58 protein-coding genes, 3 tRNA genes and 2 pseudogenes (1 of these 63 running past the window's edge) are annotated in these 57,671 nt (G+C 40.0%); 27 read left to right on the top strand and 36 right to left on the bottom strand.

Annotated elements, in window-relative coordinates; all coding sequences use genetic code 11:
• The 13 genes from HCZ11_RS12655 to HCZ11_RS12715 form a co-directional block, all read right to left on the bottom strand.
• Positions 1–72, bottom strand: a tRNA-Lys gene (locus HCZ11_RS12655).
• A 53-nt stretch (positions 73–125) separates the two neighbouring features.
• A tRNA-Lys gene (locus HCZ11_RS12660) sits at positions 126–201 on the bottom strand.
• A 168-nt stretch (positions 202–369) separates the two neighbouring features.
• Positions 370–1,131 (bottom strand): tol-pal system protein YbgF, encoded by a 762-nt coding sequence (gene ybgF / locus HCZ11_RS12665; protein ID WP_167658574.1) that lies wholly within the window; start codon positions 1,129–1,131, stop codon positions 370–372.
• 12 nt (positions 1,132–1,143) lie between these two features.
• The gene (pal, locus tag HCZ11_RS12670; protein ID WP_130051703.1) at positions 1,144–1,683 is read right to left on the bottom strand and encodes a peptidoglycan-associated lipoprotein Pal; all 540 of its coding nucleotides are present in this window, start codon (positions 1,681–1,683) and stop codon (positions 1,144–1,146) included.
• A gap of 34 nt (positions 1,684–1,717) precedes the next feature.
• Positions 1,718–3,076, bottom strand: a complete 1,359-nt coding sequence (tolB, locus tag HCZ11_RS12675) for a Tol-Pal system beta propeller repeat protein TolB (protein WP_167658575.1) — start codon at positions 3,074–3,076, stop codon at positions 1,718–1,720.
• 9 nt (positions 3,077–3,085) lie between these two features.
• Entirely contained in the window at positions 3,086–4,024 is a 939-nt protein-coding gene (gene tolA / locus HCZ11_RS12680; RefSeq protein ID WP_167658576.1) for a cell envelope integrity protein TolA, read from the bottom strand.
• 1 nt (position 4,025) lies between these two features.
• On the bottom strand, positions 4,026–4,451 hold the full coding sequence (gene tolR / locus HCZ11_RS12685) for a protein TolR (protein ID WP_130051706.1): 426 nt from the start codon (positions 4,449–4,451) through the stop codon (positions 4,026–4,028).
• A complete protein-coding gene (tolQ, locus tag HCZ11_RS12690; protein ID WP_130051707.1) occupies positions 4,438–5,142 on the bottom strand; it encodes a protein TolQ in 705 nt (234 codons plus the stop codon). The genes tolR and tolQ overlap by 14 nt, the downstream gene beginning before the upstream one ends.
• Positions 5,143–6,109: 967 nt before the next feature.
• On the bottom strand, positions 6,110–7,114 hold the full coding sequence (gene ruvB, locus HCZ11_RS12695; RefSeq protein ID WP_130051708.1) for a Holliday junction branch migration DNA helicase RuvB: 1,005 nt from the start codon (positions 7,112–7,114) through the stop codon (positions 6,110–6,112).
• A gap of 7 nt (positions 7,115–7,121) precedes the next feature.
• Entirely contained in the window at positions 7,122–7,742 is a 621-nt protein-coding gene (ruvA, locus tag HCZ11_RS12700) for a Holliday junction branch migration protein RuvA (protein WP_167658577.1), read from the bottom strand.
• Position 7,743: 1 nt separating this feature from the next.
• Entirely contained in the window at positions 7,744–8,268 is a 525-nt protein-coding gene (gene ruvC, locus HCZ11_RS12705) for a crossover junction endodeoxyribonuclease RuvC (RefSeq protein ID WP_054561285.1), read from the bottom strand.
• 137 nt (positions 8,269–8,405) lie between these two features.
• Entirely contained in the window at positions 8,406–10,907 is a 2,502-nt protein-coding gene (locus tag HCZ11_RS12710; protein WP_167658578.1) for an ABC transporter permease, read from the bottom strand.
• Positions 10,897–11,616 carry an ABC transporter ATP-binding protein gene (locus HCZ11_RS12715; RefSeq protein ID WP_130051711.1) on the bottom strand — a complete coding sequence of 240 codons (720 nt, stop codon included), beginning with the start codon at positions 11,614–11,616 and terminating at the stop codon, positions 10,897–10,899. The genes HCZ11_RS12710 and HCZ11_RS12715 overlap by 11 nt, the downstream gene beginning before the upstream one ends.
• On the opposite strand from HCZ11_RS12715, the gene HCZ11_RS12720 reads away from it, so the two are divergent.
• Together HCZ11_RS12720 and HCZ11_RS12725 are read left to right on the top strand one after the other, a co-directional pair.
• The gene (locus HCZ11_RS12720) at positions 11,617–12,234 is read left to right on the top strand and encodes an arylesterase (RefSeq protein ID WP_130051712.1); all 618 of its coding nucleotides are present in this window, start codon (positions 11,617–11,619) and stop codon (positions 12,232–12,234) included.
• 105 nt (positions 12,235–12,339) lie between these two features.
• Positions 12,340–12,416 (top strand) — tRNA-Pro (locus HCZ11_RS12725).
• Positions 12,417–12,525: 109 nt separating this feature from the next.
• Here the strand turns inward: HCZ11_RS12725 and HCZ11_RS12730 are convergent.
• The 3 genes from HCZ11_RS12730 to HCZ11_RS12740 all read right to left on the bottom strand — a co-directional run bounded on the left by HCZ11_RS12730 (position 12,526) and on the right by HCZ11_RS12740 (position 15,996).
• Positions 12,526–13,356: a hypothetical protein gene (locus HCZ11_RS12730; RefSeq protein WP_167658579.1), complete on the bottom strand. Its 831-nt coding sequence runs from the start codon at positions 13,354–13,356 to the stop codon at positions 12,526–12,528.
• A 349-nt stretch (positions 13,357–13,705) separates the two neighbouring features.
• The gene (locus HCZ11_RS12735; RefSeq protein WP_167658580.1) at positions 13,706–14,335 is read right to left on the bottom strand and encodes a hypothetical protein; all 630 of its coding nucleotides are present in this window, start codon (positions 14,333–14,335) and stop codon (positions 13,706–13,708) included.
• Positions 14,332–15,996: an AAA family ATPase gene (locus HCZ11_RS12740; protein WP_167658581.1), complete on the bottom strand. Its 1,665-nt coding sequence runs from the start codon at positions 15,994–15,996 to the stop codon at positions 14,332–14,334. Before HCZ11_RS12740 ends, HCZ11_RS12735 begins: the two co-directional genes overlap by 4 nt.
• Before the next feature lie 158 nt (positions 15,997–16,154).
• Here HCZ11_RS12740 and HCZ11_RS12745 point away from each other — a divergent pair, with 158 nt between their 5' ends.
• Together HCZ11_RS12745 and HCZ11_RS12750 are read left to right on the top strand one after the other, a co-directional pair.
• Positions 16,155–16,433 (top strand): hypothetical protein, encoded by a 279-nt coding sequence (locus tag HCZ11_RS12745; protein ID WP_167658582.1) that lies wholly within the window; start codon positions 16,155–16,157, stop codon positions 16,431–16,433.
• Positions 16,434–16,515: 82 nt separating this feature from the next.
• Positions 16,516–17,073, top strand: coding sequence for a hypothetical protein (locus tag HCZ11_RS12750; protein WP_167658583.1), 558 nt, complete (start codon positions 16,516–16,518; stop codon positions 17,071–17,073).
• On the opposite strand, the gene HCZ11_RS12755 is transcribed toward HCZ11_RS12750, so the two are convergent.
• From HCZ11_RS12755 to accD, 3 genes are all read right to left on the bottom strand, one after another.
• Complete coding sequence (locus HCZ11_RS12755) at positions 17,070–17,495, bottom strand: LexA family transcriptional regulator (RefSeq protein ID WP_167658584.1); 426 nt, start codon at positions 17,493–17,495, stop codon at positions 17,070–17,072. The genes HCZ11_RS12750 and HCZ11_RS12755 overlap by 4 nt on opposite strands.
• 131 nt (positions 17,496–17,626) lie before the next feature.
• Entirely contained in the window at positions 17,627–18,592 is a 966-nt protein-coding gene (locus HCZ11_RS12760) for a hypothetical protein (protein WP_167658585.1), read from the bottom strand.
• 926 nt (positions 18,593–19,518) lie between these two features.
• Positions 19,519–20,385 (bottom strand): acetyl-CoA carboxylase, carboxyltransferase subunit beta, encoded by an 867-nt coding sequence (accD, locus tag HCZ11_RS12765; protein ID WP_167658586.1) that lies wholly within the window; start codon positions 20,383–20,385, stop codon positions 19,519–19,521.
• A 147-nt stretch (positions 20,386–20,532) separates the two neighbouring features.
• On the opposite strand from accD, the pseudogene HCZ11_RS19740 reads away from it, so the two are divergent.
• A pseudogene (locus HCZ11_RS19740) lies at positions 20,533–20,679 on the top strand (LysR family transcriptional regulator); the annotation flags it as partial.
• Positions 20,680–20,715: 36 nt separating this feature from the next.
• Positions 20,716–21,396, top strand: a complete 681-nt coding sequence (locus tag HCZ11_RS12770; RefSeq protein ID WP_303048775.1) for a substrate binding domain-containing protein — start codon at positions 20,716–20,718, stop codon at positions 21,394–21,396.
• 296 nt (positions 21,397–21,692) lie between these two features.
• Here HCZ11_RS12770 and HCZ11_RS12775 read toward each other — a convergent pair whose 3' ends face one another.
• Together HCZ11_RS12775 and HCZ11_RS12780 are read right to left on the bottom strand one after the other, a co-directional pair.
• Positions 21,693–22,019, bottom strand: a complete 327-nt coding sequence (locus HCZ11_RS12775; protein ID WP_167658587.1) for a DUF2314 domain-containing protein — start codon at positions 22,017–22,019, stop codon at positions 21,693–21,695.
• On the bottom strand, positions 22,016–22,168 hold the full coding sequence (locus HCZ11_RS12780) for a hypothetical protein (protein WP_167658588.1): 153 nt from the start codon (positions 22,166–22,168) through the stop codon (positions 22,016–22,018). The genes HCZ11_RS12775 and HCZ11_RS12780 overlap by 4 nt, the downstream gene beginning before the upstream one ends.
• 850 nt (positions 22,169–23,018) lie before the next feature.
• Here HCZ11_RS12780 and HCZ11_RS19670 point away from each other — a divergent pair.
• The 4 genes and pseudogenes from HCZ11_RS19670 to HCZ11_RS12795 form a co-directional block, all read left to right on the top strand.
• A pseudogene (locus tag HCZ11_RS19670) lies at positions 23,019–23,420 on the top strand (PAS domain S-box protein); the annotation flags it as partial.
• Positions 23,421–24,260 carry a methyl-accepting chemotaxis protein gene (locus HCZ11_RS19675; RefSeq protein WP_368484052.1) on the top strand — a complete coding sequence of 280 codons (840 nt, stop codon included), beginning with the start codon at positions 23,421–23,423 and terminating at the stop codon, positions 24,258–24,260.
• Between the two features lie 661 nt (positions 24,261–24,921).
• Positions 24,922–26,154, top strand: coding sequence for an anaerobic sulfatase maturase (locus tag HCZ11_RS12790; RefSeq protein WP_167658590.1), 1,233 nt, complete (start codon positions 24,922–24,924; stop codon positions 26,152–26,154).
• A 15-nt stretch (positions 26,155–26,169) separates the two neighbouring features.
• A complete protein-coding gene (locus HCZ11_RS12795; protein ID WP_167658591.1) occupies positions 26,170–28,539 on the top strand; it encodes an arylsulfatase in 2,370 nt (789 codons plus the stop codon).
• An 80-nt stretch (positions 28,540–28,619) separates the two neighbouring features.
• On the opposite strand, the gene HCZ11_RS12800 is transcribed toward HCZ11_RS12795, so the two are convergent.
• The 7 genes from HCZ11_RS12800 to lrp all read right to left on the bottom strand — a co-directional run bounded on the left by HCZ11_RS12800 (position 28,620) and on the right by lrp (position 36,876).
• Positions 28,620–29,942, bottom strand: a complete 1,323-nt coding sequence (locus tag HCZ11_RS12800) for an AarF/ABC1/UbiB kinase family protein (protein ID WP_167658592.1) — start codon at positions 29,940–29,942, stop codon at positions 28,620–28,622.
• 160 nt (positions 29,943–30,102) lie between these two features.
• Complete coding sequence (gene serS, locus HCZ11_RS12805) at positions 30,103–31,407, bottom strand: serine--tRNA ligase (protein ID WP_130051716.1); 1,305 nt, start codon at positions 31,405–31,407, stop codon at positions 30,103–30,105.
• A gap of 9 nt (positions 31,408–31,416) precedes the next feature.
• On the bottom strand, positions 31,417–31,803 hold the full coding sequence (gene crcB, locus HCZ11_RS12810) for a fluoride efflux transporter CrcB (protein ID WP_130051717.1): 387 nt from the start codon (positions 31,801–31,803) through the stop codon (positions 31,417–31,419).
• Complete coding sequence (locus HCZ11_RS12815; RefSeq protein ID WP_167658593.1) at positions 31,796–33,133, bottom strand: replication-associated recombination protein A; 1,338 nt, start codon at positions 33,131–33,133, stop codon at positions 31,796–31,798. Before HCZ11_RS12815 ends, crcB begins: the two co-directional genes overlap by 8 nt.
• A 3-nt stretch (positions 33,134–33,136) precedes the next feature.
• A complete protein-coding gene (gene lolA / locus HCZ11_RS12820; protein ID WP_167658594.1) occupies positions 33,137–33,763 on the bottom strand; it encodes an outer membrane lipoprotein chaperone LolA in 627 nt (208 codons plus the stop codon).
• Positions 33,763–36,255, bottom strand: a complete 2,493-nt coding sequence (locus HCZ11_RS12825; RefSeq protein WP_130051720.1) for a DNA translocase FtsK — start codon at positions 36,253–36,255, stop codon at positions 33,763–33,765. The genes lolA and HCZ11_RS12825 overlap by 1 nt, the downstream gene beginning before the upstream one ends.
• Positions 36,256–36,396: 141 nt before the next feature.
• A complete protein-coding gene (lrp, locus tag HCZ11_RS12830; protein ID WP_130051721.1) occupies positions 36,397–36,876 on the bottom strand; it encodes a leucine-responsive transcriptional regulator Lrp in 480 nt (159 codons plus the stop codon).
• Between the two features lie 142 nt (positions 36,877–37,018).
• Here lrp and ald point away from each other — a divergent pair, with 142 nt between their 5' ends.
• Complete coding sequence (gene ald / locus HCZ11_RS12835; protein ID WP_130051722.1) at positions 37,019–38,140, top strand: alanine dehydrogenase; 1,122 nt, start codon at positions 37,019–37,021, stop codon at positions 38,138–38,140.
• 95 nt (positions 38,141–38,235) lie between these two features.
• Here the strand turns inward: ald and rluB are convergent, their stop codons facing one another.
• From rluB to HCZ11_RS12855, 4 genes are all read right to left on the bottom strand, one after another.
• Positions 38,236–39,108 carry a 23S rRNA pseudouridine(2605) synthase RluB gene (gene rluB / locus HCZ11_RS12840; RefSeq protein WP_167658595.1) on the bottom strand — a complete coding sequence of 291 codons (873 nt, stop codon included), beginning with the start codon at positions 39,106–39,108 and terminating at the stop codon, positions 38,236–38,238.
• The gene (scpB, locus tag HCZ11_RS12845) at positions 39,105–39,695 is read right to left on the bottom strand and encodes an SMC-Scp complex subunit ScpB (protein ID WP_130051724.1); all 591 of its coding nucleotides are present in this window, start codon (positions 39,693–39,695) and stop codon (positions 39,105–39,107) included. The genes rluB and scpB overlap by 4 nt, the downstream gene beginning before the upstream one ends.
• Before the next feature lie 131 nt (positions 39,696–39,826).
• Complete coding sequence (locus tag HCZ11_RS12850) at positions 39,827–40,348, bottom strand: EF-hand domain-containing protein (protein ID WP_130051725.1); 522 nt, start codon at positions 40,346–40,348, stop codon at positions 39,827–39,829.
• Between the two features lie 205 nt (positions 40,349–40,553).
• Positions 40,554–40,985, bottom strand: a complete 432-nt coding sequence (locus tag HCZ11_RS12855) for an exonuclease III (RefSeq protein ID WP_167658596.1) — start codon at positions 40,983–40,985, stop codon at positions 40,554–40,556.
• Positions 40,986–41,228: 243 nt separating this feature from the next.
• Here HCZ11_RS12855 and xthA point away from each other — a divergent pair, with 243 nt between their 5' ends.
• The 3 genes from xthA to HCZ11_RS12870 are packed head-to-tail and all read left to right on the top strand — an operon-like array spanning position 41,229 to position 43,479.
• Entirely contained in the window at positions 41,229–42,038 is an 810-nt protein-coding gene (gene xthA, locus HCZ11_RS12860; RefSeq protein ID WP_167658597.1) for an exodeoxyribonuclease III, read from the top strand.
• Complete coding sequence (locus HCZ11_RS12865) at positions 42,035–42,685, top strand: energy-coupling factor ABC transporter permease (protein WP_167658598.1); 651 nt, start codon at positions 42,035–42,037, stop codon at positions 42,683–42,685. The genes xthA and HCZ11_RS12865 overlap by 4 nt, the downstream gene beginning before the upstream one ends.
• Positions 42,682–43,479, top strand: coding sequence for a putative RNA methyltransferase (locus tag HCZ11_RS12870; RefSeq protein WP_130051729.1), 798 nt, complete (start codon positions 42,682–42,684; stop codon positions 43,477–43,479). The genes HCZ11_RS12865 and HCZ11_RS12870 overlap by 4 nt, the downstream gene beginning before the upstream one ends.
• On the opposite strand, the gene yfbV is transcribed toward HCZ11_RS12870, so the two are convergent.
• Entirely contained in the window at positions 43,476–43,922 is a 447-nt protein-coding gene (gene yfbV, locus HCZ11_RS12875) for a terminus macrodomain insulation protein YfbV (RefSeq protein WP_130052297.1), read from the bottom strand. The genes HCZ11_RS12870 and yfbV overlap by 4 nt on opposite strands.
• Before the next feature lie 290 nt (positions 43,923–44,212).
• Here yfbV and HCZ11_RS12880 point away from each other — a divergent pair, with 290 nt between their 5' ends.
• From HCZ11_RS12880 to HCZ11_RS12910, 7 genes are all read left to right on the top strand, one after another.
• Positions 44,213–45,427 (top strand): acetate kinase, encoded by a 1,215-nt coding sequence (locus tag HCZ11_RS12880; RefSeq protein WP_130051730.1) that lies wholly within the window; start codon positions 44,213–44,215, stop codon positions 45,425–45,427.
• A 4-nt stretch (positions 45,428–45,431) separates the two neighbouring features.
• Positions 45,432–47,588: a phosphate acetyltransferase gene (gene pta / locus HCZ11_RS12885; RefSeq protein ID WP_130051731.1), complete on the top strand. Its 2,157-nt coding sequence runs from the start codon at positions 45,432–45,434 to the stop codon at positions 47,586–47,588.
• Between the two features lie 210 nt (positions 47,589–47,798).
• Positions 47,799–48,191, top strand: coding sequence for an ACT domain-containing protein (locus tag HCZ11_RS12890; RefSeq protein WP_130051732.1), 393 nt, complete (start codon positions 47,799–47,801; stop codon positions 48,189–48,191).
• A 57-nt stretch (positions 48,192–48,248) separates the two neighbouring features.
• The gene (locus HCZ11_RS12895; RefSeq protein WP_233786733.1) at positions 48,249–48,692 is read left to right on the top strand and encodes a PTS glucose transporter subunit IIA; all 444 of its coding nucleotides are present in this window, start codon (positions 48,249–48,251) and stop codon (positions 48,690–48,692) included.
• 5 nt (positions 48,693–48,697) lie between these two features.
• Positions 48,698–49,042 carry an ArsC family reductase gene (locus tag HCZ11_RS12900; protein ID WP_130051734.1) on the top strand — a complete coding sequence of 115 codons (345 nt, stop codon included), beginning with the start codon at positions 48,698–48,700 and terminating at the stop codon, positions 49,040–49,042.
• Positions 49,042–50,172 carry a succinyl-diaminopimelate desuccinylase gene (dapE, locus tag HCZ11_RS12905; protein ID WP_167658599.1) on the top strand — a complete coding sequence of 377 codons (1,131 nt, stop codon included), beginning with the start codon at positions 49,042–49,044 and terminating at the stop codon, positions 50,170–50,172. Before HCZ11_RS12900 ends, dapE begins: the two co-directional genes overlap by 1 nt.
• Entirely contained in the window at positions 50,169–50,870 is a 702-nt protein-coding gene (locus HCZ11_RS12910; RefSeq protein ID WP_167658600.1) for a M15 family metallopeptidase, read from the top strand. The genes dapE and HCZ11_RS12910 overlap by 4 nt, the downstream gene beginning before the upstream one ends.
• On the opposite strand, the gene HCZ11_RS12915 is transcribed toward HCZ11_RS12910, so the two are convergent.
• On the bottom strand, positions 50,851–51,720 hold the full coding sequence (locus HCZ11_RS12915) for a DMT family transporter (protein ID WP_167658601.1): 870 nt from the start codon (positions 51,718–51,720) through the stop codon (positions 50,851–50,853). The genes HCZ11_RS12910 and HCZ11_RS12915 overlap by 20 nt on opposite strands.
• 136 nt (positions 51,721–51,856) lie before the next feature.
• Between HCZ11_RS12915 and HCZ11_RS12920 the strand changes: the two genes are divergently transcribed.
• Genes HCZ11_RS12920 through HCZ11_RS12935 form a run of 4 tightly spaced genes read left to right on the top strand, consistent with a single transcriptional unit; the run spans position 51,857 to position 54,757 of the window.
• A complete protein-coding gene (locus tag HCZ11_RS12920) occupies positions 51,857–53,221 on the top strand; it encodes an adenine DNA methylase (RefSeq protein ID WP_167658602.1) in 1,365 nt (454 codons plus the stop codon).
• A gap of 8 nt (positions 53,222–53,229) precedes the next feature.
• Positions 53,230–53,655: a YcfL family protein gene (locus HCZ11_RS12925; protein ID WP_054552954.1), complete on the top strand. Its 426-nt coding sequence runs from the start codon at positions 53,230–53,232 to the stop codon at positions 53,653–53,655.
• A 10-nt stretch (positions 53,656–53,665) separates the two neighbouring features.
• Positions 53,666–54,277, top strand: coding sequence for a penicillin-binding protein activator LpoB (gene lpoB / locus HCZ11_RS12930; protein ID WP_054552953.1), 612 nt, complete (start codon positions 53,666–53,668; stop codon positions 54,275–54,277).
• 12 nt (positions 54,278–54,289) lie between these two features.
• Entirely contained in the window at positions 54,290–54,757 is a 468-nt protein-coding gene (locus HCZ11_RS12935; RefSeq protein ID WP_130051739.1) for a glycine zipper 2TM domain-containing protein, read from the top strand.
• A gap of 25 nt (positions 54,758–54,782) precedes the next feature.
• On the opposite strand, the gene HCZ11_RS12940 is transcribed toward HCZ11_RS12935, so the two are convergent.
• Positions 54,783–56,000 (bottom strand): pyridoxal phosphate-dependent aminotransferase, encoded by a 1,218-nt coding sequence (locus tag HCZ11_RS12940; RefSeq protein WP_130051740.1) that lies wholly within the window; start codon positions 55,998–56,000, stop codon positions 54,783–54,785.
• A 93-nt stretch (positions 56,001–56,093) separates the two neighbouring features.
• Positions 56,094–56,438 carry an Hpt domain-containing protein gene (locus HCZ11_RS12945; RefSeq protein ID WP_130051741.1) on the bottom strand — a complete coding sequence of 115 codons (345 nt, stop codon included), beginning with the start codon at positions 56,436–56,438 and terminating at the stop codon, positions 56,094–56,096.
• A 129-nt stretch (positions 56,439–56,567) separates the two neighbouring features.
• On the opposite strand from HCZ11_RS12945, the gene HCZ11_RS12950 reads away from it, so the two are divergent.
• Positions 56,568–57,167, top strand: a complete 600-nt coding sequence (locus HCZ11_RS12950) for a tRNA-uridine aminocarboxypropyltransferase (protein ID WP_167658603.1) — start codon at positions 56,568–56,570, stop codon at positions 57,165–57,167.
• Positions 57,167–57,671, top strand: the 5' portion of a protein-coding gene (locus HCZ11_RS12955) for a CLCA_X family protein (protein ID WP_167658604.1). 272 nt of this gene lie beyond the right edge of the window; 505 of the gene's 777 nt are visible here — the first part of the coding sequence; its start codon is at positions 57,167–57,169; its stop codon lies beyond the right edge, outside the window. Before HCZ11_RS12950 ends, HCZ11_RS12955 begins: the two co-directional genes overlap by 1 nt.

Consider the following 57,671-nt stretch of genomic DNA (forward strand, 5'->3'; position numbering starts at 1 on the left):
GGGTCATGATGGACTTGAACCATCGACCAATGGATTAAAAGTCCACTGCTCTACCAACTGAGCTAATGACCCGCTCTGGATATTAAGATGCGTAAATCCGCCGATATGAGACCATTCAAAAAGAATGGTGGGTCATGATGGACTTGAACCATCGACCAATGGATTAAAAGTCCACTGCTCTACCAACTGAGCTAATGACCCGCTCTTTTTTCCGCATTTCGGCTGTTGTTACCAATCGCCTGCTGCGGGCGCTTATAATACTTATTTAAATGCTGAGTGCAACAGAAAATATCTCTTTTTTTAAGTTTTTATGTCTAGTTGCCTAATTTTAGACCGCTTATGTCAAAAAGCAGTCTAATCAGGTCAAAACTACATTTGCGACAGACGTTCTGTGGCTAATTTTGCAGCGGTGGTACTTGGGTACTGATTAATTAAATCATTAAAGGTTTTAAGGGCTTGTTCGCCTAAACCTTGCTCCGCTAATAAGTTTCCTAACTTTAACATCGCATCTGGGCGTTTATTAGAATTAGGGTATTCATTCACAACTACTTTGAAATGCTCAGTCGCACCTGCTTGATCGTTTTGAATTGTTAATAGCTGACCTAACCAATAATGTGCATTAGATGCATATACTGAATTAGGGTAAGTAGTTAAGAATGTTTGGAACTCCGGAATTGCTTGCTCATAACGTTTATCTTTCATTATTAACGCCACTGCACGCTCATAGGCTTCATTTTCAGATAAATCTGAACTAATTGCCTGTGATACACCTACATCCGTATAAGAGTTAGTAGGTTGAGTTTGTGCGGCAGCGGGCTGGCTATAAGCTTGGCTGACTCGGTTTTCAATCTCTTGATAAAGCTCACGCTGACGCTGAAGTACTTTTTCAAGCTTGTAACTTTGCTCTTCAGTAATACCACGAACTTGGCTCACTTCGTCTTGTAAGATATTGAGCTGTTGCTGAAGCTCAGCTTGCAATAAATTACGTGACTTCATCATGTTTTCTAATGCGATTAAACGCTTTTCAATGCTCGATTGCGAGCTTGCAGCTTCTGAAACAGGAGCGGGAGCAGCCCATAACTGGGTGCTCCCGCTTAAGATCATTGCTGCCAAAATAATTTTCGGCTTCATAATGACTCTTTATTAGTAAACTAATACTGCGCGACGATTCTTCGCGAACGCTTCTTCAGTGCGAGACTTAACCATTGGCTTCTCTTCACCATAGCTCACTACTGACATTTGGCTAGCAGAAACACCTAAGCTTTGTAGGTATTTTTCTACTGCTTGACCACGATGCTCACCAAGTGCGATGTTGTACTCAGGCGTACCGCGCTCATCAGCGTGACCTTCGATTAGTACTTTAACTGATGGGTTTTGTACTAAGAATTCTGCGTGTGCTTGTAAAAGCTCCGCGTATTTGCTTTGGATTTTTGCGTTATCAAAACCAAAGTAGATGATTTGCTCTTGACGTAACGCTTCGTACTTTTCACGAAGTGCTTCTTCAGCTTGTTGCTCTGGAGTAAGCGTTGCAACTTCAACAGTATCAGTGTTTGATTGCTCAACCATACCTTGGTTAGATTGGTTTGCAGCACCCTCATCAACACCTGAAGAAGAGCTACACGCCGCTAATGTCATCACTGGCACAGCAATAAGCAGGCCTTTTAAAGTTTTATTAAGTTGCATTGAATTGATTCCTATATTGAGTAAACCAGTAAAATTACTGTAAATAAGGCGACCAAGCTGGCGCCTTAACTTGTCCATCTAGCACAGGTAAGCGAGCTTTAAAGCGACCGTCCATAGACACTAACGCCAACACCTGTTTATTATTATGAAGCGTGCTGTAGATAATCATCGAACCGTTTGGAGCGATACTCGGCGATTCATCTAGGCGAGTTCTTGTTAATACTTGAAACGCACCTGTAGCTAGCTCTTTTTTAGCAAGATGGTATTGACCGTTAGTACGATTCACCATCACTAATTCTTTTCCGTCTGGTGAAATCGAACCTGCTAAATTCATATCACCATCAAACGTCATACGTTTTGCTCTACCAGTTTGCAAATTTAACTTATAAATCTGGGCATTACCACCCCTTTCAGACGTAAACACGATATCTTGCCCATTTGGGTACCAAGAAGGCTCTGTATCGATACTACGATGATTTGTTAAACGCTTTTCTTTGCGAGTTACAAGGTCTAAAACATAGACTTCTGTTGCACCGTTACGGTCTTTTGAAAGTACTAATAATAGTTTTTTACCATCAGGTGAAAACTGTGGTGCACCATTAATACCTGGATGGCTTGTGATTAACTCACGTTTGCCCGTATACAAATCTTGAATGTAAATTTGGCTTTGACGATTTTCAAAGGTTACATACGCAAGCTTAGTACCATCTGGTGACCAAGCTGGGGACATAAGTGGCTCTTTAGAACGAAGCAATACTTGCTCATTGTAGCCATCATAGTCAGCAACAACCAGTTGATAAGGCTTCGGTTCATTATCACGTACAATAACGTAAGCAATTTTTGTTAAAAACGCACCTTTTTCACCCGTAAGCGCTTCGTAAACTACATCGCTAATACGGTGCGCATAACGGCGAAACCCTGTTTCAGATATAACACTCTCACGAGCATCTAATACATGGTCTTGGCTCTTCACTAATTGACCATTACTCATCATTTGCGTTTCGCCGCCTGTAATTTGACCACGGATCACATCGATAAGCTCATACTTTACTAAGTAACGTCCACCCGGTTGTTGCTCAACTTGACCAACAAGTACCGCTTCAACACCTTGATTGACCCATGCACCATAATCTACATCAGCATCTTTGCCGGGTAATTGAGGCATATTTGTCACATCAATAGGTTTAAATTTACCACTACGCATCAAATCAGCTGCAATAACGGTGCTCAATTTTTCAGGGATGGGACCAACGCCCTGGTATTTAAATGGAACAACCGCTATTGGGCGTGCTCCATCAATACCTTCAGTGATAACAATTTCTAGTGCAGCACTGGCAATGCCATGAAAGCCCAGTAATACAATAAAACATGCTGTTTTTATCTGGTTGAACATATCATTCCTTTAGAATTCTGGCTTAATTGTTAAGTTAATATTTTTCAGTTGCTCGAAAACATCTTTATCAGGCGAAACTGGTAGTGTATCGGCCATACGGACAGCACGAAGAGCAGCTTCACACACTAATTTATCACCACCAAGTGATTTTACTTGAGTTACTAACCCGTTAAAACCAAGGCGAATGTTAACGCGACATTGCTTATTCTTCATTTTTTCATCAATAAGTAAAGTTTGTTGAATACGCGCCATAATTAACGCTTTATATTTATCAACTTCACTCAAGACTTGTTGCTGACGTATTTTATTTCGTGCAGCCTGCTCAGCAGCTAACTGCTCTTGCAGCATTTGTTCTTGCAATGCCTGCTGACGTTTACGCTCTGCTTCAGCTTCTTTACGTTTACGTTCAGCTTCAGCTTCAGCAGCTTTACGCTTGCGCTCTGCTTCCGCTTTCTTTAACGCCTCTTCTTCAGCTTTACGTTTTTCAGCTGCGGCTTTTGCTGCGGCTTCAGCTTCTTGCTTTTGCTTTTCAGCTTGCTTAGCTTTGGCACGTTCTTTCTCTTGTATTTCACGTGCTTTCTTCGCTTGTGCTTCAGCTTCTGCTTTTTCTTTCTCTTTCGCTCGGCGTTGTTGCTCTAATTTTTTAAGACGACGGTCTTCAGCTTCGCGTTGCTTACGTGCATCATTTGCACGACGTTCAAGATCTCGAATTCGCTTTGCTTCGGCTTGTTTTTTTGCTTCTTCTTGCTTTTTAAGTTCAGCAATTTTCTGCTCAACCTTTTGTTGATCAACCGTTACTGCAGAAACCGCTTTTTCTGGTTCAGGCATAGCCGGATTCAATGTCACTTCCATTACCTTAGGAGCTGGCATATGAAAGTTCGCTGATACGACTAAGAAAACAATAATACCAAGGTGCAATAGAAGCGACTTTATTACTGATTCACGCATACTAACCCTCAAATGACTCAGTCATAAGACCCACAGAAGGCACACCGGCATTTTTCAAAAAGTCCATTAACAGCAACACTTCTTGATAAGAAACACGACCAGAACCTTTTATCATAACCGGAGTATCGGGGTTTTTCTGAAGTTGTAATTTTATAACAGCAGCTACATCAATTGCTTCCATAGGAGCTTCTGGATCAGTGCCGATACTTACATAGTACTTACCTTCAGCATCAATTGACGCAATGATAGGTGGTGTATCTTTGGTATCTACAAGATCCGATTCTTCCATTTTCGGCAAGTCCACTTTTACACCATGAGTAATCAGTGGTGCAGTTGCCATAAATATAATAAGTAGTACCAACATTACATCAATGTAAGGAACTACATTTATCTCACCTACTGGGCGACGTTTCTTACGCTGATACATTCGCTTTTGCCTCTATTTGCGCAGCTGCTTGGCGGTGTAAAATATTGGCGAACTCTTCCATGAAGTTAATGTAATTACCTTCAAGCTTTTCTACTTTATTTGCAAAACGGTTGTACGCAATAACTGCAGGGATTGCTGCGAATAAACCCATCGCTGTTGCGATAAGTGCTTCGGCGATACCCGGCGCAACCATTTGTAAAGTTGCTTGCTTAACTTCACCTAATGCAATGAATGCGTTCATGATACCCCACACCGTACCAAAAAGGCCGATATAAGGACTAATTGAACCCACTGTCGCTAAAAACGATAAACTTGATTCTAGTTTTTCAACTTCGCGTGACAAAGCCACACGCATTGAACGATGTGTGCCTTCCATTACGATGCTTGCACTTTGCGGTGAATTTTTCTTATGTCGTGCAAACTCCTTAAAACCAGCAACGAATAATGCTTCAACACCTGATGCGCCACCAGGACGAGCTGAAACTTCATTATATAATTTACTTAAGTCTATTCCTGACCAAAACTTTTGCTCAAAGCGCTTAGCGCCATTAAGTGCATCAGAAATCGCTTTTTTACGTTGAAAAATAATTGCCCATGACATTACCGACATGCCGACTAATGCCAACATTACTAGCTGGACAAGTACACTGGCTTCTAGAATAAGATCTAAAAAGTTAAGCCCTGATCCCACGTTAAACTCCTAAAAATAGATTTCTATGTAATTTGTTATATTTTTTACACTTGTATTTATTGACCACAAACATGGCCAAAAGTTACAACTAGTGTATCTAGTCAATTATGAACTGACAACGCTCTTGCTGTGAATTAGCGGCAAATAACGGTAAAAAGCAATTTGCTTAGTTATTTTTTAGCCAGATTGAATTTTACAAATACTTTTATGCATATTTTTACCTTAATAATAAGTCACTAGAGTGACGCTTAAAAGCAACCAAAACAATCAAAAACACGACGTTTATTCATAAATTACGCATAAACACCCAAAAGTACTTTTGCAAATCTACTACAGAATACTTAAACTAATCCTGAATACAGAATATGAATTTTATAAAAACCACTCTATTCATGCAGTTAAAGAGAAAATAACCACAAAGCGAACAAAAAGAAAACAATAGAATTTTTTGCTCACATTAGTTTTTTTAATCTGAAAATTAAATTTTTCTAGTTTGAAGAAAAATCCATCATTGCGTATTATTTACCTATACCGAGCTAGCAACCTCATGAAAGTTTCTTTCATTAAGCTCCGTTTTTAGCAATATGAAGTTTCGTATTGCTCTAGGTTTACTGAAATCAGGATAAAACCTTCTTTTAGTAGACCGTAGTTCCCTGAATTACTTCCTTCAACTTGTTGTTTGCCCGCATCCTTATGCGGGCTTTTTTTTGCCTGCGCAAACGCCAACGAGAATACCTATCAAAAACTTAACAGCATGTGAATTACAGGTGTTAGATGACTCTTGCCGGTATGCGGTATGCGGTATGCGGTATGCGGTATGCGGTATGCGGTATGCGGTATGCGGTATGCGGTATGCGGTAAAATCTATATTGCCATTTAAAAAGTCAACTTATCTCTATTAAAAAGCAGCCCTCTCGAGCTGCTTAATACTTATAACTTAAAGCTTTTGTAACTAACCTGAGTTTTGTTATTTATCTGGGGTTAGTCCAAAGTGCAAGTAAGCGATGTCTGATACAAGTCGTCCGCGCGGGGTACGTTGTATAAAGCCTTGTTGAATTAAAAACGGTTCTATTACATCTTCTATCGTTTCTTTTTCTTCGCCTATTGCAGCTGCAAGGTTATCAAGGCCAACTGGGCCGCCCATAAATTTTTCGATAATAGCTAATAGGTATTTTCTATCCATGTAGTCAAAACCGCTTTTATCGACATCAATCATATCGAGGGCTTGCTCTGCAACCGATGCGTTAACTTTACCGTCAGATTTAACTTGCGTGTAATCACGAACACGGCGTAACAAACGGTTCGCTATTCGCGGTGTGCCACGTGAGCGCTTGGCTATTTCTGTGGCTCCTTCATTGCACATAGTTAAATCTAAAAATCTTGCTGAACGAGCAACTATTTTTGATAAATCTTCAACCGAATAAAATTCTAAACGCTGCACTATGCCAAAACGGTCTCTCAGTGGTGAGGTGAGTGAACCTGCACGGGTTGTCGCACCTATTAAAGTAAATGGCGGTAAATCAAGTTTAATTGAACGTGCGGCTGGGCCCTCACCGATCATAATATCCAGCTGATAGTCTTCCATTGCTGGATACAAAATCTCTTCGACCTGCGGGCTCAAGCGGTGAATTTCGTCAATAAACAGTACGTCACCTTCTTCAAGGTTAGTTAAAAGAGCAGCTAAATCGCCAGCTTTTTCGAGTACTGGCCCTGACGTTGTTTTAATATTAACGTTAAGCTCGTTGGCAACAATGTTTGCAAGTGTGGTTTTACCAAGACCCGGTGGACCAAATATTAATAGGTGATCCAGGGCTTCGCCACGATGGCGAGCCGCCTCGATAAATATTTCCATTTGTTGCTTAACATGCGGCTGGCCTGTGTAATCTGTTAACAGTTTTGGCCGTATGGCACGATCAACACTGTCTTCGTTACTTTGTTCACTCGCATCTATTAAGCGATCTGCTTCTATCATGGTTTACTCACAACATTGATTTTAGAGCTTCTTTAATTAGAACCTCTGTCGTCATATCTGGTTTGTTCACTGCTTTCACCGCTTTTTGTGCTTGCGGTAGCTTATAACCTAATGCCACAAGTGCAGACACTGCATCATCGGCAGCATTATTTGCCACTAGGGTATCATCACTTGCAGGCTCAATGACGGCATTATCGCTAAATGGTGTAAATAAGTCATTACCCCAATCTTTCAGTCTGTCTTTCATTTCAAGTACTAAGCGCTCAGCAGTTTTTTTACCAACCCCCGGAAGTTTAACCAGTGTGGTTGCATCTTCATTGTTTACACAACTTACAAATTGCTGTGCTGACATACCCGATAAAATCGCAAGACCTAACTTTGGCCCTACGCCATTAGCCTTTAATAGCTCTCTAAATAAAGCGCGCTCTGTTTTATTGTTAAAACCAAATAATAGCTGGGCATCTTCACGTACCACAAAATGGGTATAAATAATCGTTTGCTCACCTACTGCGGGTAAATCATAAAAGCAGGTCATAGGCATTTGCACTTCGTAGCCTACACCACTTACTTCAATAAGAATTTCTGGCGGCTGTTTTTCAACAAGTAAGCCATTTAATCGACCAATCATATTACTTCCTTAATCGTCCTCTTACGGTTTTGCTCGCACTGCCCGCAAGTTTAATTAAATTTTGTTCTGAGTGTGCATGACATATAGCAATTGCTAGAGCGTCAGCGGCATCGGCTTGAGGTGTGCCTGGCAGCTTTAAAATATTCTTTACCATATGTTGTACTTGAGACTTATCGGCTCCGCCATTACCCACAACAGCTTGCTTGATTTGCCTTGCTGAATATTCATAAACTGGCAGCTCAGCCATTGAAGCGCCAACAATGGCAGCGCCACGAGCTTGACCAAGTTTTAGTGCCGAATCAGGGTTATGTGCCATAAACACTTTTTCGATAGCAAAGCTGTCTGGGGAGAATTGCTCTACCAATTGACTGATCCCTTGGTAAATCATTTTTAAACGAACAGGAAAATCGTGATCTGCCAATTTTATGCAACCACTTCCTAAATAAGTGAACTTAGCACCTTGGTGAGCAATCACGCCGTACCCTGTTAATCGTGAACCAGGATCAATCCCTAAAATAATCGCCAACTAACTGACCCATCTATTATCATTATTATCTGTGTTAATAATGCCAGAGCACTGTATAAATTACCAGTAACCAATTGCAATTCATAAAAAATGCCCGCAATTGCGAGCATTTTATAAACGCGTTTTTAGTTAGAATCTTATGCCAGTGAGCGTAATAAGCCTTGGGTATTTTTTCGCATTGTGCGCGCTATCATCAAATAACCCAAACATGCCACAAATAAGCCTCCTACTGCTGGGCCAATGACCCAAATATGAGGGTGAAACTTACCTGCTAAATCGAACATCTGTTTTTGCACTATTAACAGAGCGATGTCACTGACAATGGCAGCGACTAAACCTGCCGTAACCCCTAATAATAAAAACTCATATAAGGTGGCATTTTTAATTAAACGCCCTTTAGCTCCTAAAGTTCTTAAGATGACAATCTCTTGCATACGCTCACCCAAACTTGCTTGTACTTGTGAAATAAGCACTAAAGCTCCACAGGCAACGACAATTGCTAGTACAAAACCAATCGCTAACGATACTTGCTCTATTGTTGAGCGAATCTGTTTAATAAAGCTTTCAACATCAATCACATTCACTGTTGGGTATTGACGCATTAACTCATTAAATTCGCGTTTTTTATCTGCTTTTACATTCACCGATGAAATATAAGTAGCAGGAAAACTGGCTAGCACATCAGGACTTAAAATAATAAAGAAGTTAGGTTTGAGTGTCGTCCAGTTAACTTTTCGAACACTGGTAATTTTTGCATCGAAAGACTGTGCACCTATTAAGAAAGTAAGCGTATCACCTATTTTTACATCTAAGCGTTTAAGCATAGACTCTTCAACCGATGCCTCAGCCACTGAGTTTTCACTAAACCATGCACCGTCGATAAGCTCGTTTTGATTTGGCAAGTCCTTGCGCCAAGTTAGATTTAGCTCACGGCCAATGCCAGAGCGAGCTTCTTCGTCTTTCTTTTCGTTATCTTCTTGCGATACTTCGCGGGCAACCAGCTCACCATTAACGGCGTTTACACGGCCACGAACAACAGGGTAAAAATCAGACGTTGGCATATCATTTTGCGCTAAGAAACTAGTAATAAGTTCTAGTTCTTGCTCAGTAATGTTCACTAAAAATGAATTAGGTGCATTTTCTGGAAGCTGTGACTGCCAATCCGAGATCATGTCGTTCTTCAATACAATTAAAAACAGTAACAATTTTATAGCCAATGCAAAGCTAATTAATTGTACGGCATTAACGTTGGCACGCTTTTGAATTGATGCTATCGCCAATGACCAACTATTACCTGGGCTTAAACCGAGTTTGCGACCACCGCCAAAAATAACCTTTGATAAAGCAAATAACACCGCAATTAAAAATGCAGTTGAAAGAAACAAAATGGCACTTATTTTGATGTTATTACTAAACAACCACATGAGTAAAAACACAGTAAGCGCCGACATAGCCAAGTGCACTTTACTAACCAATAAACGGTCGCCTAAATTACGGCGCAGCACGCGCAGCGGAGGAATATCAAATAAATCGAGAAGTGGTTTAATAGAAAACATTACCGCACAAATCACGCCGGTACTAATAGCAATAATCCACGGTTTAGCAGATGCACTTGGTAGTGCTGTGCCCATGGTTTGTGCTAAATAATCTGTTGCAACTGCTTGTAAGCCATAACCAATCAGTAAACCAATTATGACCGACATTGAACAAACAAGGCTCAAGTGAAGTAAATAGATTTTACGTATCATAGCGCGGCTTCCGCCCAGCGTTTTCATCATGGCAACCGGGTCATATTGACGCTCACAATACCGTTTTGCCGATACCGCAATAGCAACAGCGGCTAAAATAATGCCAAGTAAACCAGCTAGCAATAGATAGCTCTCGGCACGATTTAAACTATTAGAAATAGGAGACTGGCGGTCTTTAACACCATACCAACGCTGGTTTTCTTTCATTTGTGGTTTTAACCACGCATAAAAGGTGTCTAAATTGTCTTTACTGCCAGCATAAAGTTGACGGTAAAACACTCGGCTACCCGGCTGAATTACCTCTGTAACGGCGATGTCTGCTTCATTAATTAAGATTCGCTGGCTGCTTGAAAACACATTAAACGGTGCATCAGGCTCTTCGGCTACAACATGACTAGCAGTAAACGTAGCAGCGCCAAGCTCTACTTTATCGCCCACTTTAATATTTAACGCATAAAACACTGATTCACTTAACCACACTTCACCACGACTTGGGATATCAGCAGTTACTTGTGGTTGATCAGTCAGGCTAGTTTTTACTTTTAACTCGCCTTTTAACGGATAGGTGTTTGATACGGCTTTCACCGAGCCAAGCTGCATTTCGTCACCAGCAAATAACATGGTATCGAAATAGGTTATTTTAGCGGTACGTAAGTTTTCTTGGTTGGCTTTTTCTAAAAACTCGGCAGGTAAAGCATGGTTACTTGCTAAAACGCGATCAGCAGCAATAAAGGCACTGCTTTTTTCTTCAATACTTTGACCAATTCGGTCGGTAACCATAGACAGTGTTAAAACAGTGAGAACAGCTAAGGCAATTGCTGCACTGATCACTGTTAACTCACCGCGTTTAAACTCACGTGAAAACAGTTTTAGTGCTAATTTAGCCCACATTCGCTTGCACTCCTTCGCTTTCTTTTACAGTTACTAACTGCCCTGCTTCAATGTGTAAAATTTGCTGACACTTTTGTGCAAGCTGCTCATCATGCGTTACTAAAATAAGTGTCGTGCCGTGCTCTTTATTTAATTCAAATAATAATGACTCAATTAATTTACCGTTTTTGCTATCAAGGTTCGCTGATGGTTCATCGGCAAATAAGATTTTCGGTGTACCAATAAATGCACGCGCGATAGCTACACGCTGCTGCTCACCGCCAGATAATTGCGATGGGTAATGGCCAACACGGTGACTTAAACCTACTTTTTCAAGTAGCTCAAGCGCTTGCTGTTTCGCGTCTTTACTACCGGCAAGTTCAGCCGGTAGCATCACGTTTTCAAGTGCTGTTAAGCTTTGTACAAGCATGAAAGACTGAAACACAAACCCCACTTTTTCGGCGCGAAGTGCCGCGCGTGCTTCTTCGCCTAATTCGTGCAAAGCAGCACCATCTAAATAAATACTGCCGCTAGTTGATTGGTCAAGTCCGGCTAACAAACTTAATAAAGTAGACTTACCCGAACCAGAGGTGCCCACTACTGCAACTGAGTCACCCGACTTGACATTAAAGCTGATGTCACTGAGGATGGTCAGGTTGCCCTCAACCGTGGTGACCGTTTTAGAAAGTCCTTTAACTTGAATGATGTTTAATTGAGAAAGCGCTGACATATGATGCATCCAATCCTACGTTTTATATTCGTTTTACTGTTAGTAATCAAACCACTTACAGCAGCAGCTGACAACACAATTTTAATTTTAGGTGACAGTTTAAGCGCCGCATACGGCCTTAAACAAGAACAAGGCTGGGTTAAATTGTTACAAGATAAGTACGATGAAAAAGACCAATCTGTATATTTAGTAAACGCTAGTATTAGTGGTGAAACTACCGGCGGCGCCTTAAGACGACTCGACGCGTTACTAAGTGAATTTGAACCCACTCATGTGCTTATTGAGCTTGGCGGAAACGATGGTTTACGTGGTTTCCCTATTAAACGCCTGCAAACTAACCTACGTGATTTAATAGCGAAAAGCCAACAAATTGGGGCGAAAACCGCCATAATGGAAGTACAAATTCCACCAAACTATGGCCCACGTTATACCAAACTTTTCACCGATAGCTTTAAAACTATTGCTGATGAAACAGATTCTGAACTCATGCCTTTTTTCATGCTTAATATTGCAGGCCGTCCTGAGCTTATGCAAAACGATAACCTCCACCCTAACGCCGATGCTCAACCATTAATACGCGACTTTATGTACAAAACGATCAACGATTGGCTAGATTAACCACTAGCCCATTGATTTAATACCGATTGCCTGAACAATAAACAGGCAATCGAACTGCGCTGATATTGATTTTTATAAAAAAAGCCGTACTATGGCTTGCAACGTCGGCATATAGCGCAGCTTGGTAGCGCACTGTCATGGGGTGTCAGGGGTCGCAGGTTCAAATCCTGCTATGCCGACCATTTTTCTACACTCTATTCAATAAGTTACTTAACTTAGCACGTGTATCGTATATTTTATCTCCTTAATCAATAACCTATGATTGATTACAGTGTCACAAACGTCGCCAAATTACTCATTATCCATGTAGTTCCATAGATTTCTTTGCTTTTTGTTTATTTCTATCTCTAAGCCCAGCACTGCTTGGTGAATATTATGAATAGTGGTTTTCATCTCCTGAAAGATTTTCATATTAATATCCTTATCAGTAAAAATACTACTACCATTTTTAGTTCGGCCATTTCGATGAATACAATCATGTCTGTAACAAATAAGCTTCTCTAAAGAACTTCTATTTTCTTTACCAATGACATCATTAAACTTTAAATTGAATACACCTTCGAATAATGCAGATACAACACCTAGATTATGAAACAAAAGCTCATCTAGCCTAGTATTGACTTTTTTAATTGGTAAGTTTTTATTGGTTAAAAACTCCACTAAAGTAAATCTTTCACTCTTTAATTCCTTCGAACTTTCAATAAAATTCAAAAAGCAGCTGAAGTTACTATTTATATAAAACTTAAATAGGTCGGATAAGTATGCTTCTAAGATTGTTATTGAGTGTGTGAAAAAAAGTCGACCTAGGAAATCCGTATAGTTTACATCAGCATCTTGTAGCTCATTTAAAGAAAAAATCGCATTTATATGGGCTCTTTCCAATATGTAATCATCATCTGTAACTAAAAGTGCAGTATTGTTCTCAACAAAAAACGAAGCTGAATTAGCATCATAATTAACTATGATATTTTTATTTTCACCACACCGATTGCAGTCATTAGATATTAAATCTTCGCCTAAATCATTAGATCCAGGGAGTGGTGCATTAAATTCATCTACAATATGTATTATTTCAACCTCTTCACCACACGTCTTGCATGCAAAGGTAATAGAAAGCTCCACGCCTGCTCCTTGAATCGTTACAAAGCTTTATATTACATTTCTTTGGGATATTTGAAACTAAGGAGCTAGCTATTATTCAATAATTTTACTTTTTAGGATGCTCCACAGCACACAGAGTTTTCGAAAGTAAGAGACAAGCTAGGTGTTTATAACCACCTAAAACCTGAAGAGCGCCCCACTTACCACGAAATACGAGGTTTGTCTGCAAGGCTAATAAAAGCCCAAGGTTGGGACCCACAAACTCGTATGGGCCACTCAGACAGTAAATCAACCAAGGTCTACACTGAATTCGGGAAGCAGATTGAGTGGGTGCAAGTGCCTAATTTGTCGGTGAGATTAGTAACCTAGCTTAATGGTTACTATCTCGAGCCTTCTTTCTTTTTAATAAGTACTCTAACGCTGCCTTTTCAGCTTCCTCTGTTTGGTGCTCCCCTGCATAACATAGAACGGCTCTAAGGGTATGATCAATATTAGATCTGTCAGCGACTTCGTGATATCTATTTAAACTACAAACCTCCATTGTCGACTTACCTTTCATAGTTTTCCATCGATATGTATTTCCAGGGACCGCAACTTCAATATGTTCATCATAATCGTCAAAATGAGCATGAATAATTTTATAATTCTTTGACTTTTTTGGAAATTTTTTATATGTAGATGATTTGGTTATTGGTTTTTGATATTTATGCTGATTGCAATCTTTACATGAAGTACATAAGTTATGCGGTTCGAATATCCATTCTGGATATGAATCCTTATCAATTATATGTTCGGTGTCCCATATTAATCCATGTGAGGAATGAAGGTCCACTTTACAGTATGCGCACTTCTGTCCCTGTTCGTCTATGTAATGCTGCTTAACTCTTTTTTTTATATCTTTAATCGAATCATGCGACCAAGTTTCTTCTGGAGACAACTCTAAACCAAGTAACTCTGCAATGATTTTTAGTTCTTCAACTGTATATTCATAAGCCTTCATTGTAGATTTAACGCCTTTAGAGTTTTCTTAAGAATAGATAATAAAGTCTTAACCTGATCACCTTCAGTAAGGTTCTCTTCAAAAGTTAATAACCGTTTAGCTTTATTAATAATCTCAACCTCAGAATTATTGTTTTCGCAAATTTCATCCAACACTTCAATTACTTGAGTAGTTAAATACTCATTTCTATTACCAGGTCTGTTAAACGCTTCAGCTAACTGAAAATCAGCAGAGCGATTATGAAAATCTTTTGAAGGCTTTAGTGTTGGAACTTTATCTTCTAGATTAACTAAATAGCAATTCTCTTTAGGTAATGATGAGACAATATTGGGGGAATGGGTAGCAATAATAAAATGACAGTTTTTAAAACTAGAAAACACATCTTCAAGAAGCGGCATAAAATTCAACTGCCATTCTGGATGTAAGCTTAATTCTGGTTCATCAATAAATATCAAAGAATCATTTTCAAGTTCACCTGCAATAGAAGAAAATATAAACAACAAACTTAACTGGCCAGAACTTGCTCCAGATAAAGGAAATTTTTCTCCTTTTTTATCCAACCTAGTGAAGGTAATGTCGTCTAAAGCAAGCAATCCATAATCAGATAGTAACTCTAAAGAGGCAAGCATTTCAGCGTCACTTACATTTTCATCTAAATTTATATCGTATTGAATTTGTATTGTTTCATGAAATTCGTATTTTTTGTTTCCTATTACATATTTAACAGCATTAAATAGCCTTGTTGATAAATCATCCTTGTCAACATCACTCAAATTAAATTGGTCAACTCGACTACGTGCAAATTCTTCATCTAGGGCAACTTCATAAATATCATCTTTGGATATAGGCATTCTAACCAAGCGCTCATGTAGCTGAATATTTAAACTAAAGTTTTTTGAAACACCGATTGCATTCAAAACTTTAGTAAAGTCTAGTTTTTCCTGATCTGGTTTTAGAAGGAGCTTAATAAAAGAAGCTCCAAGTTGATCAAATTTCTTTTGGAGAAATTGGTCGAAATTAAAACGTCTTCGTCCAAATGAGCGGTCGAAACATTTTGAGCCAAGATATATATAGCCTTTACGTTCTCTTGATAGGAAACTTCTTTCATGAAATGGAAACTTATCGTAAGGGCTACCTGTCACTGCTAAGACTTTTGTGGGGGTGATAATTTTATTACAAATGTTTTCATTTTCTGTAAAATGAAGCGAAATATCTTTACGATACGCAAAAACCTCTCTATTAGCGTTATGTATTATTCCTTCAATCTTCTGAGCAACTTCTCCACTAAGTTGACTAATGTCACTTAATATTTTTGCCTGAGTAAATGGATACACCGCCTCAATCTTAATTAAATGACCATCAATTATAAAAGTTTGAAGGTATGGCTCAATCTGATTTGAACATTTGTATTCAGAATCATTGATGCTGTAACTTATAGACTCTTCATAATTTAAAAAGGATAAATTCGTAATAAAATTATCCTTTACAAACTTGCCTCTATATCGTTCTAAGAAAATAAATGTTGAACAAACTAACTGTATTAATCTACTTTTTCCGACGCCATTATTTCCCATTAAAACAGTGATAATGTTGGAATTTAGATTTGTTTTCTTTGCTAGTTCAATGTGTTTACCATTAAAATCAACACTAGTGAGTATCATCTTTTTTCTAGCTTTGTATTATTTTAAAAATTTAGCTTACTAATTTATTAAGCATCATTCAATCATACCTCAACAGAATTAGGCTTGACACAATTCAATTTTTGTCAGATTTAGGTAATGACAATTTATTTTTTTGCTTAACATAATATGGAGAATTTATGAGCTATGTAACGGTTTTATTGCCATGTGCTGAAGGGTCTGATAGAAACTGCCTCGGAAAAGTAGGTGCAGATAAATATAGTGACTCATATTTTGATTTATCAACGGAAGACCAAAGAGAAATTGCTTCTCTCGCATCTCAGCATACCCAAGAGGACGGTGACTTTGTTTATTCTTTTGATGATGATGAAGAAGAAATTCGAATAGAACCTGCAGTATGCAGTTATTGCGGAAGTGATTATTATAGAAATGATGATGATGAAATCATTATGGATTAACCTCAAAGGTAGCCAAAAGGCTACCTTACTGTTACTTATTCTTATCTTTAGCAATAGATTGGTAATAAACTTAAGGATTTATGTGCTTAATAAAATTGACTCTTTAATTAAATTAATTGATGACCTAAAAATACAAGTTATATTATATCAATTTGGAGTTCCAGCAATTGCTTCACATAAAGTTAGAGAATATCTTGGTATAGCTAATGCGACTCATATTGTTGTGCCGACGAATGAACCAAATAAAATGTATAAAGTAGAATTATCTGATTGTATAAGCTATTTAGAAAAAAACTCAAAACTAACAATAAGCTACTTAAACCTACCATTAAAAGCAGCATTACTAGACTTAGGAGATGAATTATCTCAAATGAAATACCTCCACAAGAATGCCACTTTAGAATTCTTGCGCCATATTAGAAATGGAATTGCCCATGGAAATAAATTTAATATTCAAAGTTTAAAAAGACCAGCTAGTTTCAATGAACTAACAATCAATACTTCACTGAATAACCAAAAGGTCATGGGCGACATGCATGGTGAAGGTTTTCTAAGTCTTTCAAGCGCTTTTCAACTAATAGATGCAGTAAAAGCTGAAGTTATATATTTCCAGAATAATGCTCATAACAATAAGATTTAAAAAGAGCTTCTATCACAGCTTTTTGAAAACTCAAAACAAGGCTTATGAAGCCTAATACTCCTTGTTACCACACCTTCTAAACAAAAATCATCCTCTGGTGAAACATACACTGGTTTAAATTCATCAGAGGCTGATAACAACAACCGATTGTCTTTATCTATGATCTTACATACAAAACAACCGTTGTAACTTGCAACAACAATATCACCGGTACTAACATCCACCGCCCTATCAACTAAGAGTAAGTCACCATCATATATCCCTACTCCCTGCATAGACTGGCCAGAAGCCATACCGATAAAGGTAGCATCAGGGTGCTTAATTAAGAGCTGATCGAGCGATAAACCGAGCTCTTTGTATTGAGCCGCAGGAGATTCAAAGCCTGTAATACCAGCTTCGATATAAATTGGGATAACGAACATAAGCAAAAAAACAAATACTGTATATAAAAACAGTAAAGTGAAGGTTTTTACAATGTGAAAGTATTATCTAGCTAGAATGAAACATAACCCCACTTAGCAAAATAGGGTTATGTCATAGATTGTTTGTCAAACTACTGAAATTTGTATGCGAAAGTGATGCCCCATGACGCTTTAAATTGTTCTTCTGTTAAAGCTGAACTGTCAATAGCATTTTCACCTACATCTTGCCCCTCTTTATAGACACCTTTAAGAACATCGAATTGTGTCATCACAACACCCAAGTTTAGAATAAAGTTATCTGCAAAAACTAAACTTGGTCCAGCAAGTACTAGGATTGATTCTTGCGATACCCCCAATCCTGCTGAGATTGCGATTTCAAAATTTGAATTTTTAATGTCATAAACAGGATAGCTAAATAGTGCTGTTGCAGCATAGTTCCAGTCAGGTTCACTACCTTGTTTTTGGATAATATATGAGTCACTGCCTGACTCTGGAGTGAAATATCTGTCATCTTTACTTGCTATGAACGTAAAGCCTGCGTGTACATACCAATCTTGGATATCTGATTTATATTCGTAAACAGATAAAACCTTCCCCTCTTTTTTTATAGTAAAAGTATAATCACTACCAAAATTCAAAATGTAACTATTATCTTTCGACTGTGTACTAAGGAGATCCTTTTTCATTTTATTAACACAATTAGAAAAAGTCGGGTCGCCAAGTTTCCCTTCAATCAGACCTACAGCTTTCTTTATATCTGACTCTGTTACTGCACTACTTAATTGTGACTGAAGAGTATCATAAGGATGGCATTTACTTTTTTGGCCTGCTTGGCCATCGCTCATTGATTTAGTTCCTTTAACACTTGTTATAGCAGGAAATCCAGCTCTTTCCGACTCAACGATAGTCCTTACTATGTTGTACTTATCTTTATCATTTGGAACGATATTATGAAGCTCAATGTTAATTGTCATATCTTTATTAAACTTCAATGTCTTTTCTTCATACTCAGAAGTGTCAACTATTACGTCTTCATTTGCCAAGCTAATAAATGGCAAAACCACAATTAAGCAAAAAAATATGTGTTTGCTATTCATGCTATAAATCCCTTTACGCATGTTAATTAATTATTAACATTAGCAGCTTTTTTAGAGCTGTAAAGTATCTAAATCACACCTTAGTAATTTTTAATGAAATAGAAATAAGATATTTTTTCTTATGTATTTTTCTTAAATCACTTTCACCTAGTCTATATTTTTTCATTTGTAATAAGCACTCTAACCGCTTGATTTTGCGAAACTATAAAAATGAGAAAAAATGCCTTTTTCACTGTGTAAAAAAACAGTAGTTATTTTATATTTGTGTATTAATTCAGTAGGTTAACTTGGTTTTGAAGAAAATCATGGGGTGTCAGGGGTCGCAGGTTCAAATCCTGCTATGCCGACCATTTTTCTACACTCTATTCAATAAGTTAATTAACTTACCTATTTACTTTATCGCACCTAAACTCTACATTCTTTTATTTATATCGCACATTTATCGCACCATATTAATCTAAAATTATTTTCTCATTTTTAGGTTTGATTAGGTGTTGATTGGGGGGGATATATAGGAAGACAGCTAATGGCACCTTTGTTACCTTCCTCACGATAGAATTTATAAAAAGCTTTTCAGAAAAAAAATTTGTAATAGACGGTCAATGAACTGTAGCACCTTATATCTGAGCTTATGCTTTTAAAAATTAGGATAGAACTGCTCCTAACTGATAGGTTTGAACGAGAAGCAGACAGCCACTCTAACACGCCTTTGGACAAAATCGACTTAACGTAAATGCTCTACAATCCTACTTCCAGGTAACTTTTTGTATCCAAAAAGGTCGAAGACTACCTTTATTAGCGGTGGTCGCGATGGAAGTTCTAGGCATAAATAGCTTTATAACTTTGAATACCTTTAAATGGTTTTACACACATTGGAGTGAGTTTTATCCAGTTGGCTAGTTCTGCTTCGTTACAGAACCTATAAATTATGGATTTAAAGGAATAGTTGTATTTGTCAATTTAGCCAACAATCCACCAACTCGTATGCGCATCTCACGCCTATCCATAATAATATCTATAGCGCCATGATCTAAGAGAAACTCACTTCGCTGAAAGCCCTCGGGTAATTTCTCCCGAACGGTTTGTTCTATCACACGACGTCCAGCAAAGCCGATAATTGCCTTCGGTTCGCCAATATTAATATCCCCTAGCATGGCTAGACTCGCCGAAACGCCACCCAGTGTTTGGTCTGTTAATACAGAAATATATGGTAACCCTTTACTGGATAAACGATTTAACGCAGCACTGGTTTTTGACATTTGCACTAACGATAACAGAGACTCTTGCATACGAGCGCCACCACTGGCTGAAAAGCAAACTAATCCACAATTTGCATCTACAGCAGCTTCAACGGCCTGAACAAAACGTGCACCTACAACGGAGCCCATCGAGCCTGCCATAAAAGAAAACTCGAATGCACAAGCAACAACAGGTAAGCCCATAAGTTTTCCTTTCATCGCTACTAATGCATCTTTTTCTCCAGTACTTTTCTGGGCTAGAGCTAGGCGTTCCTTGTAGCGTTTAAGGTCTTTAAAATTCAGAAAGTCTTTCGGTTCAAGCTCACTCGCAATTTCAATTCGCTCTCCTTTATCTAAAAAGCTGTCTAAGCGGCGGCATGCCGACATTCTCATATGATGATCGCATTTTGGGCATACCTCTAAATTTTCTTCGAGGGCAATGCGATATAAGATCTGATCACAGGATGGGCATTTTGTCCATATTCCTTGTGGAATCGAAGCTTTACGTGTACTGATTATATTCTTCTTATCTAACAGTTTTTCTAACCAACTCATCGGAAACCTTTGCATATAACTTTAATGATAAGCATTGTATAGAACTATTTTTGGTAATAAAGTGTACATTTTTGGTTTGATAATCCAACTTAATGGGATTAAAATATAATGCTTGATAAAATTGACCAGCAGTGACTAAAAAGTTTTCACTCTGTCTATGAGAATAATAGTTTTAAACGGGCTGCTGAATTTTTAAATTTGCCAACATCAAATGTCAGTCGTCATGTTGCTTTGTTGGAAGAACGACTAGATATACGACTATTCAACCGAACCACACGCCGAATCGCTCCAACAGATGCAGGAGAACACCTCTACTTACGCACACAGCCATTGTTTGACAAACTTAATGATGCTCTTGAGGAAGTCACACTGCACTCACATGAAGTCATTGGGCAGCTTAGAGTTTTAATGCCAGACTCGCCTGCTTTAGCTCAAGCAGTAGTGGCTTTTTGTACCAAGCATCCCTCAATTTCACTATGTTGCGATACAAGTATCAGCCCGAAAGATGATTTACTTGATGGGTTTGACATCATTTTAAGTTTTCACCGAGGAAAGCTAGAAGATAATAATTGGGTAGCTAAGGAGTTAAAACGTTGGCCGAGTACTATTGTGGCATCCCCAAAACTCTTAAAGTCCTATCCCAGACCTTTTCAGATTACCGACTTGAAGCACGTCCCGTGTATCAATACTTTTACTGCGTTAAATGGAGCACCTTGGATTTTCAAAAATACTAAAGGAGAGCTTATTACTCAAAAAGTACAATCTTCATTTAAGGTCAATAGCGGGCATCTTGCTAAATCTGGCACATTGGCAGCCTTGGGGTTTGCTATACTGCCAACCCAATCCTGTCGAAATGAGATAGATGCAGGTTATCTGGAAGTAGTGAAAATGGAATATGAGCCTGAAGATTTGGTTTTGTATGCCTTTTACTCTTCCAGAAAATATTTGGCAAAAAAGGTCTCAGTGTTTATTGAGCATTTAAAGCACCATGCAAATTTAGATAGAGGCTGATAAGTAGACAAAAGATATCAATAAAAAGATTTTCTGAACCACTTATTAGTGGAGGTGATTAGCTAAGCAAGTTTTTATGCAAAAGTAAGACTGCGGGGTGTACTAAAGAGGATGCACTAAATTGGGATGAATTGAGTACCAGCTTTCAACTAATAGCAAAAAATGTCTTTTAAAACTCAGTACTATGTTCTGCACTGAGTAACGACTCTATTAGGAAATAGGAATAAATGTTCCGACTAAGATCCGACTGACTTGAAGTTGGACAAAAATGAGTTAGAGATGAAGGAGAGGTGTGCTTACATTATGGATTCATATTCAGAAATTCCAATATACTCATCAAACTCTAGCTTTTCAGTGTCTGTTTTTAACCGAGAGCGGTTAACACGAATGGTAAATATAGCTTTGACTTTGCCATTATCATTAATCACCCAATCAAAAACATCATCGTGTTCAAAGCCTAACCTTTGCCCTACTTGATGCCACTTTTGTATTTCTTCTGGCACTTCGAAAAATGTACCAGAAAACAACTTTTCTTCTTCATGATAAAAGACATTCGTAAGCCACATAAATAAAAATTGGTCAGTATCAAGTTCTTCTGATAAATCAGGATATCTAAATCTCACTTCGCCATGTATGTTACGTTACGCTGTTCTCTTACATATCGTTCGAATTGATCAATCGTCTCGGCAACTAATGAGTGCGCCTTTTGTATTTCAGAGTCTTCACGGTTTATGTTTTTGAATAACGGTTCATCTGCCGTATTAGCTTGCACTGAAACACCTCCAAGCCCTTATGGCCAATAAATATTTTTTCAAATTAACACCAATGCCCAAGACACACCTAACAGCTTATTAGTGCGCATTTCGATTTAAGGAAGTTATCCACAACCTAATATTTGCACGCTAATAAATTATTAATTTAATATTTCAGTAGGTTTTTGCCCTATCAATGTAAAATTGGATTTAGATAAACGAGCCATCGCTTAATCGCGCCATTAGAGGACCGTTATGTAATTTTCAATTTTTAGCATTAAATATCAATCAGTTGTTTTTTACATCTATATAATCGAGCCAAATAAGAATTCACATAACGTGCCATATTCATGAATAAAAGTGAGTCATCGTCATGCAATGTGTTTATTGACGTTAGTTTTATCAATGACCGCTGTTCGCTCTTTTGAGGCATTCGCCTAAACACGTTTTGGTGCAATGAGCACCTTCCTTACATTCTAGTTAAATGGGTAATGAGCTATCAAAGAGCTTTGTCATTTCAGAAGAGACTCAAAACTGTCTGTAGTGACAGTAGTAATCCTTTTGCAAACTAGTCTTTTCATAAATACCTCAGCCAGATACTTTTCAATACTTAAGTTTTAATAAAACAAGACGATATAACGAAGGTACTAATGGCTCAGTGAAATAAGAGTAAATACTTGACATTCATTTCTAACATGATCAAAGTCTTCCATTTTACGTATACTAGAACTTTCATGATACTTAGCTAGATTTAAATGTAGCACGAACTTTTTCGGTTTTATATTAAAGGTCATAAATATGCGCTCACTCCACACTGTAATTGCAATAACAAGCACTGCTCTCTCAGTTATATTTGCAATCTTCTATCCCATGTTGTGGTTGCTTGTGGGCTTACTGTGCGTGAACTTGTATCTGCAGAGGAAAGAATTAGTTACCAATCGTGAAAGAACACAATTTTACGAACAAATTATTGATGCAGTCCCATTACCTTTGTCAGTGACCGACATGGAGATGTCTTGGACGTTTGTCAATAAAGCTGCAACAGGTCCTCTAGGTGTTAACAGAGAAGATGTTTTAGGCAAGCATTGCTCTAATTGGGGGGCGAATATTTGCGGAACAAATGAGTGTGGGGTCCATTGTTTACGTAACAACAACCCTGTTACTTTTTTCAATCAGTGGGGAAAAAACTTTAGGGTAGATACAAGTTACATCGTCGACACACAAGGTAAGAGAAACGGCCATATTGAAGTTGTGCAAGATATTACAGAGAAAGTGGCGCTACAGAATGTTTATTATGAAGTGGAATCGCTATGTGGAAACTTAGTGAGTGGAGCAAATAATCTAAAAGATGCAAGTCATGGATTAACAGTTAGTGCTTCACAGCAGGCTGAGGCATTAACACAAATAAACACCTCTACCGAGGAAGTATTGCGAGAAGCAGAAAAAACGGCACAAAGTGCTCAGACAACACTGCGCAAAGCAAAAGTATCCGAGCAAGCCTCTTCTGAAACCGTTGAGCAAATGACAAAGCTTAAAGAAATCGTTTCTGAAATAAATGCATCTAGCGAATCCATCAGCAATATTATCCACGTTATAGAAGATATTGCCTCGCAAACCAATTTACTAGCGCTAAATGCTTCAATTGAAGCAGCAAGGGCAGGAGAAACCGGTAGGGGGTTTGCGGTGGTTGCGGATGAAGTGAGAGCGTTAGCTGGCAGAAGTACACAAGCGGCTAGTGAATCGGCAGAGTTTCTTGAACGCTCAGTAACTGCCGTTGCTGAAGCCAACAAAATTGCCGATGTAAATTCTGAATTGATGGAAAAAGTGTTGTCAGAAGTGCATGACATCACTAGAGACTTGAATGTATTTGACCAATCTTCACATCAACAGGTTGAGTACCTGAATGAAATTTATAGAAATGTATCCGAGATAGAACAGTCTATTCATACCTCGGCAACGTCTGCTGAAGAGACTTCGGCAACGTCAACCGAATTGAGTAAGCTTGCAGACTCACTAAATGCACAACTCTCTTTTATTAAGGATATAGACGGATTGTTTGATAAGACCAGTCATAATAAAAAAGATGAAATTGAAGTGGTTAATATTCCATAGTATATAAATTATTGAACCAATAAGGAATTGGTAAAGCTTGGGGTGTGATATGGCTTAATGTGCTTTTGATTGATAAAAAAGGCATCCCAGCCAATGGTACACAGCAACATGTGTTAGAATGAGTTAGATTATAACAAACCACTTTGTGATTTTTGACTTTTAATACAATTATCTTAACAATTAGGGGTGAATTTAAAAACTTTTGTCTCATTAAGGTGTAATAGCTTATATCTGACCTTATAGATTAGATGAACAGGTTTACACTACAAATGACAGACTCTCATGAACGAGTTGCAGATAATCCCTCTAACTTGTTTCTGGACAAAAATGAGTTACGCCTCAGGTTCCGCTCATGAAATTTCGCGACTTTCAAGTTTGATTAAGTTCTATTAATTGGACTTCCCTGTGTATTGCGCACATCCAAATTTGTAAAACTCTGGAAACCCACACTGCCTTTTACTTTAAAAGGTTTTTCAAACCCTCAAAAATAACTAATCAATTTGGGCTTTCTGAGGGCTAAAAATTTTTCTGAACTTTCTTCTTTCCATACATCAATTTATATAAATGCTGTGAATAAAAATTATAATTTTTATATATATCAGTTGTATAAAAATAAATTCGTACTAACCTTAAAAGGTACATACATGATAATGGAATATTTATGAGTGGACTTCATACCACCGTCAAGGTTGTAGGTTCAAAATGTAATTACGATTGTGAATATTGTTTTTACTTAGAGAAAGATACCCTTCTGAAATCTAATAAGTCGATGCAACAGGATACTCTCGAAGCATACGTACGTAATTACATTAATAGTCAAAACACACCCGAGGTTGAATTTGCTTGGCACGGCGGTGAACCCACATTAGTTGGGCTTAATTTTTTTGAAAAAGCTGTCGAATTTCAAAGAAAATATGCAGGCCAAAAAGTTATTAAAAACACCATCCAAACTAATGGCTCCAAATTGAATAGCGATTGGTGTCGTTTTTTTAGAGAAAATAACTTTCTTGTAGGAATTAGCTTAGATGGCCCCGAATGGCTACAAGCAAAATACCGTACTAAACAAGGTAAGAGCGTATTCAACGAGATCCTCAGTGCGATTAAGCTTTTACAGAAAATGAATGTGCAATACAACGTATTAGCTTGTGTTACTAAAGAGTATTGCCAACATGGTGAAGAAATTTATACCTTTTTTCGTAAGCATAAGATTAAACATATTCAGTTTTCCCCAGTTGTAGAATCACTACCCTCAAAAGATGAACAATCTCGAGGTCAGCACTTTGCCAGTAATCTCATTTTTTCTACTGCTAAATCCTACCAACAAAATAAATATAACCCACTTTCTTGGGCTGTAGATGCAAAGGAATACGGAAAGTTTCTTGTCGATATATTTAACCTTTGGATCAAAGAAGATGTAGGTGAGGTTTTTATTTTAAACTTTGAGCAGGCGTTAACTCAATATATTGGTAACCCCTCACCTAACTGTATTCACGCAAAAAATTGCGGCTCATCTTATGCAGTAGAGGCTAATGGCGACGTTTATTTTTGTGATCATGTTGCTTATCCCGAGTCAAAAATAGGTAATGTGATGACGAGTTCTTTTCAAGATATTGCTTCAAATAATAAAGATATTTTCAATAAAGAATCTCGTTTATCTGAACGATGTAAAAAATGTAATGTTCGTCAGTTATGTAATGGGGGTTGCCCTAAACATCGTTACCTTGCAGATACTGGCGAGTATGAGAATGTTCTGTGCGACGGGTATTTTCATTTTTTCAACTCAATCCAAAAGTATTTACATGCTATGACTCAATTACTGGCTAACGGTTACCCTGCTAGTTATGTCATGCAAGCATTAAATGGTCCGTTAATTCTGAAATCTTCTAACAATTAAAAGGGATAAAACTAAATGGATATAATTAAAAAATCAGTGGTTTTAACTAGCGCACTCACTCCATATATAGCCAGTGCTGACACACCTGATAGAACTCAGCTTCCAATTCCGGATGTAAGACCTCAAACTTACTCTCAATTAGATGTTAGAGATGTACAGCGACCAGATCCAACATCCCGTGTGAAAGCACCAGATGGAGCCCCCAATGTACTTGTAATATTACTCGATGATGTTGGTTTTAGTCAGTCATCACTGTTTGGTGGTGCTGTTGACATGCCAACGCTAAGTGCGCTGGCTAAACAAGGCTTAATGTATAACCAATTCCATACGACTGGCGTTAGCTCCGCTACGCGCACAGCAATATTAACAGGACGTAATCATCACCAAAATAACATGGGCTCTATTGCCGAGACGGCAACAGCTTTTCCTGGAAATACCGGTGTAAGACCTAATTACATCGCAGCATTACCTAAAATTTTGAAATACAACGGTTATAGCACGGCTATGTTTGGTAAAAACCATGAGATCCCAGCATGGGAAACAGGTCCAGCTGGGGTTCAAACCTTATGGCCGAAAGAAGTCGGGTTTGATAAGTTTTATGGCTTTTTTGGTGGGGAAACGGACCAGTATCAACCAGTATTAATTGATGGTATTACTCGCATAAAAACGCCACGTAAGAAAGATTATCACTTTACTGAGGATATGACAGACAAAACCATTGAATGGCTAAATTTAGAGCAAAGTTATAATGCCGATAAACCCTTCTTTATTTACTATGCGCCTGGCGCCGTACATGCGCCGCATCATGCTCCCAAAGAATGGATTGATAAGTACAAAGGTAAGTTCTCAATGGGCTGGGATAAATTGAGACAAGAAACATTTGAGCGACAAAAAGCAAATAACATTATTCCGAAAAATACGGTACTGCCGCCCATGCCAGATTTTGTTCCTAGATGGGATTCGCTCACTGCTGACGAAAAGCGTGTATTTGAACGACAAATGGAAGTATATGCTGGCTATTTAGCACATACGGATCATGAAATAGGTCGAGTTGTTGAAACACTTAAGAAAAATGGCGAGTTCGACAACACCCTAATTTTCTACATCGTAGGGGACAATGGAGCAAGTGCAGAGGGGAATAGAAATGGTAGCTTCAACTCGCTAGCTTTCTATAATGGCATTGACGAACCGTCTTCATATGCTCTGGAAAATATCGAAAAACTCGGTGGGCCAGAAAGTTTTCCACATTACGCTTCAGGTTGGGCTGTCGCTGGTGATTCGCCTTTTGTATGGACTAAGGGCATGGCATCAGATTATGGCGGTACACGAAACGCCATGGTAGTAAGTTGGCCTCATGGCATTAAAAAGAATGGTCAAAACATCCGTAGCCAGTGGTCACATGTCGTTGATATCGCTCCGACAGTATTAGAAACAGCTAAACTTCCTTTTCCTAAGAAAGTCGAAGGTATTAAGCAAATCCCTATGGCTGGGGTGAGTTTTGCGCAATCATTTAACAACCCCGATGCAGAAACAGATCACAAAGTTCAATACTTTGAGCTTGCTGGTAATCGAGCTATTTACAAAGATGGCTGGTTAGCAAGGGTTACACATTGGGCATTAACCGAATCATCAGCGAACTTCACTACCTTGCAAAAAGATGAGTGGGAGTTGTTTGACACCACACAGGATTGGTCTCTTTCTAACAATTTAGCTGATAAGTACCCCAAGAAACTCAAAGAAATGAAAAAGCTTTTCGATAAAGAAGCACAAGAGAATCATGTTTACCCAATTGATGACCGCACGCTTGAGCGTATGAATGCAGAAATAGCTGGCCGACCCGATGCGATGTTTGGTAAACAGAGTTTGACTTTATATGAAGGGGCTAAAGGTATTCCTGAAAACTCTTTTTTAAATATCAAAAATAAATCTTTTGATTTAGTTGCAAAAGTCATTACTGATGATGTGAAAAACACCAATGGTGTTGTTATTGCACAAGGCGGTAACTTCGCTGGTTGGACTTTATTTGTTAAAAACGGAGTACCAACATTCGAGTATAATTGGTTGACGTATGAGTATACTAAAGTCTCTGGTTCGGAACTCAAAAAAGGTGAAAATGAGATCAAAGTTGAGTTTCGTTATGATGAAGATGGCAAAGGGGGTAAAGGGAACGCCGCAGGTTTAGGAAAAGGTGGTAATGTATACTTATACGTTAACGGCAAACTTGCAGCTAAAAAGCTGATCCCAAATACAATTGCCAGCTTATTCTCACTTGATGATGGTGTGGGTATTGGTGAAGATGAGGGTGGTGCCGTAAGTCTTGACTATGAAGCCCCTTTTACTTTTAACAAAAAAATAGAACAGGTAACGACTTCTATTGTTCAATAGATAAGATGCAATAGATAAAGGTTAACTCTAAGAGTCCCGCATTTCATTTGCGGGACTTTTGATTAACCTACTTTGATATATTATCTACTCTTCTGCCGCTTAAACTCTTCAAAAATACTGTTTACATTCACTTTTGCGCCTAGCTTTGCAGCGATTAAAAACAGGCCTGCGAGTTTTCTGTGAACAAATAAGGCATCTACAGGGGGCGCGTGCCAGTCCTCAGAGGCTGTACTCATTTTTATGCCGAGTTCTTTAATACGTTTTGGTAAGTCGCTATTTGCAAAATCATACTCACCTTGATGGCGCAGTGGCTCGCAGGCAAGTAGAAATATCTCGACAACATTATCTATATATTCTTGAGCTAGCCCTTGTTGAAAATAGCCAATATGCTGTGCAGCTGTTGCAACTCCTGCTCTGTCATTATTTATTGCAGCAGATAATAACTGTAAGTAGCCATCACTAATATGCTGAGGTAGCTCACGGGTAGCGCCAAAGTCTAAAAGCACTAAGCGTTGATTGTCGATTTGATATTGATAGTTGGCAAAGTTTGGATCTGTTTGAACTAGTTTAAAGCTAAATAATTCACGTAAAAATAGGCTTAGTAACTGTTCAACCGCTTTATTACGTAGCGCTTGCTCTGTGGTTGCCAGTTCATCTAGCTCTTGTCCTTCAACAAAGCTCATGACTAACACTTGAGAAGAACTAAGCGAATCTACCACATTTGGAATAAGGTAATTGTCGTCACCCTTTAAACACTCGCTGTAGCGTTTTAAATAATTAGCTTCTAATTCGTAGTCAGCTTCGTTTATAAGCTGTTGTTTTGCTTCATCGATAAGAGGCTGTATTTCTACCTCTTTGGGTAATAAGCCACTGAGCTTAAGAAGGTAAGCTAAGTTATCAACATCACTGGCGATACCTTTTGCAATACCTGGGTATTGAACTTTAACTGCTAGTTTTTCGCCCGATTCTCGGTAAGCAATATGCACTTGCCCTATCGATGCTGCAGCAAATGGTCTGAGTTCAAAGTGCGATAAGTGCTCTAGCCATGCATTGCCCCAATGCTCACGCATTACTTTAACTAGCTGCTTTTGCGGCATAGCTGTCGCCTCTGCACGCAGCCTTGCTAAGATTGCAGATAGCTCAGGTGTAAGTAATTCGCCACTGTCCATAGACAGTAGCTGCCCCAATTTCATTGCTGCGCCACGCAGGTTTGCAAGTTGCTCTGCAAAGCGTTGAATATTTTTTGGCTGTAACAATAACTCTTGTCGTGATGTTTGCTTACCCATAGCCCATGCTTTTGTGCCTTCAAACAACATATTACCCGCGACTTTACCAGCTAAAGAACCAAGCCGAGCAGCGCGTGAAAACCGTGATGTTGGCACAGACTTTTGTTTATTACTCATATTGCTTCACACTATTAACTTAATGCTTTGAATACGTTGATTGTCGAGGTTTAGATCGACTTTAGCTTAATCGCTTTACTCTCTTTTGTTCTATTTAATTTAGCCAACAAAAAAGCCGCATGGTTTCCCGATGCGGCTTTAAAGCTCAGAATAATTAAAGTTATTTAATAACTTCTAAGCCACCCATATATGGGCGTAATACTTCTGGAACAACAATCGAGCCGTCAGCTTGTTGGTAGTTCTCTAAGATTGCTACAAGTGTACGACCAACCGCTAAACCTGAACCGTTTAGTGTGTGTAGTAACTCTGGCTTTTTCTCGCCTTGACGACGGAAACGCGCTTGCATACGACGCGCTTGGAAATCAACCATGTTTGAACATGATGAGATTTCACGATAGGTGTTTTGTGCAGGTAACCAAACTTCTAAATCGTAAGTTTTTGCTGCGCCAAAGCCCATATCACCCGTACATAAAATTACTTTACGGTAAGGAAGCTCTAATGCTTGTAAGATTTGCTCAGCGTGACCTGTTAGTTCTTCTAGTGCTTGCATTGAATCTTCTGGTTTTACAAGTTGTACTAATTCAACTTTGTCGAATTGGTGTTGACGAATAAGACCACGTGTATCACGACCATAGCTACCAGCTTCACTACGGAAACATGGTGTGTGAGCAGTTAAGCGAATTGGTAAATCGCTTTCGTCGTAGATTTCGTCACGGGCACTATTTGTAAGCGGTACTTCAGCAGTTGGAATTAAGCTAAAACCAGGTTGTTGCTGACCGTCGTCATCCACTAAACCTAATGTATGGAATAAGTCACCGGCAAACTTAGGTAATTGGCTTGTACCGTATAAGCTTGCGCTATTTACTAGGTAAGGCACATACATTTCTGTGTAGCCATTTTGCTCTGTGTGCGTATCAAGCATAAACTGAGTAAGAGCACGGTGCATACGGGCCACTTGGCCGCGCATAACAGTAAAACGTGCGCCACTGATTTTAACACCCATTTCAAAGTCTAGGCCGTTTACGTCTTGACCAACATCTACGTGATCTTTTACTTCAAAATCATATGACTTAGGCGTGCCCCACGTTAAAATTTCAACGTTTTGCTCTTCGTCTTCACCAACTGGCACAGACTCATCAGGTAAGTTTGGAATAGCTAGCGCGATTTGCTTAAGCTCTTCTAATACAGCGTCTTGCTCTGCTTTAACGCTGTCTAGTTGGTCACCAAGAGTACTTACTGAATCAAGCAACTGTTGTGCTTTCTCGTGCTCGCCTTTCGCTTTTGCTTGGCCGATAGCTTTGGAACTTGCATTACGCTCGCTTTGAAGTTCTTGCGTTTTTACTTGTAATGTTTTGCGTTTTTCTTCAAGTGCAGTTACCGCTGCAATATCAAGTTCGAAACCACGTGTTGCTAAACGTGCAGCCGCTTGTTCGATATCTTGACGTAAATATTTAGAATCTAACATGTTTGATTTTTAACCTTTTTGCATTACCAGCTGAAGGCCCAGCCAAGCCATAAATATACACACCACCACGTTTAAGGTGATATTGAGGGCCATTTTAAAAAAGTGACCTTGTTGCATTAGCAACAACGAATCCATTGAGAATGTTGAAAAGGTGGTCAATGCACCTAAAAAGCCAATACCAATTAAGGTTTTAGCGGGGCTAACAGCGATTATTTCTTTTTCAATCAAGCCGTATAATATGCCCATTAACAATGAACCAAGAATATTAACTGTCAACGTGCCAAAAGGGAATCCCCTACCGAGCAGTTTTAGCATGGTTTCGCTAAGAAAATAGCGCAAACACGCCCCAGAAGCACCACCCATTGCAATCATCATGTAAAGTTTCAAACTATTCATAACGTTTAATATCACTTTGCTCGTTGCGCTGGGTTAAATATTCCAGCTTTTGTTTTATTTTTTGTTCAAGCCCGCGATCTGTTGGGAAGTAATACTGACGATCATGAATTGCTTCTGGGAAATACTTCTCGCCAGCAGCAAATGCGCCTTCTTCATTGTGTGCATAACGATACTCTGCACCATAGCCTAAATCTTTCATTAGACTTGTTGGCGCATTACGTAAATGCTCTGGCACAGGATAACTCGGTTCATTTTTAGCATCTTGCATTGCTTGATTAAACGCCATATACACCGCGTTACTTTTCGGTGCGCTGGCTAAGTAAATGGTGGCCTGAGCTATAGCGCGCTCACCTTCACTTGGACCAACACGTTGAAAAATATCCCATGCATTTAGTGCTACTTCCATTGCACGTGGGTCGGCATTGCCGATATCCTCTGTGGCAATCGCTAATAAACGCCTAGCCACATAAAGCGGGTCGCCGCCACCTGCTAAAATTCGGCAGTACCAATATAAGGCGCCATCAGGAGAACTACCACGCACCGATTTATGAAACGCTGAAATTAAGTCGTAGAACTCATCGCCGCCTTTGTCGTACTTGGCTAAGTGAGTTGGTAGAACTTGGCTTAAAACATGTTGATCAACAAGGTATTTGCCCTGCTGCTCAGTGGTTAAATCAACAGCTTGTTCTAGTAAGTTAAGCACTTTACGAGCATCGCCATCACTTGCTTGGCAAAGTGCTTGTTTGGCGTTATCGGCAATTTCAATGTGTTTTTGGCTTAGCTCAACGTCTTCGCGTAAAGCGCGCTCAATCACAGTAAATAAATCGGCTTGCTTAAGTGCTTTTAATACATAAACACGGGCACGAGAAAGTATTGCGTTATTAAGTGCAAATGATGGGTTTTCGGTGGTCGCGCCAACAAAAATAAAAGTACCATCTTCAATATGTGGTAAGAATGCATCTTGCTGAGATTTATTAAAGCGATGCACTTCGTCGACAAACAGTAAGGTGCGTTGTCCTCGCCCTGCAAGATTTGCTTTTGCTTCGCTTACCGCTTCACGAATGTCTTTGACACCTGCTGTGACCGCCGACATTTGAATAAGGCTTGCATCGGCATGGTTCGCAATAATTTGCGCTAACGTAGTTTTACCAACGCCTGGCGGCCCCCACAAAATGAGGCTGTGGCATCGACCTGCAAGAATGGCTTGGTAAAGAGGTTTATCGGGGCTTAAAAGGTGCTGCTGACCTATGTAGTCATTGAGTGTTTCGGGTCGCATGCGCGCCGCAAGTGGGCGCACATCAGGACCAAAGTTAAATCCGAGATTACTCAAGCCTTAATCACCTTGGCTTTGGTCGTCAACTTCAACGCCCTCAGGAATGGTAAATTCAAAGGTTTGAGTTGCAAGTGCTTCGTTTACTTTAGCATCTTTAAAGGTAAATAAAGACTGCTGACCAGAGGTATCTAATACTGTCAGTGATGCTAGGCCTTGTTCTTTAGCATTAAAGCTAATGTCTAACTTTTCAACTTGGCTCTCAACGCCTTTGTTTGGTGTTACGCTAAAGCCTGCATCGGTTGCCACAACTTGGTATTTAGCCCACTGCTCAGGATCTTTAGAGGTCAACAATACAAACGGTGTTGAATCAATCAAGCTGTGGGTATTCATAATCGTTACTTGCTCAGCAAAGCTATCGAAGTAATAAGTTTTGTCGCCATTCGATACAAACAAGGTATCGTCTGGGCTTTGCTGTTGCCAGCGGATCATCATAGGTTGTTGAAGAGCAATATTCCCTTCACCTTGCATGATAGCTTCGCCTTGCGAATCGGTAACTTGCTGCGAAAACTCTGCTTTAAAACTTTTAATCGCAGCCAGTTGTTGTTGCAATGCTTCGCTGTCGTCTGCAAAACTTTGACCGCTTAATAAACAGCCCACAATTAGGGCTAGGTATTTAATCTTTTTCATTAATTTGCTCCACCATTTGGCACTAAGACCTCGCGGGCACCGTTATGTCCTGGTGCGCTAACAATGCCTGATGTTTCCATTTGTTCAACTAAACGAGCTGCGCGGTTATAACCTACACGAAGCTTACGCTGTACACTCGATACCGACACTTTGCCGGTTTCAATTACAAATGATACTGCTTCATCGTAAAGCGGATCTGACTCTTCATCACCGTCTTCACTGGTTTCTCCTGGTAGTAGAATTTCTTCTGTGGCATCGCCACTCAAAATTTCATCTATATAATTTGGTTTGCCACGTTTTTTCCAATCATCTACGACCGCATGAACTTCGTGGTCGTCAACAAACGCGCCATGCACACGCACTGGTACACTAGTACCTGGCGGTAAGTAAAGCATGTCACCCATACCAAGTAAGTTTTCAGCACCTTGCTGATCTAAAATGGTACGCGAATCAATTTTACTTGAAACTTGGAACGCCATACGTGTTGGAATATTCGCTTTAATCAAACCTGTAATAACGTCAACCGATGGGCGTTGTGTTGCTAACACTAAGTGAATACCTGCAGCACGGGCTTTTTGTGCGATACGTGCAATCAGCTCTTCCACTTTTTTACCCACGATCATCATCATGTCGGCAAATTCGTCAATAACCACCACAATACTTGGTAGTTTATCTAGCTCTTCAGGGCCATCGGCCATACCGTCGGTATCTTTAAACAGTGGATCTAGAATTGGTTGACCCGCTTCTTTGGCATCCAACACTTTTTGGTTGTAACCTTTTAAGTTACGCACCCCAAGTGCCGACATCAGCTTATAACGACGTTCCATTTCGCCTACACACCAACGCAATGCATTGGCTGCTTCTTTCATGTCAGTAACAACTTCACATAATAAATGTGGGATGCCTTCGTACACAGAAAGTTCAAGCATTTTCGGGTCGATCATGATCATACGAACATCATCAGGGCCCGATTTGTATAGTAAGCTTAATATCATTACATTAACGCCCACTGACTTACCTGAACCAGTTGTACCCGCAACAAGTAAATGTGGCATTTTGCCAAGGTCAGCACACACTGGCTCGCCAGCAATGTCTTTACCTAACACCATAGTCAGTGGTGATGGGTTTGATTCAAATTTAGGTGCGTTAATAACTTCACTTAAACGCACGATTTCACGATGTTTGTTAGGTAACTCTAAACCAACATAAGTTTTACCCGGAATAACTTCTACAACACGTACGCTTACTGCAGAGAGTGAACGCGCTAAATCTTTAGCTAAGCCAGTGATTTTAGCTACTTTAATACCCGGCGCTAAATCAAGCTCAAAACGCGTTACAACCGGACCTGGGTATACACCCACAACCGCAGCTTGGATGTTAAAATCAAGTAATTTGGTTTCAACTAAACGAGAAATACCATCTAATTCTTCTTGTGATAATGGGTTTTTCGCTTTATCTGGACGATCTAATAAATCCAGCGATGGTAACGGATTTACAGGCGGTTGCTCTTCGAGCAAGGCTTCGAATTTTTCTTTCGCTGTTGGTGGTGGCTGATACGCAGGTTTTGGTTTAGGCATTGGGCGAGCAGGCGAAACAACCGTTGTTACAGGCTTTTCTTGCTCTACTACAGGGCTCTGATCAAGCGCATTAAGTGCCGATACAGTATCGAATGATTCATCATCAAGAGCACTGAATCCAATTTCTTGGTCAAGAATATCATCAAGCTCATCAAAGCCTTTGAAGTCTTCATCTGCTTTTTCAGCAGACTTTTGCTGTTGCTTGGTCGCTTTTGGCTCATCTTCATCAGCATCATTGAAGCTAATAGCTGGCTCGTTTTCTGGTTCTACAAAGTTGGCGTCAGGCTCTGTGGTGGCGACATCTTTAACTGCTTCTTTTTCACGGTGCATCCAAGCAGAAAATTGCTCACGTAAAAAGTAGAATAATTTCATTACCCACTTGCCGACAAAATCGACAAATTGTACCCAAGAAATCCCCGTTAATAGGGTTAATCCAGCAAAGAAAAAGCACAGTAATAGAATCGAGGTGCCGGTAAAATTAAAGGTCGGCATCATTGCTGTTGCAATGACATCCCCTACTACCCCACCAGATGAGAAGTTATAAATATCGTCGAAGTTAATGCTGCTAATGGCAGTCGCTGAAGTAATAAACAGCGCAAAGCCAATGACACGTAAGGCAAGTGTGGTGTAATCAAGCTGAAAAATACGATGTGGCTGTTTAAACAATAAATAACCAAATAATTGAATAGCAACAGGGACTAAATAAGCAAGCCAGCCAAAAGTGAGTAATAGGATATCTGCAACCCAGGCCCCCGCAGTGCCGGTAATATTCTTAACATTAACAAATTCACCGGTTTGCGACCATGAAGGGTCGGCAGGATCAAAACTGATTAATGCACATAAAATAAATACTGCAGCAAAGGTGCTGATGATTAGCCCCGTTTCTAACAGTCTTTGAACACCATTTAGGCGCATAGCTCCCTATTCCTTATTATTCTTTACTGATCGATTAGCAGTGAAATACCTTAGCAGGAAATGCCGTTTGATGCACTTTATCTTAGCCTTGATGGACTGATAATGAACAAGTTTTTGTTACTCTATGTGTATTTTAACAGTTTAAGCAATATATGGGCGAATAATGACCCCTTCTTCACCTTTTACTTCTTCCATTACCACATACGTTCGGCTTTCACTGACATTAGGTAGTTTTAGTAGAATATCGCCTAGTACATTTCGATATTCCGACATATCATTTACCCGCGTTTTTAATAAAAAGTCGAAATTACCCGACACCAAGTGACATTCAATAATTTCGTCGTGCTTTTTAACAGCGGCGTTAAACTCTTCGAACACATCAGGTGATGTTTTGGTGATGGTCACTTCTACATAAACGGATAAACCCTGCCCAAGCTTAGCAGGATCTACTACCGCTTTATATCCGAGTATATACCCCTCCCTTTCAAGCTTTTTTACACGCTCTAAACACGGGGTGGCACTTAGCCCTACACGCCTTGCCAGCTCTACGTTAGAGATCCGACCATCGTGCTGTAATTCCATTAATATTTTACGGTCTATTCTGTCGAGTAATTGATGCATAAGCCAAACCAGAGTTTTGCACTGTTTTTAAGTTATTTTTAGATTATATCACTAGAAATGCATTAAAAAAAGGTGAGACACACTGGCTAGTCATGAATATAATAGTCAAAAATTTTATCCCGTTCTATTAAGGCGAAAAACTATGATTATTGGTGTACCTAAAGAAATCAAAAACCATGAATACCGTGTAGGTATGGTTCCTGCGAGTGTTCGTGAACTAGTAAACCATGGCCACCAAGTGTTTGTTGAGACTGATGCTGGTATGGGCATTGGCTTTACGAACGAAGATTATATTGCGGCTGGTGCTGAAATTTTACCAACAGCAGCAGACGTTTTTGCTAAAGCTGAAATGATCGTTAAAGTAAAAGAGCCACAAGCTGTTGAGCGTGCTATGTTACGCGAAGACCAAATTCTATTTACTTACCTTCACTTAGCACCGGATCTTCCACAAACTGAAGACCTTGTTAAAAGTGGCGCAGTATGTATCGCTTACGAAACAGTAACTGATTCACGTGGCGGTTTACCACTTCTAGCTCCTATGAGTGAAGTTGCAGGTCGTATGTCTATTCAAGCTGGTGCACAAGCGCTTGAAAAAGCAAACCACGGCCGTGGTATGTTACTTGGTGGTGTACCAGGTGTTGAGCCAGCTAAAGTAGTTGTTATCGGCGGCGGCATGGTTGGTCGTAGCGCAGCGCAAATGGCTGTTGGCCTAGGTGCTGATGTTGTTGTTCTTGACCGTAACATCGATGTATTACGTGCATTAGATGCGCAGTTCGGTAATAAAGTTAAAGCTATCTACTCTACAGCTGACGCGTTAGAAAAACACGTACTAGAAGCTGACCTTGTGATCGGTGGCGTATTAATCCCTGGTGCTGCAGCGCCTAAACTAGTAACGGCTGAGCACATCAAAGCAATGAAACCTGGTTCTGCAATCGTTGACGTTGCAATCGACCAAGGTGGTTGTATCGCAACTTCTAAAGCGACAACTCATGCTGATCCTACTTTCATCGTTGATGAAGTTGTTCACTACTGTGTTGCTAACATGCCAGGTGCTGTACCACGTACTTCGACGTTTGCACTTAACAACGCAACATTACCTTTCATCATCAACCTTGCTAACAAAGGCTACAAGAAAGCACTTCTTGACGATGCAAACTTCTTAAAAGGCTTAAACGTGATCAAAGGCCAAGTTACTTATAAAGAAGTAGCTGAAGCTTTCAACATGGAATATGTTGACCCACGTACAGCTGTTGAAAATGCTTAATTAGCATTGTGAAACAAAAAAAGCAGCGATATCGCTGCTTTTTTTATGCCAGTTTGCAAATAAATCGCTTTATCTGCAAACCGCTATATTATTGATTAACGACGTTTAGTTTGTTTAGCGCGTTGATTGTGCTTTTTAACCGCCTTACGAATTTGGTTAATTTTAGCACGCTTGTCTTTACGCTTTTCAGGAATAACCGACAGCTTAGTTTGCGTTTCGCGGCCTAGTTGTACTGTTTTACGTAAATAGTTTACCGTATCTAAATCAAGCTCAGCCCAACCACCTTGAGGTAAGCGCTTATCAAGCTCTAACTTACCGTAACGAATACGGATAAGACGCGATACTTCAACATCTTGTGATTGCCATAAACGACGTACTTCGCGGTTACGACCTTCAGTTAATGTGACATTGAACCAACGATTGATCCCCTCACCACCTATAGGTTTGATGTTCAAGAATTTTGCAGGGCCATCATCAAGTTCAACACCTTTTGTTAAAGTGCGCAGCGTATCATTAGTTACTTCGCCAAATACACGAGCAGAGTATTCACGCTCTACTTCGTAACTTGGGTGCATTAAACGATTTGCAAGTTCACCGTCATTGGTGAACAGCATTAAACCTGCGGTATTAATATCTAAACGACCTACCGCTATCCAGCGCTCGCCATCAACACGTGGTAAGCGATCAAATACCGTACGGCGGCCTTCCGGATCTTTACGTGTACATAACTCACCTTCTGGTTTGTTATACATAAGTACACGACAAATACGGTCAGCTTTGTCTTCAATTTTTACCACGTGACCGTCAACACGAATCACATCGGTTGTTTCTACACGGTCGCCTAAACGCGCCACTTTACCATTCACGCTCACGCGGTTGGCATCGATGTATTTTTCCATTTCACGACGTGAACCCACGCCTGCACGGGCTAATACTTTTTGTAACTTTTCAGTTTCTAAATTACTCATTCAGATAGTTCTCTCACAGAAGGATCGCTCAATAGCTGGTTGATTTTACTCTCCTGAAGTTCAGGTAATGGTGGTAATTCATCTAAACCAGCTAATGAAAAATAGTCTAAGAAAGCGGATGTTGTTGCATACAAAGCAGGGCGACCTGGCACTTCTTTGTGGCCCACAACCCTTACCCACTCTCTTTCTAATAAGGTTTTAATAATCCCTGAGCCAACGGTTACTCCCCGTACTTGTTCAATTTCACCACGGGTAATAGGTTGCCTGTAGGCAATCAAGGATAAAGTTTCTAATAGTGCTCTTGAGTATTTAGGTGCGCGCTCTTGCCATAAGTTTGCCAGCCAAGGTGCTAAACTCGCACAGGCCTGAAATCTATAACCGCTACCTACTGCAACAAGCTTGATACCTCTGGTTTGATAATGCGTTTGAATCTGTTCAATTGCATTATTAATGCGTGGCATAGATACGCTTAAATCAGCTAATACTGTTTCTTTTAAATGCCGTTTAGACACGGGTTTTCCAGCAACAAAAATCGCAGCTTCTATGATTTCGACTAACTGTTCATCACTGATACGTTTTGTGGCCATCGTTACTAAAGGTCATTTTAAATCACTAACGCTCTATTATGACAGAAGTCAGCCAAGGTTGGAAAAATTATTATAAAAAAGCCAGTGTAAAACACTGGCTTTGGGGGATATTTCAAAAATGAATAATGAAATTAGCTGTTTTTAACCATTTCAAGGGCATCATCTTCGGCAACATCGCTGCCATATTTGCTAATGTAGTTGATAAATTCAGTACGACTTACACGCTTATCTTTGTTGCTATCCATATAGCCAAAATGATTTGCGATGTCGTCGTCATCTGCTTCTTCAATTGATACATAACCATTTTTATCGTTATCTAACGATTTAAAGTCATTTTCGATGCGGTCAAATCTAGCGATTTCTGCTTTAAATGCTGATTCAGACACCTCGCTATCAGTTGCCACTTTACCTGTATTTAACTGCATATAAGTATTAAATTCAGTGCGGCTAATTTGCTCATCCATGTTGGTATCGATATTTGAAAAATGATCCCAAATTGCATCGTCATCAGCTTCTACTTTAGAGATATAACCGTCATTGTCATTATCTAGGCTACCAAAATCACTGTCGATTTTTGCTAAAGAGTTACTTGCAGAACATGCTGATAGGCTTAATGCTGCCAAAATTGTTGATGCTAGAGTTAACTTGTTCATAAGACATTTCCTTGTAGTCGATTAGATTCACTTCGACTATTACAAGTTGAATGCCAAAATGTCTTACTGACTAAAATCAAGCACTTACAAAACAGTTAAGCTAAGGTTAAGCCTATGATTTAGCAAGCTTTTCATAGCTTGCTGTAATTTTTTCATAAAAAAAGCGCTCATAAGAGCGCTTTTCCATATAGCCATAATATCGCTATTAGATAGCTGCGTTTTGGTAACGCTTAACGAAGTCTGTTACAGCTTCGCCATTACATTTTAAAGTATTTAAGTTACCAATTTTTTCACGCACAGGTGTTAAACCTTTTTTAAGTGCTGTGATACAAAGTTGAGTTTCTTTTTGCTCATTTTTAGCAAACACTTCAACAGCTGCTTTAGCTGCTTCTTGTGATTGTGCTTTTTTAGCAATGTCACGGATGTCAGTACCGTTACATAAAATGCTTTTTGAAAAACGTGACATTGAAATGCCATGCTTTGCTGCTTCTTTACGTGCAGCGGTAAACCCTTCGTTCGCACTTAAGCTACATAACTTTGATTCAATACGGTTATCAGCTGAAAAGTAGTGCGGGTTGCTTGCTAATGAGCCAAATGAGATACATGCAAGAGAAAGCATCACTAATTGTTTTTTCATGGTTTACCTTTAAATAGTACATAATATGAACGGATGGTTTGCGCGCATTATATAAACAAAAATAAGTAGATCAACTGAATTATTTATTTAATTTAATAATTAATAGTGAGTTAACAATGTTTTTAAATTAAGCAGCAATTGATCAACATTTACCCAATTTGATTTTCGTAATTAGCTCATGAATAAGCCCTAGTTTGATGATAGAATTGCGCTAAACACTGAAACAAAAATAATAGGTGCACCATGAAGGTAATCTCATTCAACATTAACGGCCTGCGCGCCCGTTTACACCAGTTGCAAGCCGTAATTGATAAACATCAACCAGATATTATTGGCTTACAAGAAATCAAAGTGCATGATGAGGCCTTCCCTCTCGAAGACGTGCAAAAAATGGGTTATCACGTTTATTTTCACGGTCAAAAAGCGCACTACGGCGTGGCTATGTTATGTAAGCAAGAACCAAAATCAGTCGTTAAAGGCTTTGCAACCGATACTGACGAGTCACAGCGCCGTATGATCAGTGTTACTGTGACACAAGAAAATGGCCGTGAATTAACGGTGATGAATGGCTATTTCCCGCAAGGCGATAATATTGCCCACGAAACCAAGTTCCCATATAAGCGTCAGTTCTACAAAGATTTAATGACCCATTTAGAAGATAACCACACGCCTGAGCAAGATGTTATCGTGATGGGCGACATTAATATTTCACCGACCGATCTCGACATTGGTATTGGTGAACCAAACCGTAAGCGCTGGTTAAAAACAGGTAAGTGTTCGTTCCAACCAGAAGAGCGTGAATGGCTAAGCACTTTATTAAACTGGGGCTTTAAAGATACATTCCGAGAGCTTTACCCAGAAAAAACCGAGCAATATTCGTGGTTTGATTACCGCTCAAAAGGTTTTGATGACAACCGCGGTTTACGTATTGATGTGATCTTAGCAACTCCAGCGCTTGCTAAACGTTGTGTTGAGTCTGGCATCGATTACGAATTACGTGGTATCGAAAAGCCATCTGATCATGCCCCTATTTGGTCAACTTTTAACGCATGATAGACACTATGCAATGGCAGCTCCCTTTGTGGAGCTGTGTGGCTTTAATACTTTGGCTGAGTTTCGATAAACAAAGCGCATCACAATTATTGGCAACACCAATAAGACAAGTTGGTGTACTCGCTTGTGCTTTAGTACTTGCAGTACTGTGGCGTATTAAAGCGGGGATATTGCCAGGCCTCGAATTGCATATTTTAGGGGTCACTGCAGTGACCCTGATTTTAGGTTGGCGACTGGCCATTTTTGCAAGCCTTCTTGCAAGTTTACTCTTGGTATTAGTCGCTCAGCTGCCAGTATCAATACTGCCAGTGCATTTATTGTTTACTGCTTTTTTACCAGTTACGTTAAGCTATTTGTGTTTTGTGCTTTGCTATAGCTATCTGCCAAGGCACTTTTTTATTTATATCTTTTTATGCGCGTTTTTAACCGCTGCTGTTATTGCCTGTATCAAAATACTTACCAGTGGTGTGTTTTATTACTTGCTTGGTGATTACAGTTTTATTGAAATTTCAGAAAACTATCTGATTCTTTGTGCCATAATTTGGTTTCCTGAAGCAATGCTCAATGGCATGGCTATTACCTTGATGATCACCTATCGCCCTCACTGGGTTAAAACCTTTTATGATAAGGACTATTTAGACTCATGAGTCTTCACTATCACTGCCCGCTTTGCAAACTTGAACTTACTCTAACCGACAAAACTTACCGTTGTGACAACAATCACAGTTTTGATATCGCCAAAGAGGGTTATGTCAATTTACTTCCCGTGCAAAATAAAAAGTCTAAACAACCAGGAGATAACCTTGAAATGGTGCAGGCTCGCCGCGCATTTTTAAGTGCCGGGCACTATTTGTTTTTACAGCAAGCTTTAGCAGATTTAGTGACATCACTCGAACCAACTTCAGTGATTGATTTAGGCTGTGGTGAAGGCTTTTACACTCAAGCAATAGCAACGCAATCGAGTGCCGATGTCTATGGTGTCGATATTTCGAAACCCGCGGTAAAATACGCTGCTAAGCGATATGAAAATGCGCATTTTAGCGTTGCCTCAATTAGCCAAGCCCCTTTTGCAGATGCCAAAGCGGATGTGCTTGTTAGTGTGTTTGCACCACTATTTGCACAAGAACTTGCCCGCCTTGCCAAACCACAAGCTAGCTTAATTGTTGCAAGCCCTGGCCCTTGGCACCTAAAAGAGTTAAAAGCATTTATTTATTCCGATGTTAAACCACATACAGAGATAGAACCACCAGCGGGTTTCAGCAAAGAGTCGACGAATTTACTAGAGCAACAGGTGTTGTTATCTGTCGATGAGATTAAACATTTAATTATGATGACGCCGTTTGCATGGAAGTTTCGCCCAGAGCATTGGCAGCAGATAGAGCAGCAAGGCCCACAAAAAATTACGTTATCGTTTTATGTGAGCCAGTTTATTCGGGATTAAAAATGCTCTTTAGTGAAGGCTTTGTCCATTTTTTCGAACATATCCTTTAACAGTTGAGCTAAATCTATATAGCGTGGTTTTTCAGTCGTTAATTGTGACTGATAACCATGCGCCTTCATTTTACTGTGCAATTCTGTATACCAACTTAGCATCGCTGGTTCTAATCTGGTTTGAGCACGTCTTCCTAACCACAACAAACCTTGCAGCGGAAGTGACAAAAAGAATAGCGCAATAGTGATAGCTTGGGGAAAATAATCACTGCCCAAGTAATTAACTTGCATGAATACGGTCAGCATTGCCAAAATTGGCATCACAGTAATTGCCAGATCAGTAGCTTTGATCACTCTAAATTCGGCAAACAATGGAGCGAGCTCTTGTCGCATCGGCCATTTTTTAGCGTACTGACGACCTGTTTGCACTTGTGACATGACACCTTTTTGCATCATCACTCCTAGGGTTTTCATCTCGTTTCACAACCGAGTGTAACACACTCCCGGATACAATCCCTGCAAAACCTGTCCTAGTTCTAATACCAAATTAATGGCAATGAGACTAACGTTTAAAGTCTAAATGAGATAAAATGTTATCGGCTTAAGTCAACTAGACTTTAGTGTAATTACAGCCTAGCTTTGTTAAGTGTAGCAACAAAATACTTATTTACTATACTGGCAAAGAATTCTAATTATCAAGCCTTAATACACACTGACTGATATCGTACTTTTAGGACCTAGCTATGCCGAAGCACCTTTGCTCACCACATCACGTTTTAGTACTAAACTGTGGTAGTTCGAGTTTAAAATTTGCCATTTTAGATGCCACCACTTCTGACGAAGTTATTTCAGGGTTAGCTGAACGCCTTGGATCAGATACGCCTTCAATAAAATATAAATATAATGGTGAAAAACAACTTATTGAACTTGCAAAAGGACAAGCCCATGATGCAGCAATTAATAAACTTGTTTACCTGGTCAAAAACTTAGGTCTTGAGGATAAGTTAGTTGCCGTGGGCCATAGGGTCGTACATGGTGGCGAACATTTTACCGAGTCAGTATTAATTGATAATGACGTATTAATAGAAATCGAGAAAACGGCAGCATTAGCGCCTTTACATAATCCAGCGAATTTATTAGGTATTCGCACCGCACAGCAAGCGTTCTCGACACTACCACAAATTGCGGTGTTTGATACTGCGTTTCATCAAACTATGCCAAAAATTGCCTACTTATATGCATTACCTTACTCGCTTTATAAAGAGCATGGTGTAAGACGTTATGGTTTCCATGGCACGAGCCATTATTATGTTGCCGGTGAAGCGGCGAAATTACTCGGCAAAGAACGCCAGCAAACTAATGTGATCAGTGCGCATTTAGGTAATGGTTGTTCTGTGTGCGCTATTAAAGATGGTAAGAGTGTTGATACCAGTATGGGGCTTACCCCACTGGAAGGCTTAGTCATGGGTACGCGCAGTGGTAGCATCGATCCTGGTTTATTCACCTTTTTGACTCAACAACTTAATTATTCAGTTCAAGAAATTGATGATTTGTTGAATAAACAAAGTGGTCTGTTAGGCATTAGTGAATTATCAAATGACTGTCGCACTATTGAAGAAGCGGCTGTTGAAGGCCACCCACAAGCAAACCTTGCTCTCGATATTTTCTGTTACCGCTTAGCAAAACAAATCGCTGCGTTCTTGGTGCCTCTGCAACGCCTTGATGCGCTTATTTTTACCGGTGGCATTGGTGAAAACTCAGACATCATTCGTGACAAAGTGATTTCACACTTAGGCTTTTTAGGCCTTGAGTGTGATGAAGCTGCTAACTTGGCTGCTCGCTTTGGTAAAGAAGGCCTAATTTCAAAAGGCCAAGCGCATGTTAAAGCGTTTGTGATCCCAACAAATGAAGAATGGGTTATTGCTAACGATGCAGCCCGCATTGCAAAGGAGGCTTAAGTAAATGGCACGTAGAATTATGTTGATCCCTATTTCAACTGGGGTTGGTTTAACATCTGTTTCTGTTGGTTTGGTACGTGCGCTAGAGCAAAAAGCGCTTAAAGTTAACTTTTTCAAACCCATTGCACAGCCACGCTCTGGCGATACAGGCCCAGAAAAGTCGACGCAAATTGTTACCCATGGCTCGCCAATTAATCCACCGACACCATTCGATTTGAGCTATGCAGAGCAAATGATTGGTGATGGTAAAGGCGACGACTTACTAGAAGAAATCGTAGAGCGCTTTGAAAGCACCATTAAAGAAGACGAAATCGCCATTATCGAAGGTATGGTGCCAACACGTCGTCAGCCTTATGCTGGACGCGTAAACCGTGAAATTGCGCAAACGCTAGGTGCTGATATTGTTTTTGTTTTAACGCCTAGTAACGATAGCAATGACCAAATTGAAGACCGTTTAGAAATCGCCTCTGGCAACTATGGCGGTGTTAATCACCCTCGCGTGTTAGGCTGTATTTTCAATAAAGTAAATGCGCCATTGGATGACGAAGGTCGTGCACGTGCAGATCTTGTTGAGGCCCATGAACCTGAACAACTCGAGAACGAATTAAACCGTTTAGCATCGCTGCCTATTTTCAGAAAGCACCCATTTAAGTTATTAGGCTCAATTCCTTGGGATTTTGACCTAGTAGCACCGCGTGTACGAGATTTATGTGAATACTTAAAAGCTGAAGTAATTAACGAAGGTGACATGGCTCACCGCCGTTTACGTCGCGTCACTTTCTGTGCCCGTACAGTGTCGAATATCTTAAGCCACTTTACCCCTGGAGCATTGCTGGTAACTCCTGGCGATCGCTCTGATGTATTAGTTGCAGCTTGTTTATCAGCCATGAATGGCACCAAGCTTGGGGCAATTTTATTAACTGGTGGTTTTAAACCTGAAGATCGCATTATGAAATTATGTGAACAAGCGATGGATACAGGTTTACCAATTATCGCAACAGAAGAAGATACATGGCGTACCTCACTGTTACTGCATAACTTCAATATGGAAGTGCCTTGTGATGATGATCAACGCATCGATAAAGTAAAAGATCACAACGCCAGCCATATTGACTCAGACTGGTTAGACAGCCTTGCACAAAGTGTTGGTCGTACTCGTAAAATGTCTCCTCCAGCATTTCGCTTCTTACTAACCGATAAAGCCCGTCAAGCGAATAAAACGGTTGTTTTACCAGAAGGTAATGAGCCACGTACTATTAAAGCTGCTGCTATTTGTGGTCAACGTGGTATTGCTAAAACAATCCTTCTTGGCGATAAAGAAGAGATTTTACGTATTGCTGAACAACAAGGTGTTGAGCTTAACGATAACGTAACCATTATTGAGCCAGCTGATGTAATCAACGATTACGTGGCGCCTATGGTAGAGATTCGTAAAAACAAAGGCTTAACAGAAGTGGTCGCACAAGAGCAATTACTAGATAACGTAGTACTTGGCACCATGATGCTTGAACAAGGTAAAGTAGACGGCTTGGTGTCAGGTGCTGTTAACACAACAGCTAACACGATTCGCCCACCGCTACAATTGATTAAAACAGCTCCGGGTTCATCGTTAGTATCATCGGTATTCTTTATGCTATTACCTGATCAAGTACTTGTTTACGGTGACTGCGCTATCAATCCAGATCCTACCGCTGAGCAATTAGCTGATATTGCTATTCAATCGGCTGATTCAGCTGCCGCATTTGGCATTGAACCTCGCGTTGCAATGATCAGCTACAGCACGGGTACGTCAGGCTCAGGCGCTGATGTAGAGAAAGTCCGTGAAGCCACTAAGCTTGCCCAGCAAAAGCGCCCAGACTTAGTGATTGATGGCCCGCTTCAATACGATGCAGCTATTATGGAAAATGTAGCAATTAAGAAAGCACCCGATAGCCCTGTGGCAGGTAAAGCAACTGTGTTTGTATTCCCAGACTTGAATACTGGTAATACAACTTACAAAGCAGTACAACGTAGTGCTGATTTAATTAGTATTGGCCCGATGCTTCAAGGTATGCGCAAGCCGGTAAATGACTTAAGTCGTGGTGCATTAGTAGACGATATTGTTTACACCATTGCCCTTACAGCGATTCAAGCTAAGCAAGTCGAAAGCATAGAAAATTAACCCTTCAAAATTTAGGCTAATTTATAAAACCTTTATAAATTAGCCTATTAGCTTCTTTATACTGACCTATTCCCATATTTATCCACAGATTCTGTGGACAACATTTAAAGACTGAGCTGAGTATTTCCTCAGCAATCAAAATTATTGCGCTTTATCTTAACTTTGTTTACCTATACTATAAATTCAAAGGCTTCAAAGATAGGATCGCAGATGTCAAAACAAACGTTACAACTTCATAGTGAAGAACTTACCATTCATAGTTTAGATGTCGATGCGACGATTGATCCTACCCTACTTCAACAAGCTATTTTCTTTATTGCTAAAACCGCTGATGAGTTGTCTATAGTGTGTCCAAGTAGTTTTGAGCTAGACAGTCTTGATCAAGAAACGGATTGGTTGGCACTTGAGGTGATTGGCCCTCTTGGTTTTTCACTAACAGGTATCATGGCAAATATTTCTGGAGTACTGGCAAAAGCGTCGATTTCGATTTTTGCTTTATCAACTTACGATACCGATTATGTACTGGTGAAGAAGCAAAGTATGGCCAAGGCAATTACAGCCCTGAAAAAAGACGGTTACCATGTGCTAGGTGATGTTAAATAAGCCATGACTAACGAAGTTCAATACTTACCCGAACGCAGCCTCAGAAAAGCGCGCTGCATGGCTATTAAAAGCCCATTTACTGGGCGTGTAAAAAGCATTAGCGAGCACCCAGAGCCATTTTTCCGCTTTGCGACACTTGGACCAAGTATTAGTGTTGAATTAACTAGTCACAACATCATCGCACCATTCGATGGCACCCTATTACAAGTTAAAAATGCCGGTAAAGAATACATTTTACAGGCAAAAAACGGTTTAAAAGTTTTATTAAACTTATCGTTTTCATCGGTTGAAGAACATATTAATCACACCAATATTGCAAAATTAAATGGCAGTAAAATTAGCCAGGGTGAACGGTTAGCCTATTTTGATTTACGCGAGCTGAGCAGCCCAATGCTCGGTACTCTTTGCGTACTCAATAGCCAACACCTTGGCCCTCTGTATTATTCACTATCTCAGGTCATTGCTGGGGTAGACACATTACTCACTGTAACTAAAAAGTAGAATTTATGACTATCATGTACGGTATCAGCAACTGCGATACAATTAAAAAAGCCAAGAAATATTTAACTGATAACAACCAAGAATTTACTTTCCATGATTACCGTAAAGACGGCATTAGTGCTGAGCTAGTTAATGAGTTTGCAGCACATATTGATTGGCAAGATTTAGTTAATAAACGCGGCACAACTTACCGCCAATTATCTGATGAGCAAAAACAAAACCTAGATAAAGAATCAGCATTAGCATTACTGGTTGAGCAACCTGCAATGATCAAGCGTCCGGTACTCGTGCATAACGGCCAGTACTACTTAGGTTTTAAAGCAGCTCAATACGATGAGATTTTTGCCTAATGACTCACCCTGTTATTGAACTTGCTCAAGCACTTATCCAGCGTGAATCAGTAACGCCTGAAGATGCCGGTTGCCAAGCGTTAATGAACGAACGTTTGGAAAAGCTAGGGTTTAATATAGAATCACTGTTTTTCACTGATACCTTAAATACTTGGGCTCGTAAGGGAGATGCGTCACCGCATTTTTGTTTTGCGGGTCACACCGATGTTGTACCAACTGGTCCCGAGAAAAATTGGCAGCACCCGCCCTTTTCGGCACTAGTAGAAGACGGCATGTTACATGGTCGCGGTGCAGCCGATATGAAAGGTTCTTTAGCTGCAATGGTGGTTGCCACCGAGCGTTTTGTGGCTAAGCACCCAGATCATAATGGATCTATTTCGTTTTTAATTACTTCAGATGAAGAAGGCCCGTTCATCAACGGCACAACCCGTGTTATCGATACCCTTGAAGCGCGTGGTGAGAAGATTGATTTATGCTTAGTCGGCGAGCCATCATCACGGGATGAACTTGGCGATGTGGTAAAAAATGGTCGACGTGGCTCATTAACTGGCTTTTTAACCATTAAAGGTGTGCAAGGCCATGTTGCTTATCCGCATCTTGCTCAAAATCCGATTCACTTAGCCGCCCCTGCGTTAACTGAGCTAAGTCAAACCGAGTGGGATCAAGGTAACGAATTTTTCCCTGCAACGAGCTTTCAGGTTTCGAATATTAACGGTGGTACCGGTGCCGGAAATGTGATCCCAGGTGAACTTGAGATTCAATTTAACTTCCGCTTTAGCACAAAAGTTACACACCAGCAGCTACAACAACGAGTCGTTGATATTGTTGAAAAACACAATCTGAATTATGAGTTAAATTGGATTGTAAATGGACTGCCGTTTTTAACCGACCACGGCCCGTTAGTTGATGCAACTGTGCATGCTATTAAGCAGGTGACTGGACGCGAAACAGCGCTTGAAACCACTGGTGGGACATCGGATGGTCGTTTTATCGCACAAACAGGTGCTAAAGTCATTGAACTTGGCCCGCGTAATGAAACCATTCATAAAGTAAACGAATGTGTTAGCACAGAGGATTTAATTCAACTTGCTGATATCTACGAAATCATTTTAGAGCAACTGCTTACATGAACCAAGCTGAGCTTAAACAATGCGCCACCGGGTCATGTAGCTCACATTTAGTTGAGCTACAACACCATCGCTTGCATCGTGATATTGTCGATGATTTTTTAGCTCTTCAGCAAGGTGCGAAAGAAGCGGGTATTGATCTAACAATTGCCTCAAGCTTTCGTGACTTTCAACGTCAAAGCGCTATTTGGAATGCAAAATTTCAGGGCCTTAGACCGGTTTATACCCTTGCACAAAAAACGGTAGACTTAGAAAGCTTGAGTGATATTGAAAAGTGCCACGCTATAATGCTTTACTCCGCACTACCTGGGGCAAGCAGACATCACTTTGGCACCGACCTCGACATCTACGATAACCGCCCTATTGACGATGATTATCAGCTGCAATTAACGCCAGATGAGTATTCGGCCACTGGGCCGTTTGCAAAGCTTGCTGCATGGCTTGATGATAACCTCGAAAAGTATGGTTTTTATCGCCCTTACCAAGAATATAAAGGGGGGGTTGCCCCTGAGCCTTGGCATATCAGTCATATCAATGCATCGCATAAGATGATGCAATATTTGTCAGTTGAAACATTACAGCAATGTATTGAACAAAGTGAACTTATTGGCAAGCAAGCGATACTAGCCGAACTAAACACCCTGTATGAACGCTACGTGTTAAATATTAATACGCCAAAGTCTAAAGGCTGCGCTTTTTAGTCGTTAAAAACACCAGTACAGCGCCAAGAATCAAGGCGCTGGCTGTGATTAAACGCGCTGTTAATTGCTCATCTAAAAATACCACCCCAGCTAACGTAGCAAGCACTGGAACCGTTAGCTGTACCACACCTGCTTGGCTACTTTTAAGCCTTGGTAGTGCAATATACCAAATGCTATAACCAAGGCCTGATGCTAAAGCTCCTGAAGCTATCGCCAAATAAACGCCTGTTGCGGTGATCCCCTGCCAATCGACAACGGCTAGAAAGACTAAAATTGGCACAAGTATTAAACTTCTTAGAAAATTAAAGCTGGTTGCTTGCAAAGGTGAGCTGCATGATTTTCCACGAATACTGTAAACACCCCACGCTACACCACTTAACGCCATGAGCATTGCTGGCATGAAAGAAGGCACCGTCGCTGAGGGCAGCATTAGGTAAATAAAACCCGCAAAAGCGACAAATAAAGCCCCCCACTGCACTTTACTGAGCGGCTCTTTATTTAAAACACTATGGCCTATCATGGTTAACTGCACTGCAGAAAATAAGATAAGTGCGCCTGTACCTGTATTTAAATCAACATAAGCAACTGAAAAGCACAGCGCGTAAACAAATAAACTAAGGGCACTGATATTGTTACCTTTATCGGATAAAGGTTTAGCCCTTTGCGATTTTAATTGCCTTAACTTTGCTTGCCATAACAGTAAGCCAAGCAACATAAATGCCCCACTTGCTAAGCGAATAGCAGTAAAGCTCAAAGGATCAATATCACCACTTTGTAATGCCATTCGACACAACAAAGAATTAGCTGCAAAAGCACTAAGTGCAATCAAGGTATACAGTATGGTGCTCAACAAATGCAGTGTCCTTTAACGTTACAAAACAGAAGACCAGAAAGTTGTCTATTAACTTACGATTTTTTACATAATTTATCATAGAAGGTTAAGCCGCGTATGCTAATCTGAGTACATTGTTTAAAAGGAGTGTTCAGTGCATCGACGTTTATTTATTGGAGCTGCTTTACTGTTATCTGGTTGCAGTACCATAGGTATTACTGATCTATTCCAAGATTATGCGACGCAGCTAAAACCTGTGCGCCAAGCTGTTTCTCAAAATAACATAGCAAGTGCTCAGCAACTTTTGCCGAGTAACAGCCGAGGCCATAGTAACTATTTATTGAATCAGCTTGAAACGGCCCGTCTTGAGTTTTTGGCTAAACAAAATTCCGAGGCCAATGAGACCTTTGAAGCTGTTTATCAAAATATGGAAAAAAAGCGTCAAGCAGCCAAAGTACAGCTAAGTGCAGGCCTTGAACAAACAAACTCATTATTGACCAATGATTCAGTGATTGGTTATGAGCCAGCAGCCTATGAAATGACTATGCTGCATAGCTACAAAGCACTGAGCTATGTATTTGATAAACAACTTGAATCTGCATTAGTTGAAGTTAGACGTGCTAATAAAGTGCAAGAAGATGCATTAAAAGACAACCAAGCTGTACTTGATGAACAAGCAGAAAAGGCAGCCGAAGGCTACCCTGATATGGCTGAGCTAATTGGTAATGTCAAAAATGGCTTTCAAAATGCCTTTACGTTTTATTTGTCTGGTCTACTTTATGAGGCAGATAAACAGTTTGATGATGCCTATATCGACTATAAGAAAGCACTCGAAATAAATAGCGAAAATAGCTACTTACAGCAAACAGTGTTACGCCTTGCCAAAAAGCAAGGGTTTGATCAGGATTTTGAAGAATTTAGCAAACGCTTTGGCAAGCTAAAGCAAACTCAAGCAAACACAGGCCAAGTAATTGTAATTGCAGAGCAAGGGTTAATACCAGCAAGGCAAGAGTTTCATTTACGATTACCCATTTATACCTCCCGGGGTGATGCACGCTTTTACAGTATTGCCATGCCTGTTTATCGCGATGCGCCTTATGCGGGCAGTGATAAAACAGTGAGTCTCGATGGCGAAAACTTACCGCTGACACCCATTGTTAGGCTTGAAGCGCTGGCAGCAAAAACTTTAAAAGATCAAAGTGCTGGCAGAATAACCCGCCAGGTTATGCGTTTGGTTGCGAAAGAAAAGATGCGTGCAGAATTGGCAAGAAGCGGCGGCGATGTCGGTAATATTTTAGCGAATATTTATAACATTGCATCAGAGCAAGCTGATACGCGAAGCTGGTCGACTTTACCAAGTCAACTGAGTATTGCTCAGCACGCGATGCCAGCAGGTCAGCACGCTTTAAGCGTGCCAGGGCATGGCGAAATAGACTTTACGGTTAGTAAGCAAAGGTTAACCTTGATTTTTCTAACCTCTATAAATAACTACTACGACACACATGTTGTACAACTCTAGGAGCAATGATGAAATATTTAGTGCCACTATTAACCATTTTACTTGTTGCGGCTTGCTCCTCACGCCCTACCACTTCTGGCATTGGTGTTGAGCAGGCATCACAACAGTATAACCAACAACTGATTGTTAATAACCCTGAACTTGGCAAGAAATTAGCCATTACAGATGTAAAAACACGTCAAACAAATGGCTTAACTGATGTTGTTGTGACACTGGCAAGCCAGTATAAAAAGTCTCAATACTTACAATATCAATTTACTTGGTATGACGCTGATGGCTTTGTTATTCGCGGCAACCATTCGCCTTGGCAACCTATCACTTTATTTGGATTTGCTAAAACCCAGTTACCGGGCCTAGCCCCGACAGCAAATGCTGTCACCTTCTCGCTTGCAGTGCGTGAAGTGTCAACAGAAGCACAAGAATTTGAAGATTAAGGATACTACAATGAAATTACTTTCTGTTAAGTCGGCTGCGGCCGTTGCAATGACAAGCGCTTTATTGCTGTCTGGTTGTGCAAATAAAGCCGTTGTTAGCTATGGTGATGCACAAGCTGTTGAAACTACTGATATAAATTTTGGCTCAACGGATCTACAAAAAGTAGCAAGCCAGATGACAGACTCATTACTTGCTTCACCTGTGGTTGGCACCATGACAGCAAATACTCGCCCTATCGTGTTTGTTGAGCGTATTAAAAACAAAACGAGCGAGCATATTGATACTGAATCAATTACTGATTCAATCTCAACACAGTTATTACGCAGTGGTAAGTTCCGCTTTGTTGATATGACCCGTGTTGAAGCTGTGCGTGAGCAACTTAATTTCCAAAACGTCGATCCACTTGTTGACCCAAATACAGCGATTGCTTTTGGCCAGCAAGTTGGTGCGCAATATATGTTATACGGCAACTTATCGAGCATTGTTAAATCAAATGCTGACAAGGCTGATGTTTATTACAAATTCACAATGCGTTTAATGGATTTAAAAAGCGGTCTAGTTGAATGGGCTGATGAAACTGAAATCCGTAAAACTCGTGAGAAATCAACTTTTGGCTGGTAGCCAGGAGGGTATATGAAATACCTAATTACTATCCTAGCAAGCTGTTTATTACTGAGCTCGCCTAGTTATGCTGATTATCAGCGTAACAAAGCAGTACCAGTACAACAGGTGTTGTTTGGCTCTGTACAATCCGTACGAACCATTACCGAACAAGAGCTAGTCAGAGATAAAACAAACGGCTGGGAAACGTTTGGTGGTGCGCTTATTGGCGGCGTTATCGGTAACCAGTTCGGTGGCGGCAGTGGCCGAACTGTAGCAACCATTTTAGGTTCGATGATTGGTGGCTCTGTTGCTCACAACCGTCAACAAAACAGTCGCGTTATACAATATCAGCTCGTTGAATTGATGATCAAAGTAGAAAGCGGCGAGCAGTTCATGGTTGTGCAAGACAAAGATAACCAAATGCTGTTTAACCAAGGTGATAAAGTACGCCTGGTGTACCTCACCGATAACACGGTACGTGTTGATAAAGCGTATTAAAAAAGCGAGCCTCGGCTCGCTTTTTTTAGCTTTGTCGATAATCAGCGAAGAATCGCTGCATCTTACTCATGGCTTCTGTTAAATCATCTTTGTTTGGTAAAAACACCAATCTGAAATGATCAGGATCAGGCCAATTAAATGCGCGACCATGCACTAATAAGATTTTCTCAGCTTTGAGTAAATCTAAAATCATGCGTTCATCATTTTTGATATTAAAGTGTGCTGTATCCACTTTCGCAAATGCATATAGCGCCCCTTTAGGCTTTTTACAGCTAATACCATCAATGGCATTTAAACCACGCCATGCAATATCTCGCTGAACGTACAGCCGACCACCTGGGTTAATAAGATTATCAATCGATTGCACACCACCTAACGCTTGCTGAATAGCGTATTGTGCAGGTACGTTAGCACATAATCGCATAGACGCCAGCATATCTAGGCCACGACTTAAGTCGTCCATCATGCTAGTACGACCGCTTAACACCATCCAACCCATTCGCAAACCCGCAGCGCGGTACGTTTTGGCTAAGCCATTAAAAGTGATGATTGGCACATCATCACACAATGCACCAATAGAGCTGTGTGTGACACCGTCGTACAAGATTTTCTCGTAAATTTCATCGCTCAATAGCAAAAGCTTGTGTTCACGAGCAATATTGATAAGTTCCATCAAAAGATCATCACTATACACCGCACCGGTGGGGTTATTAGGGTTAATAAGCACCAGTGCTTTGGTCTTTGAAGTGATCTTCGATTTTATATCAGCAATATCAGGGAACCAATCTTGTTCTTCATCACATAGATAATGCACAGGGTTACCCCCTGCTAATTTAACCGATGCTGTCCACAGCGGATAATCCGGTGCGGGAATAAGCACTTCGTCGTCATTATCAAGTAATGCTTGGGTGGTCATTTGAATTAATTCGCTGACCCCATTGCCGATATAAATATTATCGACATCAAGATTAAATAAACCGCGTTGCTGATAGTGTTGATAGACAGCCACACGGGCTGAGTAGAGGCCTTTAGAGTCACAGTAGCCTTGGGCTGAATATAAGTTACGAATGATATCTTTGTGCATATCTTCAGGCATATCAAAGCCAAAGGCAGCCGGGTTGCCAATGTTTAGCTTTAATACTTTTTGCCCTTCATCTTCCATTTTTCGAGCTTGTGCAAGCACAGGCCCACGTATGTCATAACAGACACCGTCTAGTTTGTGACTCTTTTTGATTTGTGACATGGTTACCTCTACTAATTAGCCTTAAGACTAACCTAGTACGGGGCCACCACGCCAGAGGATTTTTGCGGTTATAACTGAAATAAATTCAAGTTTTTAGCGATTAGCAAACCAAGCTTGTAGTTTTTCTACAGAACCTGATACTTGAACATCTAAACTCTGTGAGTTTTGCTCTGCAGTTGCTAGATCATTTTGATTAAGTGCTTGTTCGATTGACTGCGCAAGTTTAGACAGGCTCGCAGCACCAAATTGGGCTGCATTTGATTTTAAACTGTGTGCATGTCGTGCTGCAGCTTCGTTATCTGAACCAAGATTTGCAAGTACCTCAGAGCCTAAACGCTGAAATTCACTACAACAAAAGGTCAAGGTGTCGGCAAATTGGTCACCTAAAAGTGATTCCATCCCTTCAAGTGCACTCTCATCGATTGTGATTGTCGTCATCTTTATCCCTTAATCAAAAACGTAATTATATAAATCGCAACTTTAGCCGTTCATAGCTAAAAAGCAAACCTGCTTTGCGAGTTAAGCTCATGTATACTAGGCATAGTTTTGATTTACACCTGAGTTCGTATGGCTAGAGAATTGTGCTCACATTGTGGCTTTTCAGTTAAAACCTGTTTATGTGATTCAATAAGCATAATCAATAATAAACTAAAAATCATTATATTACGCCACCCTAATGAGGAAAAAATTACTAAAAACACCGCTAATTTACTGAATTTAGGCTTAGAGAATTGCCAAATCATCGCAGGCGAGTCAGAACGGGACTTTTTGCAGCTTGCAACATTACCAAAGGCAACAACAGCGGTACTCTACCCTGCGGATGACGCATTAAATTTAGACGAGCACACTGCCACTACAGATGCTTTCAAACAGTCTTTGACCCATTTAATCGTGATTGATGGCACATGGAAAAAAGCCTACAAAATGCTGCAATTAACCCCAAGCCTCCACGCATTTGAGGCTGTGAGTTTTAAACAGGTACCACAAAACAAATACGTCATTCGCAAAGCGCCACGAGCAGATAGTTTATCAACTTTAGAAGCTGTGGCTCATAGCCTTAAATTAATTGAAGGCATTGATGTAACGCCACTATATAGATTATTAGCTGCGCTGGTCGATAAGCAAACTCAGCATATGCCAGCTAATGTTAAGGCGCGCTATCTATAATGCGAGTATCAAAACGACTTAGTGCGGGTTTTCATCGTCAGGGACCCGATTATCGCTTTGATGATCAGGTCGATTTTGACGATATTCGCGATACATTTGGCTTTCGTACAATGGTGGTTGGCAATTGGGTTAACAAACAAGAACGTTTATTAGCGGCAAATTTAATTTACGATGCCTTAGCTGATCTTGCGCAAATACTGACTTTACCACCAACGGCAATTGGTCTTAGGGGGAAGCTTAATTTTGCCTTTGGTCATGGCGGCCAAAAAGGTGTGCAGGCTCATTATAATGCCAATAGTCAAACCCTTGCTCTGGCTAAAAATGCCGGTGGTGGCGCACTCGCCCATGAATGGTTTCATGCTTTTGACCACCATATTTGTCAGCATTTGTTTAGCGATAGAAAGAGTATGCAATTTTGCTCAGCGCTATGGCTCGAACGGTCACCAGATTTAAGTCATCCACTTAATCAGCGCTTAAATGAGTTTTATCATCAGGTATTTTTAG

The organism is Pseudoalteromonas sp. HF66 (assembly GCF_011806445.1).
GTDB lineage: Bacteria > Pseudomonadota > Gammaproteobacteria > Enterobacterales > Alteromonadaceae > Pseudoalteromonas > Pseudoalteromonas apostichopi.

Excerpts from the sequence above, each read along its gene's own strand:
- HCZ11_RS12855 (WP_167658596.1), bottom strand. The coding sequence starts at position 40,985 with ATGAAAAAACAATTAGTGATGCTTTCTCTTGCATGTATCTCATTTGGC.
- HCZ11_RS12940 (WP_130051740.1), bottom strand. The coding sequence starts at position 56,000 with ATGTCACAAATCAAAAAGAGTCACAAACTAGACGGTGTCTGTTATGAC.
- HCZ11_RS12945 (WP_130051741.1), bottom strand. The coding sequence starts at position 56,438 with ATGACGACAATCACAATCGATGAGAGTGCACTTGAAGGGATGGAATCA.
- scpB (WP_130051724.1), bottom strand. The coding sequence starts at position 39,695 with ATGGCCACAAAACGTATCAGTGATGAACAGTTAGTCGAAATCATAGAA.
- serS (WP_130051716.1), bottom strand. The coding sequence starts at position 31,407 with ATGTTAGATTCTAAATATTTACGTCAAGATATCGAACAAGCGGCTGCA.
- HCZ11_RS12720 (WP_130051712.1), top strand. The coding sequence starts at position 11,617 with ATGATGCATCCAATCCTACGTTTTATATTCGTTTTACTGTTAGTAATC.
- tolA (WP_167658576.1), bottom strand. The coding sequence starts at position 4,024 with ATGCGTGAATCAGTAATAAAGTCGCTTCTATTGCACCTTGGTATTATT.
- rluB (WP_167658595.1), bottom strand. The coding sequence starts at position 39,108 with ATGAGTAATTTAGAAACTGAAAAGTTACAAAAAGTATTAGCCCGTGCA.
- HCZ11_RS12790 (WP_167658590.1), top strand. The coding sequence starts at position 24,922 with ATGAGTGGACTTCATACCACCGTCAAGGTTGTAGGTTCAAAATGTAAT.
- HCZ11_RS12925 (WP_054552954.1), top strand. The coding sequence starts at position 53,230 with ATGAAATATTTAGTGCCACTATTAACCATTTTACTTGTTGCGGCTTGC.
- HCZ11_RS12710 (WP_167658578.1), bottom strand. The coding sequence starts at position 10,907 with ATGTGGGCTAAATTAGCACTAAAACTGTTTTCACGTGAGTTTAAACGC.
- HCZ11_RS12740 (WP_167658581.1), bottom strand. The coding sequence starts at position 15,996 with ATGATACTCACTAGTGTTGATTTTAATGGTAAACACATTGAACTAGCA.
- tolB (WP_167658575.1), bottom strand. The coding sequence starts at position 3,076 with ATGTTCAACCAGATAAAAACAGCATGTTTTATTGTATTACTGGGCTTT.
- pal (WP_130051703.1), bottom strand. The coding sequence starts at position 1,683 with ATGCAACTTAATAAAACTTTAAAAGGCCTGCTTATTGCTGTGCCAGTG.
- lpoB (WP_054552953.1), top strand. The coding sequence starts at position 53,666 with ATGAAATTACTTTCTGTTAAGTCGGCTGCGGCCGTTGCAATGACAAGC.
- HCZ11_RS12760 (WP_167658585.1), bottom strand. The coding sequence starts at position 18,592 with ATGAATAGCAAACACATATTTTTTTGCTTAATTGTGGTTTTGCCATTT.
- crcB (WP_130051717.1), bottom strand. The coding sequence starts at position 31,803 with ATGAATAGTTTGAAACTTTACATGATGATTGCAATGGGTGGTGCTTCT.
- HCZ11_RS12895 (WP_233786733.1), top strand. The coding sequence starts at position 48,249 with ATGGCTATTAAAAGCCCATTTACTGGGCGTGTAAAAAGCATTAGCGAG.
- HCZ11_RS12890 (WP_130051732.1), top strand. The coding sequence starts at position 47,799 with ATGTCAAAACAAACGTTACAACTTCATAGTGAAGAACTTACCATTCAT.
- HCZ11_RS12745 (WP_167658582.1), top strand. The coding sequence starts at position 16,155 with ATGAGCTATGTAACGGTTTTATTGCCATGTGCTGAAGGGTCTGATAGA.
- HCZ11_RS12825 (WP_130051720.1), bottom strand. The coding sequence starts at position 36,255 with ATGCGCCTAAATGGTGTTCAAAGACTGTTAGAAACGGGGCTAATCATC.
- HCZ11_RS12715 (WP_130051711.1), bottom strand. The coding sequence starts at position 11,616 with ATGTCAGCGCTTTCTCAATTAAACATCATTCAAGTTAAAGGACTTTCT.
- HCZ11_RS12850 (WP_130051725.1), bottom strand. The coding sequence starts at position 40,348 with ATGAACAAGTTAACTCTAGCATCAACAATTTTGGCAGCATTAAGCCTA.
- HCZ11_RS12950 (WP_167658603.1), top strand. The coding sequence starts at position 56,568 with ATGGCTAGAGAATTGTGCTCACATTGTGGCTTTTCAGTTAAAACCTGT.
- ald (WP_130051722.1), top strand. The coding sequence starts at position 37,019 with ATGATTATTGGTGTACCTAAAGAAATCAAAAACCATGAATACCGTGTA.
- lrp (WP_130051721.1), bottom strand. The coding sequence starts at position 36,876 with ATGCATCAATTACTCGACAGAATAGACCGTAAAATATTAATGGAATTA.
- HCZ11_RS12900 (WP_130051734.1), top strand. The coding sequence starts at position 48,698 with ATGACTATCATGTACGGTATCAGCAACTGCGATACAATTAAAAAAGCC.
- yfbV (WP_130052297.1), bottom strand. The coding sequence starts at position 43,922 with ATGCAAAAAGGTGTCATGTCACAAGTGCAAACAGGTCGTCAGTACGCT.
- ruvB (WP_130051708.1), bottom strand. The coding sequence starts at position 7,114 with ATGATAGAAGCAGATCGCTTAATAGATGCGAGTGAACAAAGTAACGAA.
- lolA (WP_167658594.1), bottom strand. The coding sequence starts at position 33,763 with ATGAAAAAGATTAAATACCTAGCCCTAATTGTGGGCTGTTTATTAAGC.
- accD (WP_167658586.1), bottom strand. The coding sequence starts at position 20,385 with ATGAGTTGGTTAGAAAAACTGTTAGATAAGAAGAATATAATCAGTACA.
- ruvA (WP_167658577.1), bottom strand. The coding sequence starts at position 7,742 with ATGATTGGTCGATTAAATGGCTTACTTGTTGAAAAACAGCCGCCAGAA.
- HCZ11_RS12870 (WP_130051729.1), top strand. The coding sequence starts at position 42,682 with ATGAGTCTTCACTATCACTGCCCGCTTTGCAAACTTGAACTTACTCTA.
- tolR (WP_130051706.1), bottom strand. The coding sequence starts at position 4,451 with ATGTATCAGCGTAAGAAACGTCGCCCAGTAGGTGAGATAAATGTAGTT.
- HCZ11_RS12755 (WP_167658584.1), bottom strand. The coding sequence starts at position 17,495 with ATGTTCGTTATCCCAATTTATATCGAAGCTGGTATTACAGGCTTTGAA.
- HCZ11_RS12735 (WP_167658580.1), bottom strand. The coding sequence starts at position 14,335 with ATGAAGGCTTATGAATATACAGTTGAAGAACTAAAAATCATTGCAGAG.
- HCZ11_RS12865 (WP_167658598.1), top strand. The coding sequence starts at position 42,035 with ATGATAGACACTATGCAATGGCAGCTCCCTTTGTGGAGCTGTGTGGCT.
- HCZ11_RS12910 (WP_167658600.1), top strand. The coding sequence starts at position 50,169 with ATGAACCAAGCTGAGCTTAAACAATGCGCCACCGGGTCATGTAGCTCA.
- xthA (WP_167658597.1), top strand. The coding sequence starts at position 41,229 with ATGAAGGTAATCTCATTCAACATTAACGGCCTGCGCGCCCGTTTACAC.
- HCZ11_RS12795 (WP_167658591.1), top strand. The coding sequence starts at position 26,170 with ATGGATATAATTAAAAAATCAGTGGTTTTAACTAGCGCACTCACTCCA.
- dapE (WP_167658599.1), top strand. The coding sequence starts at position 49,042 with ATGACTCACCCTGTTATTGAACTTGCTCAAGCACTTATCCAGCGTGAA.
- ybgF (WP_167658574.1), bottom strand. The coding sequence starts at position 1,131 with ATGAAGCCGAAAATTATTTTGGCAGCAATGATCTTAAGCGGGAGCACC.
- HCZ11_RS12800 (WP_167658592.1), bottom strand. The coding sequence starts at position 29,942 with ATGAGTAATAAACAAAAGTCTGTGCCAACATCACGGTTTTCACGCGCT.
- HCZ11_RS12935 (WP_130051739.1), top strand. The coding sequence starts at position 54,290 with ATGAAATACCTAATTACTATCCTAGCAAGCTGTTTATTACTGAGCTCG.
- pta (WP_130051731.1), top strand. The coding sequence starts at position 45,432 with ATGGCACGTAGAATTATGTTGATCCCTATTTCAACTGGGGTTGGTTTA.
- HCZ11_RS12880 (WP_130051730.1), top strand. The coding sequence starts at position 44,213 with ATGCCGAAGCACCTTTGCTCACCACATCACGTTTTAGTACTAAACTGT.